We start from the raw sequence: 56970 nt of genomic DNA on the forward strand, positions 1-56970 counted from the left end.
ACCGTGACTCCCTGTCCGCCCTCCCCCCAGACCTGCCCGGGGATCTACTCCAACCTAGGCTGCTGGGTGGGGGTCCCCCCCGCCGCGGCCCCCCCCACCCCGATCAGCCCGTCGGGATGGCTGCGGCCCGTTCCTCCAAAAGCCAATTGAGGACGAGAGGGAGCACAGCCAGCGCATCGAAGTGCGCCGCCGTCGGTTCGAGCACCGCGGTGGCGCCCGGGATCCGTCCGGCCAGCCAGCGCGAGTGCCCGACCGGTGAGAACACGTCCTTCTCGCCGTGCCACAGCATCACGGATCCGGTGATGTCCGCCGGGTCGAAGCCCCATGGGGTACAGAGTGCGATCGCGTCGTCGATCCATCCGTACGCCGAAGTACGCAGCCCCTCACGGTAGTTGCGCAGCAACATCGAACGGATACCCGCGTCGTTGACGACGACGCGGTCGGAGTCGGTCAGTTCCCGGCGCAGATCGTCGAGGAGCTTGACCGGATCCTGCCTGATCACCGCTGACCGGGAGATGAAGGACTTCGCGAGCTCGTCCGGGTCGGCCACCGCCGTGGAGTAGGCCAGCACATTCGAGGCGGTCATCCCGTCGAACCAGTCCAGTCCGTCCGCGTCCCAGGGGGCGAGCCCGACCAGAGCGGCGGTACGGGTGACCCGGTCCGGCATCAGCGCGGCGCAGGCCAGGGCGTGTGGGGCCCCACCGGAACGTCCCACCACGGCGAACCGTTCCAGCCCGAGCGAGTCCGCGATCGCACGCACATCCTCCGCGACGTCCGCCACGCAGCGGCCCGCGTGTCGGTCGGAGCCACCGTAGCCAGGCCGGTCGTAAGTGATGAGTTGCGTCTTGCGCTGGTACAGCACCATGCCGCGCGGGGCCGGACCGAGCCGACTGCCAGGCATCCCGTGGAGCAGGAAGACCGGTCTGCCTCGTGGATCTCCCAGACGCTCCACCATCAGATGCCGCCCGTCCGTCGCGCGCACCCGATTGCGCACTCCGCGCCTCCTCCACTCCGTGCGGACACCGAGTGCCCGACTTTTTCCACCGTTTCGATGATGACCCATCAAAGTCCTTGTACGGAATGGCAATTGAGGTAAATCAACGACGAGTACCGGACAGGTCCAGTCCTTACCCATTGCCGACCGGTTAGTTGGCGCGGTGTTCGCAAGCGAAACCGGCATGGTGTGACCGCGGGTAAGTGAACGGCGCGAGGTGAAACGGTGATGTCGTGTGTGCGTCCTGAAGTCGACCTTGTGTGCTATCTGCCCGGTCGGAATAGTGGGCGGCTCCATCCTCCGTACATCGGCACCCCACTGTCTTTGTGCGGCCCCACAGGAGGTCGAAGTTGCAGCACCGACGTATATCCAGGAAGCCCGCGGTGATGGCAGGAGCGACCGTTGTCGCCTTGGTCGCAGCGGGAGTCACGTTCCAGAGTGCGAACGCCAGTGACGACGTACCGCAGTTCACCGCGCGAACCCTGACGGCGAACGCGGCCGGAAAGCTCTCCACCATTCTCGGCAAGGACCTGGGCGGCGACGCGGCCGGCGCGTACTACGACGCCAAGTCGAAGAATCTGGTGGTCAACGTGATCGACCGGAGTGCCGCCGAACAGGTGCGGCAGGCCGGCGGCCAGGCCAGAGTCGTGGCGAACTCGCTCGCCGAACTGAAGGCGGCCCGGCAGACCCTCACCAGCAAGGCCACGATCCGGGGCACCTCCTGGGCGGTCGACCCGGTCAGCAACAAGGTGGTCGTCACCGCCGACCGTACGGTCAAGGGCGCGGCCTGGGACAGGCTCAGTGCGGTCGTCGAGGGGCTGGGCGGAAAGGCCCGGCTCAAGAAGTCCGCAGGGGAGTTCAAGCCGCTCATCGCGGGCGGCGACGCGATCTGGGGTGACGGCGGACGCTGTTCGCTCGGCTTCAACGTGGTCAAGGACGGCGAACCGTACTTCCTGACCGCGGGGCACTGCACCGAGGCGATCAGCAGCTGGTCGGACTCGCAGGGCGGCGCCGAGATCGGCACGAACGCGGGCTCCGAGTTCCCGGGCAACGACTTCGGACTGGTGAAGTACACCTCCGGCACGGCGCACCCCAGCGAGGTCGATCTCTACAACGGCTCCACCCAGCCGATCACCAAGGCGGGCGAGGCGACCGTCGGCATGACGGTGACCCGTAGCGGTTCCACCACTCAGGTGCACGACGGCCAGGTCACCGGCCTCGACGCCACGGTGAACTACGGCAACGGCGACATCGTGAGCGGGCTCATCCAGACGACGGTCTGCGCCGAGCCGGGAGACAGCGGCGGCTCGCTCTTCGCGGGCGACACCGCGATCGGCCTGACCTCCGGCGGCAGCGGCGACTGCTCCTCGGGCGGAGAGACCTTCTTCCAGCCGGTGCCGGAGGCGCTGGCGGCGTTCGGGGCGGAGATCGGCTGACCGGTCGGTTCCGCGAGGCACGTCGAAGCCCGTTCGCCGGCCGTCCCCTTTCCGGGGCCGGCCGGCGACCGGGCTTCGACGTTGTTTGTGCATACGACGGAGTGCGGCCTCCCCCGGAAATCGCATGCGTCCTTCATCGTGGGATCGAGGCGGCTGTGAATCCCGGGCCCGCTTGCCCACCTCGAATCGGCTCCATTCCAGGGAAACCGGTTCCGGGAACTCGTATCCCCGCAGATCGGCAGGGGCCGGGCGGTTTCCGGAGCTCTGATTGCGGCCCGAGTGGTGCCCGCACGTCGTCCAGAGCCGGGAACCACGAGTCGCGCTCCTCCGGTGTGCGCATCGGATTCGAACGTCGTTCCAGGGATCGACTGCATCAGGCGGATAAAGCCCCGGAGAACCCTGCGGGCTCTCACTGTTCAAGATCCTTTTCGGCGCCGACCGTGATTCTGTTCGGTGGTCACCTGTGCGTGTGCCGCGACGGAGGCGGTGACGACGCCGGTTCGTCGACCGAGGGTGTCGATGAGGGCTTGTTGCCCCGCTCGGCCTGCACCGGATCGCGATGTCCCGCCGACCGGGTGGTGGCCTGCGGCATGAGTATCGTACGCATGTTCGAAACTTGGTCTATGGTGGAGAGCGAGGGGGTGGCGAGTACGGATCGGTTCAGGAGGCGCGGGTGCCCGGGTTCACGCATCTGCACACCGCTTCCGGGTACTCCCTGCGCTATGGGGCCTCGCACCCGGAGCGGCTGGCGGAGCGCGCCGCGGAGCGGGGGATGGATGCTCTCGCGCTGACCGACCGCGACACCCTCGCGGGCGCGGTCCGCTTCGCCAAGGCGTGCGACAGGGCCGGGGTGCGGCCGCTCTTCGGGGTGGAGCTCCCGGTGCGGGGCGCGGTGGAGCGTACGGGAGGGGACGGGCGTACGCACCGGCTGCGGACCCCGGTCCGAGGTGGCGCCTTCGTCGACGAGTCGGCGCCCCGGGTCACCTTCCTCGCCCGCGACGGCGCACGTGGCTGGGCGGAGCTGTGCCGCCTCGTCACCGCCGCGCATGCCGGGACCGGCGACCTGCGGACCGGTGCCGGGCAGCCCCTGACCGACCGGTCCGCGCTGCCCGCCGAAGGGCTCACCGTGCTGCTCGGCCCGGCCTCCGAGGTCGGCAGGGCACTGGCCGCCGGGCGCCCCGACCGGGCCGCCGCGCTGCTCGCGCCCTGGCGGGAGATCTACGGCGACGGGCTGCGCCTCGAAGCCGTGCATCACGGCCGCGAGGGCACCGGACCCGGGTCGCTGCGGCTCGCCGCCCGTACCGTCGGCTTCGCCGCCGAACAAGGGGTACGGGCCGTGCTGACCAACGCGGTCCGGTACGCCGACCCCGGACAGGGCCCGGTCGCCGATGTGCTGGACGCCGCCCGCAGGCTCGTCCCCGTCGACCCGCGGCGCGCCCCGCTCGACAGCGGTGAGCGCTGGCTCAAGGACGCTCGGACGATGGGGGAGGCCGCCGAGCGGATCACCGCTGCCGCCGGCCTCGGCCCAGGCGCCGGAGCGCGGCTTCTCGCGGAGACCCGGCACACCGCCGACGCCTGTGTCGTGGACCCCGAGGGTGACCTCGGTCTCGGCACCGTCCACTTCCCCGAGCCGCACCTCGTCGGCGCCGGCCGGCGTGCCGCCCAACGGGTGCTGGCCTCCCGCGCCGCCGCCGGGATGGTGCTGCGTGGCTACGACCACAGGCGCGACTACTGGGAGCGGATGCACCACGAGCTGGACATCATCGGTTACCACGGCTTCGCCACATATTTTCTGACGGTCGCTCAGGTGGTGGACGACGTAAGGGGGATGAAGGTCCGGGTGGCCGCCCGTGGCTCCGGTGCGGGCTCCCTGGTCAACCATCTCCTGGGCATCGCCCACGCCGACCCGGTCGAGCACGGACTGCTGATGGAGCGCTTCCTCTCCAAGCGCCGCTTCGTGCTGCCCGACATCGACATCGACGTCGAGTCCGCCCGCCGGCTCGACGTCTACCGCACGATCATCGGGCGCTTCGGCGCCGAACGGGTCGCGACCGTCGCCATGCCCGAGACCTACCGGGTCCGGCACGCCATCCGGGACGTCGGCGCCGCGCTCTCCATGAACCCGGCCGAGACCGACCGGCTCGCCAAGGCGTTCCCGCACATCCGGGCCCGTGATGCCCGGGTGGCCATGGAGGAGCTGCCCGAACTGCGCGAGATGGCACGGGAGAAGGAGAAGTACGGGCGGCTCTGGGAGCTGGTGGAGGCGCTGGACGCCCTGCCGCGCGGCATCGCCATGCACCCGTGCGGGGTCCTCCTCTCGGACGCCTCGCTGCTGCGCCGTACGCCCGTCGTGCCCACCAGCGGTGAGGGCTTCCCGATGGCGCAGTTCGACAAGGAGGACGTGGAGGACCTCGGGCTGCTCAAGCTCGATGTGCTGGGCGTGCGGATGCAGTCGGCGATGGCGCACGCGGTCACCGAGCTGAAACGGGCCTCCGGCCAGGAGCTCGACCTGGACGCCGTGGCGCCGGGCGACCCGGAGACGTACCGGCTGATCAGGACCGCCGAGACGCTGGGCTGCTTCCAGATCGAGTCGCCAGGCCAGCGCGATCTGGTCGGCAGGCTGCAGCCCGCCACGTTCCACGATCTGGTGGTCGACATCTCGCTGTTCCGGCCGGGGCCGGTCGCCGCCGACATGGTGCGGCCGTTCATCGAGGCCCGGCACGGCCGGGCGCCCGTCCGCTACCCGCACCCCGACCTGGAAGGGCCGCTGCGTGAGACCTACGGAGTGGTGGTCTTCCATGAGCAGATCATCGAGATGGTCGACATCATGACCGGCTGCGGCCGGGACGAGGCGGACCGGGTGCGGCGCGGGCTCTCCGACCCCGATGCGCAGGGCCGGATCAAGGTGTGGTTCGCGCGGCAGGCGGCGGCGAAGGGCTACGGCGCCGAAGTGATCGCCCGGACCTGGGAGATCGTCGAGGCGTTCGGCTCGTACGGTTTCTGTAAGGCGCACGCGGTCGCCTTCGCCGTACCGACGTACCAGTCGGCGTGGCTCAAGGCGCACCACCCGGCGGCCTTCTACGCCGGTCTGCTCACCCACGACCCCGGGATGTATCCGAAGCGACTGCTCCTCGCGGACGCGCGGCGGCGCGGGGTGCCAGTGCTGCCGCTGGATGTGAACCGGTCGGCGGCCACCCATCGGATCGAACTGGTGTCCGATGATAAGGATGGTTCCGGGGTGTGGGGGCTGCGGCTGGCGCTCTCGGACGTCCACGGCATCAGTGAGGCCGAGGTCGCCCGGATCGAGGCCGGGCAGCCCTATGCCTCACTGCTGGACTTCTGGCAGCGGGCCCGGCCGGGCAGACCCGCCGCCGAACGGCTGGCCCAGGTAGGGGCGTTGGATGCCTTCGGCGCCAACCGCCGTGACCTGCTGCTGCATCTCTCCGAGCTCCACCGTGCCCAGCGGGGGACCGGCGCCAGGTCCGGCTCGGGCGGCACGCAGCTCCCGCTCGGTGAGGGACACAGGACCGGTTCCGTCGGTCTGCCCGATCTCAATGACGCGGAACGCCTCAGTGCCGAGCTCGGTGTCCTGAGCATGGATGTCTCCCGCCATCTGATGGGTGATCACCACGCGTTCCTGGCGGAACTCGGCGCGGTCTCCGCCAAGCGGCTGCGGGAGGCGCGGCACGGGGAGGCGGTGCTGGTCGCGGGCGCCAAGGCGGCCACCCAGACCCCGCCGGTCCGGTCCGGCCGCCGGGTCATCTTCACCACCCTGGACGACGGTACGGGCCTGGTCGACCTGGCCTTCTTCGACGACAGCCACGCCGCCTGCGCGCACACCGTCTTCCACTCCTGGCTGCTGCTGGTGCGCGGTGTGGTGCAGCGGCGCGGCCCGCGGAGCCTCAGTGTGGTCGGCGAGGCCGCCTGGAACCTGGCGGAACTGGCCGAACTGCGGCGCGCCGGCGGACTCGACGCGGTCTCCGCCCGGCTGGCCGAGGTCCCGGCCGAGGACGCCGGGCAGGAGGAGTCCCCGGGTCACCCGGTGGCCGGCGGCGGGCGGCGCATCCAGATGCCGACCGGGTACGAGATGAACCCCTGGGCCGACCTCCAGCCGCCCGGCGAGGGTGTGGCCACCGGAAGGAAGCTCTGGCACCAGTCCCCGGGGAGTGCGGGGTGAGCGCCGTGCGTGAGGTGCCGGTGATTCTGTGTCTGCGGTTCCGCAAGGTCGGCGGCGGGCTGCCGGACAGCGCCGGTCACGCCGGGCTGCTCGCCCTCCTCGGTGCGTTCACCCCGGTCGTCGAGGGGGCGCCGCCGGACGCGGCGCTCGCCGATGTGCGCGGTGCGCTGGGCTACTTCGGGCAGGACGTGGCAGGTCTGGCGGCGCTGATCCGGGTCCGTGCGCTCGCCCTGCACGGAGTGGACTGTGCGATCGGCGCCGCCGAGAACCCCATGCTGGCCCGGATGGCGGCGCGGCAGGCCGTGCCCGGGACGACGTTCGTGGTGCCCGGCGGCGGCGGAGCCGGGTTTCTCGCGGACAAGCCGGCCGTCGCGCTGGACGGTGTCGGGGCGGCGACCGCCCGCACCCTCTGCGGATACGGGCTCGACTCCGTCGGCCGGATCGCGGCGGCCCCCCTCGCCACCCTGCAACGGATCGCCGGTGTACGGACCGGGCGCGAACTGTGGGAGCGGGCGCACGGCATCGACCGTACGACGGTCCTGCCGAACGCCGCCGCCCGGTCGGTCGCCGCCGAGCGTTCCTTCCCGCGCGACGAACTGGACCCGGAACGGCAGCGTCGCGCGCTCATGTCGCTCACCGAGGAGCTGGGAGCCCGGATGCGCGGGGACGGGCAGGTGTGCCGGGCGCTCGCGGTCTCCGTGCGCTACGCCGACCGGACGGGCTATTCGACGCTGACCCGCAGCCGTACGCTCCGGGAGCCCACCGCTCACTCCGCGGCACTCACCGAGCTCGCGTACCGCATCCATGACTCGTTCGGGCTGCAGCGGGCCCGGGTGCGGGGGATCGGGCTGCGCGCCGAGGGGCTGACGGACCGTGAACGGGCTGCTCATCAGCTTTCGTTCGACCCGGTGGACGAGCGGGCGAGGCGGATCGAGGCGGTGGCGGACCGGCTGCGGGCGAGATTCGGGCCGCAGGCCGTGATGCCGGGCCGACTCGCCGCCTGACGTGTCCCTATACCAGGCCATGGATGATCTACCGTGATGCCGCGTCATTTTTTTTACCGACGCGTAACTTCCCCCGTCACCTTACTCGCGCGTAATTTGGCATGAGCGCATAAAAGCGCTGTACCGGAAGCCGGTACGGAACGTCGGTACAGAACGTCGGTACAGAACGTCGGTACACAACTTGTGGTCCGGGCCGCAGGGCGCATTGACATCGCAACTCCCTTGAGCCGCAAGGAGACCACACGATGCTGCCCTGGACACGTGCGCCGCGCACCCCACGTGCGCGGAGAACCCTCGCCGCACTGCTCCTCGCCGTCGCAGCGCTCGCCGCCCCCACGGCGACCGCCACCGCCGCCACCCCCGCCGCTGCCACAGCCACCTCCCGTGGCTGGAACGACTACTCCTGCAAACCCTCAGCAGCCCATCCCCGCCCCGTCGTCCTGGTCCACGGAACCTTTGGGAACTCGGTCGACAACTGGCTCGTCCTCGCGCCGTACCTGGTCGGCCGGGGCTACTGCGTCTACTCGCTCGACTACGGGCAGCTGCCCGGGGTGCCGCTCTTCAACGGCCTCGGTCCGATCGACAAGTCGGCCGGCCAGCTCGCCACCTTCGTCGACCAGGTGCTCGCCGCCACCGGAGCACCCAAGGCCGACATCGTCGGCCACTCCCAGGGCGGCATGATGCCCAACTACTACCTGAAGTACCTCGGCGGCGGTGCCAAGGTGAACGCCATGATCGGGCTCGCCCCCGACAACCACGGCACCACCCTGCTCGGGCTGACGAATCTGCTGCCGTACTTCCCGGGCGCTGCGGACCTGCTGAACACCCACACGCCCGGTCTCGCCGACCAGGTGGCCGGATCCCCCTTCATCACCAAGCTGAACGCGGGCGCTGACACCGTGCCAGGTGTTCACTACACCGTGATCGCGACCAGGTACGACGAGGTCGTGACCCCGTACCGCACGCAGTACCTGAGCGGGCCGGACGTGCACAACGTCCTGCTCCAGGACCTGTGCCCGGTCGACCTGTCCGAGCATGTGGCGATCGGGACCACGGACCTCATCGCTTACCACGAGGTGGCGAACGCCCTGGACCCGGCGCACGCCACCCCGACCACCTGCGCGTCGGTGCTCGGATAGGGCCTCTCGTTCGGATCTGGCCGGGCTCGCGGGGTCCGGTACGCACATCTGCTGCGTTGCGGTCGGTCACCGACGCTCCGCGTCGGCTCCTTCCTCCGCCGTGCAGCTGCACGAACCGGACCCCGCTCCCCTGTGATTCAGCCCGATCCGAACGAAAGCCCCCGCTATCCGGTCGCTCAGCGTTCGTGCCGGGCCGCGACCGCGGCCCGGCGGCGGACGGAGGCGAACAGTGCGGCCGCGCCCACCGCGAGTGCGGCCGCACCGCCGATCGTGAGGAACCGGGTACTGCTGTCGCCACCCGTCTCGGCGAGGCTCTGGCCGACCGGGGCGGGACCGGCGGCGCTGTCCGGCTCGGGCGCGTTCGCCTCGGAAGCAGTCGCCTCGGAGGTACCCGCCTGCGAACCGGTGGCCGGAGCCGCCTTGGTGACCTTCGCCCCCGTACGGGCGTCGTCGTCACCATGGCCGGCGTGCTCCACGGACGACTTGGACGCGCCTTCGGCGATCTCCTGCTCGGACGGCGCGGACGCGGCAGGCGCCGGGGCCGCGCCGTCCGAACCGCTGTCGGCGGCCGCGCCGCCGAAGACCACGTCGGAACAGGCGTAGAACGCCTCGGGGGAGTCCGAGCGCTGCCAGATGGTGTAGATCAATTGCCGCCCGGTCCGCTCCGGAACGGTGCCGCCGAACACGTACGAGCCGTCCACCAGATTCGGGTCGGTGGCCGTGGCGAAGGGCTTCGTCTCCAGATCCGACCACTTCAGCGGCTTCGCCGGGTCGTAGCCGGAGTTGGTGAGATACAGCTCGAAGGAGCCCTTGTGGGGTGCGGTGGCCCGGAAGTGGAAGGTGTGGGTACCGGCCTTCATCTGCGTCGAAGGCCAGTCGGCGCGGGGCAGGTCGAGCCCCTTGAATTTGTCGTTGCCGGCGCTGCACAGCTTGCCGTCCGGGATCAACTGCCGGTGATTGCCTGCCGCATTGGCGATATTGATGCCGTTCCAGTCGTACAGGGCCTGGGTCCCGCCTGCCGCGACCGCGGCCGCACACGCCGCCGACTTCGGATTCTCTGGCCCCTCGGCGTAACAGGCGGAGACCCGGCTGACCGGATCCGTCATCGATCCGTGCGCCGCGGCGGGCGTCGCGGAGAGGCCGGTCAGAGCCAGCGGCGCCGCGCCGAGCGCGACGAATACGGCAGCCCTGCGACGGGCGGTCCTGAACACGGTCATGGTGACGTACTCCTTCGATTCCACTGCGGGGTACGGAGAAGCTAGCTGCTCGCCGGCCCGGAATCGGCTGCGAGAAGGGGCACCCGGCGATCGTTATGGGGAGCTTAAGGAGCGGCTAAGAGGGGGCTCAGGAAAGTCCACCGGTGGGCAACCTCCGTGGACAGAACAGCTAGGCACCGGGTGACCATCGCGGCTCACCTCACCCTGTCGGCCCTCAGCGGAGTCCGGATGGTCTTGAAACGAGGGCTTCGAGCCGTGTGGATCAACGAGTCATTGCTCCAAAGAACTGAAGCACCCGAAACGCCATCTGTGGGGGATTGCGGCGAGGACACCCGTCAAGCCCTGCCGCCACTCCGCGAGTTGCCTAGGCCGGGAACGATCGTAGAGTGGAAGGAGGGGTGAAGGGCGAAATGGGAGGCGGATATGGTTTTCGTGCGCGTTCACGTGATGAAAGATAAACTGAGCGTAGAACAAAAGCGTGAACTCGGTGATAAATTGATCGCCGCTGTAGCGGACGTCGAGAAACTCCGAAACACGGCACGCCATCAGCAGACATCGTGGGTTCAGTACTACGAATTCGATCTCGATAACTGGTACAACCCGCATACCCTTGGTGATCCGTCTGCGAAGTGGCAGATCGATGTAATCGCTCCCCAGAAACTTCTGCCGACACCGGAAGATACTAAACTGGTTCTAGAAAAGGTGACGGCTGCAGTCCGTTCCGTCAGCGGGGAAGGTCTGCTGCCCGCCCGAGGACCATGGGTGCATGTATACGTGATCCCTGATCTGAGTTGGGGCATGGATGGCCAGGTCCCGAACTGGGACGGCTGGCGGGCGTACTTCGAGGCGGACACGCAGGAGGAAGTCGACCGTGCACTTGCCACGGTCTTCGGGAAAAATTAGAAGGCAATCTTTTGCGGGGGACGCGACTGGATCACCGATAGGCGCTCGAGACAGAACGTGAGAGAACCGTGGCTCAATCATCGAATGGCAGGATTGAAACGATCTCGCACCAGGTCGATCGGCTGACGGTTCAGGTTGACGACTCGTTCGACGAATTCAGGAATCGCTACGAGCGAGCAGTTCCCGTCTTCCAGAGTGAACGGTTTGCCGCCCTCGTCGAGAAGGGTGCCGACTGGCAGAGCGTTCTCGATGCCACCGCAGAGAATGCCCCACATGACTGGATTCTCTACTGGTCCCACGACTTCACGTCGCTGATGCGTCTTGCCGGAGACCGGGGCCGTTGTGTCGAGTACCTCATGGGTAATCACGGCATGGCGCAAAAAATGTACCGCTACAACCCAGCCATTCTGCTCTACGCCCCCCTACGCACAGCCATTGTGGAAGATGCTGACGCTGCCACGTGGTTCACCGTCGACCAACCCAGCACCCGATTTGGCAGCTTCAATACACCTCAAATCACCAAGGTAGGACTTGAGCTGGATCACAAGCTTGCTGCGTTGTTGCAGCACCTTGATGCACCCGTGCCGACCGCGCTCACCAATCGTTGATCTCGAATCGTCAGTGGGTTCGTTCAGTCGTCAATCCGGCCGTTCTAGCTGCTGAGGTTCGGCGTTGACCGACGTGGGTCGCGCTCCCGTCTCTTCCCAGCACAATCGCAGCTGTGCCTGCAGGCTCGAAACGGATGCTGCGTCGCAGGACATGACGACAACGAGCCTGCTCATGTCGGTGCCCTCGGGGGCGCTGTGTGGAGGACCATCGCTGTCCTGCCCGCAGAAGGGTCTTGAAGAGCACCCGCCGTCCGGCGGCATCGCCTGACAGTGCCTCATCCGCGGCCTCGACGATCAGTACGTAGTGGTCCGCGGGCAGCCACTTCAGGTCGCGCAGACAGTCGAAGAGGGCATCCCAGTTCCACCCGAAGTAATCCGGCAGCTTCAGTCCGTCGTAGAACTGCTGGAAGACGGAGTCCGTGTTGGGCATCTCCCGGCCGTCGAGCCGCGATACGTACGTCCTGCCGGTCACGGGAAGCAGCAAATCGACAGGCAGGGCGCCTTGCTCCGGAACGACGTGGGGTGGCCGGTGGGACGGCCGTCGACCGGGACCGTGAGGGGCTGGGACGATCGGCGCATGACGACGATCGACTGGGACTCCGCCGCCGACTCCTTCGACGAAGAACCCGACCACGGACTGCTCGATCCGGTGGTACGGCACGCATGGGCGCGGAGACTGGAGAGCTGGCTGCCCGGCGCCCGCTCCGAAGTGCTCGACCTGGGGTGCGGCACCGGAAGTCTGGCCCTGCTCGTCGCCGGGCAGGGGCACCGGGTCACCGCAGTGGACCGGTCGCCGCGCATGGTCGAGCAGGCGCGGGCCAAACTCGCCGGAACAGGCACCGAGGTACTGGTCGGGGACGCGGCACGGCCACCCGTCGGAAAACAGCAGTTCGATGTGGTCATGGTCCGCCATGTGGTGTGGCTGCTGCCCGATCCCGCGGCTGCCCTGCGCCACTGGTTCGGACTGCTGCGGCCCGGCGGGCGGCTGCTGCTGATCGAGGGGGTGTGGGGCGGGGTGGGTCTCTCCGCCGGGCGGCTGACCGCGCTGCTCGCCCCGTTCACCGAACGCATCCACCACGAGCGGCTCTCCGACGACCCGGACCTGTGGGGCAAGCCGGTGGCCGACGACCGCTACGCGCTGGTGGCCCGTGCCGAACCGCCCCACCGCCACACCGAGGTCGTCGACGTGCACCTGATCCTGCGCCGTGGCCCCGATGTGCTGCTCGCCCGCCGCGCCGGCACGGGGTACGCGGACGGCCTGTTCAACGGCCCGTCCGGGCATGTGGAGGACGGAGAGGACGTCCGTGAGGCGATGATCCGTGAGGCCGCCGAGGAGATCGGTGTCGCACTCGACCCGGACGAGCTGCGGGTCGCGCTGGTCATGCAGCACCGTGGGCCGGGCGGCTCCCCCCGGACCGGCTGGTTCTTCGAGGCGGAGTACGACCCGGCGCGCCCGCCGTACAACCGTGAACCGGAAAAGTGCTCGGAGCTCGCCTGGTTCCCGCTGGACGCCCTCCCCGACGACATCGTCGCGTACTGCCGTGCGGGGCTCGAGGGCTACCGGGCCGGGGAGCGTTTCCTGATCCACTGGCACGAGGACGGCGACACCGTGGCCTACCAGCGGCACGCCGTACGCCGCGCGGTCCCGCTGCCGTCCGGCGGCTCCGGCACCGGCGGAGTGCACCACATCGAGCTGTGGGTGCCCGACCTGGCGGCGGCCGAGCCGGGGTGGGGCTGGCTCCTCGGCGAGCTGGGCCATGTTCCGTACCAGCGCTGGGAACGCGGCCGCAGCTGGCGGCGCGGCGACAGCTATCTGGTGATCGAACAGTCGACGGCCCTGCTCCCGGGACCGCACGACCGGCTCCGCCCCGGCCTGAACCACCTGGCGTTCCACGTCCGGGACCGGGCCACGCTGGACGGCCTGGTGGAGCGGGCGCCCGAGCACGGCTGGCGGCTGCTGTTCCCGGACCGCCATCCGTACGCGGGCGGTGAGGGGTACTGCGCCGCGTATCTGGAGGACGCGGCCGGGTACGAGGTGGAGCTGGTGGTGCGTTAGACCGGCCGGCGATGGGAGGGCGGCGTCACCCATTGCCGGTCGGTCTCAGTGCACTGTGCCGGGCGGACCCGACGGCGCCAGCAGCTCCCCGAGTCCGCCCGCGAGGGCCACCTGTTCCAGCTCGTCCAGCGCCCGGCGGGCGGCGTCGGCCGCCGCCGGATCGGACGCGGCCAGGCCGCTCTCCTCGAACTCGTCCTCGTCCAGGCGCAGTACGGAGGTGCCGTCCGCAGACACCCACAGATCGAGATCCAGGTCCTCGACCACCAGCGTCCCGCTGCTCAGCACCGCGGGCCGGGTGATGTCGCAGTACCAGCCTTTCAGTGCCCCCGCTCCGGTGCGGACCTCCTTCACCGCGAACCACCGGTCACGCCAGTAGTGCTCGGTGAGGACGTCACCGGGTTCGAACCGTACGAAGCCGAAGTCGCGCACGCCGGGGGCAGCCCACGGAGCCGTGACCGTCACCCGGGTGCCGTCGTCGCGTACGACGTCCGCCGGGTAACGGATCTTCGTCCGGCCCGACTTGACGAGGACGATCTCAACCGATCCTGCGGACATGGCGTACCTCCGTGGCGCAGATCTCGTATCCGAACCATGAGTTGATCGCCAGCATCGGCCCGTTGCCGGCGTCGTTGCCGGTGTACGCGTCCGTGTAGCCGGCCGCACGGGCGCGGCGCAGGGAGTCGCTCTTGGCCAGCTTGGCCAGACCACGGTTGCGGTACGCCCTGCGGGTACCGGTCATCCCCGACCAGTAGCGCGTCAGCCCGTCCGTCTCGGCCACGCTGAACGCGGCCACCTCACCGTCCACCACCGCCACCGAGGTGAGCTCCCGGTCCAGGCCGGGACTGTTCCAGGTGGTCCGCAGCCAGTCCTCGTAGTCCGTGAGCTCCGCCGGGGTGTCGCTCGGCTCGTCCGCCGTGCTCTCCGCGTCCGCCTCGAACAGCGGCCGCGGGTCGTCGGCGAAGTCGGCGGCGGTGCGCAGCTCCACACCGGGCGGCAGTTCCTGACGGGGCGGCAGGGAGCCGCGAGCGAGGTCCAGACGGAGGAAGTGGGCCGGGCGGCTCGGCGTGTAGCCGCGCTTCTCGGCGAAGGCCCGGTTCGCCGGTTCGTCGAGCACCCAGGTGTGGACGGAGACGGCTCCGACCCGGGCGAGATACTCCTCGGCCGTGCGCACCAGCAGGGAGCCCGCCCCGCGTCCCACCCGCTGCGGATGCGTGTACGGATTGCAGAAACCCTGGCCGGGTTCCGGTGTGTCATGGGCGATGCCGACCTGCGCGGTGCCGAGGATCTCTCCGTCCTCCTCGGCGACCAGCAGCCGGTACCGCTTGTCGGGATGGGCGTTGGCCAGGTCGAAGGCGATCACCTCCGGAGTCGTCACCATGTACGGCAGAGCGGCTCGCCGCACGCGTACCCAGGCCGCTGCGTCGGCGGGAAGGAAATCGCGAACCCTCACAGTCATGCGCCGGACGTTACGCGGAGGACCGGCCCGGTCGCCTCCGGATTTCCGGTGGTGGGGGAGAATCGGCCCGTGACTTTGAAGATCGCTCTCGATCCGCACTCCGGTGCCGCTCCCTACGAGCAACTGCGCACGCAGATCTCCGAACTGGCCCGTTCCGGTGCGCTGCCCGTGGGCCACCGGCTACCGACCGTACGAGGCTTCGCCGAGGAGCTCGGCCTCGCCGCGAACACCGTCGCCAAGGCGTACCGGGTACTGGAGGCCGACGGGGTGATCGAGACCCGTGGACGGAACGGCACGTTCATCGCCGCCTCGGGTGACGCGGCGGACCGCAAGGCGGCCGAGGCGGCGCGGGAGTACGCGGAGCAGGCCAGACGGCTCGGGGTGTCCCGGGCGCAGGCGGCATCGCTGGCGCAGGACGCGGTGCGGGCGGCGTACGAGGGCTGACCGCGGCCGTTCCGGCGGCCGTTCGCCTCCCGAGGCCCCCGGGCGGACCCGGAAGGTTCCCCGGGCGCCGGCACGGCCCGACGGGTGTTCCGGGGCACCCGATGCCCACGGCGGACAGGGCCCCGCGTGTCAGCGGCCGGGCCCGTACCGTGACGGAGGGCGACCCGTCAGAGGTAGAGCCCCGCGTCCGCCCCCGAGTCCTGCTTCGGCACCGAGGCAGGACCGCTGCCGCGGCGCAGCGCGTACAGTTCGGCCAGCGTCGTGCCCTCCCGGCCGACGTCCCGCCCGAGTCCGTCCTCCGTGCCCAGCCAGGCCACCGCCTCGCGGCGGGTCAGCGGGCCCACCTCGATCCGGGCCAGGCAGCGGCCGGGCCTGACCACCGCCGGGTGGAGCCGTTCCAGGTCCTCGTTGGTCGTCACCCCGACCAGGACATTGCGGCCCTGGCCCAGCAGCCCGTCGGTGAGGTTCAGCAACCGCGACAGCGCCTGGCCCGCCGTGTGCTTGGCCTCGCCGCGGATCAGCTCGTCGCAGTCCTCCAGCAGCAGCAGCCGCCAGCGGCCCTTCGAGGTGCCGTCGTCCTCGCCGATCGCGATGTCCATCAGATAGCCGACGTCGTTGAAGAGCCGCTCCGGATCGAGGACGCAGTCCACCTGGCACCAGTCCCGCCAGGACCGGGCCAGGGTGCGCAGCGCGGACGTCTTGCCGGTACCGGGTGGCCCGTGCAGCAGGAGCAGCCGGCCCGCGATGTCCTCGGGTGTCACCTTCATCAGCCGGTCCATGGCATCGGCCACCGGCGCCGTGTAGTTGCCGCGCACCTCGTCCCAGGTGCCTGCGGCGATCTGACGGGTGGTGCGGTGCGGACCGCGGCGCGGGGAGACGTACCAGAAGCCCATCGTGACGTTCTCGGGCTGCGGTTCCGGCTCGTCCTGGGCGCCGTCCGTCGCCTGGTCGAGGACCTTCTGCGCCAGCTCCGGACTGGTCGCGGTGACCGTGACGTCGGCGCCGCGGTTCCACCGGGAGATGAGCAGGGTCCAGCCGTCGCCCTCGGCGAGTGTGGCGCTGCGGTCGTCGTCGCGGGCGGCGCGCAGCACCTTGGAGCCCGGCGGCAGCAGTGTCGCCCCGGACTTCACCCGGTCGAGGGAGGAGCTGTGCGAGTACGGCTGCTCGCCCGTCGCGAAGCGGCCGAGGAACAGCGCGTCGACGACATCGGACGGGGAATCGCTGTCGTCGACGGTGAGCCGGATCGGCAGAGCGGACTCAGGGTTGGCAGACATGGCGCCCATGATCCGGCACATCGGCACAGCGTGCACCCAGGTTTCGCCACCTCCTGTCACCCGTCCGGATGGTCCGCGCCGGGCGTCGCGCCGACCCGGCGGCCCTGCGGTGCACCCGGCAGGCCCCGCGCGCGACCGGGTACCTGTCGCCGGGTCACCCCGCGGGCGGCTTTGCCCTCGATGGCCCTGATGTCGTATTCAGGTCTGACTCGCACTCAGGATGCGGGCCGGGAAGACCTCGATACGGACTTGGCATGGACACTTCCGGATTGGGTGCGACTGCTGCTACCACGGAGTAGGCAGAGATCCTGCCGGCCGGTCCAAGGGAGATTCCATGAAAATGTCCAGACTCGTGGCGTTCTCGTCCTCGCTCCTGTTAGGTGTCGTACTCGCGTTGACGGGGGCGGCGACCGCGAACGCCGCAACGTCCCTCCAGGCCGTCGACTACGTCGCCCTGGGCGACTCGTACTCCTCGGGGGTCGGGTCCGGCAGCTACGACAGTGCCAGTGGCGACTGCAAGCGCAGCTCCAAGGCATACCCCGCCCTCTGGGCAGCCGCCAACTCGCCGGCCTCGTTCGCCTTCAACGCCTGCTCGGGCGCCCGTACCGGTGATGTGACGGCCGGACAGCTCGCCTCGCTCTCCTCCTCGACCGACCTCGTCTCGATCTCCATCGGCGGCAACGACGCGGGCTTCGCCGATGTCATGACCACCTGTGTCCTCCAGTCGGAGTCCACCTGCCTCAGCAGGATCGCCACCGCCCGCAGCTATGTCGGCACCACCTTGCCCGGCAACCTCGACTCGGTGTACTCGGCGATCAGTGCCAAGGCGCCGTCCGCCCATGTCGTCGTCCTCGGTTACCCCCGCTTCTACCAGCTCAGCGGCAGTTGCCTGGCCGGCCTGAGCGAGACCGAACGCGCCGCCATCAACAGCGCCTCCGACTACCTCAACGCGACGACCGCCAAGCGTGCAGCCGACCACGGCTTCAGCTTCGGGGACATCGCCACGAAGTTCACCGGGCACGAGATCTGCTCGTCCAACGCCTGGCTGCACAGTGTGAACTGGCTCGACATCGGCGAGTCCTACCACCCCACCGCCGCCGGACAGTCGGGCGGTTACCTGCCCGTCCTCAGTTCGGCAGTCTGACCTGAGCGTATCTCCGGCTCAGTCCTCCGCCGAGGGGGAGGCCCCGCCCGTCGGGGTCTCCGTCAGGCAGGTCACCGAGAAATCCACCCCGTTCGACGTGACCGCGACCGGACTCCTGACCTCCAGCCTGATCGTCCCGTGGTAAGGCGCATCCTGTCGGTACGTCAGCTCCGTGTGCGGCACCTTCTTCGAAAGTCCGTCGCCGGCGCCGAAGGAGAGTGACTGCCAGCCGGGGTCGGAACTCGTCCCGTCCTTCAGCACCCACCGGTACTCGACCTCCGCCGGGGTGCGTCCCAGGGTGACCGTCGCCTCGACCGCCGGTGCCTCGGCGTGCGGTGGTGGGCAACCGCCCTCGTAATCGCCGCGCACCGGGGTGAGATAGACCGTCACGGTCTGCGGCGGCCTGCTCGTACTGCCGTGGCCGGCGCCGCCGTCGGTCGCTGTGCCGCCCCCGTTCGTGGCGTCGCTGCTGCTCGGCGATCCGCCGGTGGCCGACGTCCCCCGGGTGGCGGGCGCCGAGGGCGGGGCGCTGTTGGTGGCACCCTGGCCGCTGCCGCTGCTCAGGCCCTCCGGGTCGTCGCCACCGCCCTTGTGCCCAAGCGTCCAGGCGATCCCGCCGACCGCCAGCACCAGCACCACCACCCCCGCGGCGAGCAGCGCGACCGCGCGACGCGGCCGCTCCTCGGAGGCCGTCGGGTACCCCGGGGAGGGAGAGGAAACCGTGGGGCGCGGCGACGGCGTCGCGGGCATCGGCGTCCGGGGTGTCGCCGTGGAGGCCGTCATCGTCGCACCGTACGGATCCGGCGTACCGGTGCCGGGGGGCTGCGGACTCCCGCCCGCGGCGACGATCCGCAGCTGACGCCCGGCCTCCTCGGCGGAGAGCCGCTCGGCGGGATCCTTGCGGAGCAGGCCCTCGACGACCGGAGCGAGCGGGCCGGCCCGCCGCGGCGGTGGCAGCTCCTCGTCGACCACCGCCCGGAGCGTGTTCAGCGGGGTGTTCTGGCGGAACGGTGAATTGCCTTCGGTGGCGGCGTACAGAAGCACTCCAAGGGACCACAGATCCGACTCCGGACCAGGCGTGCGCCCCAGCGCGCGCTCCGGTGCGAGGAACTCCGGTGAGCCGATCAGCTCACCCGTCATGGTGAGTGCGGAGGTTCCCTCGACCATGGCGATGCCGAAGTCCGTCAGCACCACCCGCCCGTCGTTGGCGATCAGCACGTTGCCGGGCTTCACATCGCGGTGCAGCACCCCGGCGTCATGGGCGCTGCGCAGTGCGGCCAGTACCTCGGCACCGATGTGCGCCGCCCTGCGTGGGGCCATCGGCCCCTCGGCGTCCAGCACGTCGGAGAGCGCGAGGCCGCGGATCAGCTCCATCACGATCCACGGACGGGAGTCCTCGGTCGCCACGTCGTAGACGGTGACCACGTTGCGGTGCGAGACCCGGGCCGCCGCCCAGGCCTCCCGCTCCAACCGCGCGTAGAGCCGCTGGATGTCGGAGGACGGCAGCCCCGACGGGGCGCGGACCTCCTTCACCGCGACCTCGCGCCCCAGTAGCTCGTCGCGCGCCCGCCACACGACCCCCATCCCACCCTGGCCCAACGGGCCCAACAGGCGGTAGCGGCCCGCGATCAGTCGGTCGTCGCCCGGCACTTCGCTCACGGTGATCCCCCATATCCGCTGGAGTGTCGGCAGCACGGCGGAAACCTCTCCACGCTAGCTCAGAAAGGCCCGTTCCAGACCCCGTTGCGCAGCAATCCGCCGCTGCGGGTGATCCGGTCCCGATCTGTCCAACTCGCCCTGGAATCGAGCGAATTATGGAGCCCGTCGTCAACCTCCGTATGTGTGTGCTCAATCCGGCAACCGGGATACACGAGTGTCATCGTGGGGGGATAGGGTTAACCTGCCCGGGCCGGGTGCCCTCGTACGGGTGGGGAGTGACATGGAACAGATAACGGTGCGCAGCAGGCCGCGTGTGCCTGCCATCACATGCGGGAGCAGCGCGACCAGTACGCGCCTGGACCGCCATCTCGCAGTGCTCGGCGGCCCCGCCGTGCCGCAGCGTGAGGTGGCGGAGGCGACGTTGCTGATGCGCGAGCTCACCTCGCGTGACGCCGCGCACACCCGCCGGAGCAGGAGCGCGCGTGTCTCGCTCTTCGCGCCGCTGCGGCGACTGCGACGCTCGCTCTTCGGTGGCCGCCACTGAGCCGACGGCCCGTCACCACCGATCCGGCCCCCGACCCGACCGCCGGCCCCTGACCGATCCGGCCCGCCGCTCGGGCCGCTCAGGCGATCACGCCGTCCCGGCGCAGCTCCGCTGTCTGCTCGTCCGTCATCCCCGCGGCCCGCAGCAGTGTCTCGGTGTGCTCGCCGAGCGCCGGTACGGCGCCCATCCGCGGTTCCGGTCCGCCCGGCAGTGTGATCGGCGGCAGCATGGCCCGCAGTGGCCCGACCGGTGACCCCACCTCCCGCCACCGGTCCCGCGCGGCCAGCTGCGGATGCGCCGCCACGTCCGCCACGGTGTTCAGCCGGGCGCAGGCGATGTCCGCGGCGTCCAGTCGGGACACCGCCTCCTCGGTGGTCAGCGCGGCCATCGCGGCCGCCACCACGGCATCGGTCCGTTCCCGGTTCGCGGTCCGTGCGGTATTCGTCGCGAACTCCGGATCGTCCGCCAACTCCGGCTTCTCCAGCACCTGTTCGGCGAGTCGACGCCACTCCCGGTCGTTCTGCACGGAGAGCAGCAGCTGTTCCCCGTCCGCTGTCCCGAAGGCGTCGTAGGGGGCGATGACGGGATGCGCCAGCCCCGTGCGCGCCGGGGTTTCGCCCCCATGCATCCGGTGGTGCAGCGGATGCCCCATCCACTCGGCCAACGCCTCCAGCATCGAGATCTCCACCGGGCCGCCGAGCCCGGTGGCTGCCCGCCGCAGCAGCGCCGCGAGCACCCCCGAGAACGCGTACATCGCGGCAGCCACATCGGCGGCGGGCACCCCTGCCTTCACCGGCCGGTCCGGCGTCCCGGTGACGGACACCAGCCCCGCCTCGCACTGCACGAGCATGTCGTAGGCCCGTTTGTGCGCGTAGGGTCCGTGCGCGCCGTAGCCGGAGATGTCGACGGCGACCAGCCGCGGGTGCGCGGCGCAGAGCGTGGCGGCGTCCAGCCCCAGCCGCGCGGCCGCCCCCTGGGCGAGGTTCTGCACGAACACGTCGGCGTCGGCGACCAGTCGGCGTACCACGGCCAGACCGCGTGGATCCTTGAGGTCGACCGCCAGGGACTCCTTGCCGCGATTGCACCAGACGAAGTGGGAGGCGAGCCCGCGGGCCGCGGTGTCGTACCCACGGGCGAAGTCGCCGCCGTCCGGGCGCTCGATCTTGATGACGCGGGCGCCGAGATCGGCGAGTTGCCGGGTCGCGAACGGGCCGGCGACCGCCTGTTCGACGGCGACGACGGTGATCCCGTCGAGCGGGAGGGGCTGAGTCTTCATGAGCACCGTACCTACCGTGTACGTAACAACTTTGTCATCCCGAGATGTTGACGTCGAAAACTTCCAGGGCCATGGTGCTGATCGTTTGGCAAGTACACGGCACCTCACCCCCGGAGGCGTATACATGTGTGACCTGCACGATCAGCATGAGCACACGCACGACGCAGCGATGGCAGCCGGACCGGTACTCAGCCGCAGACGGATCGTGCAGTTGCTCGGCGCGGCAGGGGTGACCACGGCGGTGATGACGGCCGACGCCGATCCGGCGATGGCCGCGGCCTCCGAGGCGGCCGACGCCGTCTCGGACGACGGCTACGAGGCTCCGAAGGGGCTGGCGCAGGACAGCCCGGCCAAACAGGCGGCGATCGGCTGGATCGACACCAACAGCGCCCGGATCACCGGGCTCAACGCCGAGATCTGGGACCACGCCGAGCTCAGCCTGCGCGAGTGGAACTCCTCGCTCGCCGAGGCCGGCTTCCTGGAGAAGGCGGGATTCGACGTCGAGTTCGGCACCGCGGGCTTCCCCACCGCGTTCACCGCCACGTACCGCTACGGCAGTGGCGGCCCGGTCCTCGGCTTCAGCGGGGAGTACGACGCGCTGCCCGGCCTCTCGCAGAACAAGGGCGTCGGCCACCACGACCCGCGCGAATACATCCACGACCCGTTCGCCCCCGGTTACGGCCCCGGACACGGCTGCGGGCACAGTGCGCTGGGAACGGCGGCCGCGGCTGCGGCGGCAGCCGTCGCCCAGGCGGCGAAGAAGCACCAGCTGCCCGTCACCGTGAAGTTCTTCGGCTCGACGGCCGAGGAGGCACTGATCGGCAAGACGTACGCCGTCAGCAAGGGTGTGTACGACGGTCTGGACGCCTTCCTGGACTGGCACCCCTCCACCGCCAACGCCACCGGCTGGGGCACCACCACCGCGATGACGGCGGTGACGTTCACCTTCCTCGGGGTCGCCGGGCACGGCGGAACGCCGCTCGGCAACAAGAGCGCGCTGGACGCCGCCGTGATGATGGCAACGATGTCGGAGTTCCTGCGGGAGGAGAACCTCGCCCCGTCGGGACGGCTCCACTGGGTGATCAACAACGGCGGCGACATCCCCAACGTCACCCCGGAGATCGCCGAGATCTCGTACTACGTGCGCGAGGGAAGCCCGGCCCGGGTGCAGGTGCTGCTCGACAAGGTGATCGCCGTCTCCGAGGCGGCGGCGAAGGCCAGCCAGACCACGGTCGGGCACCGGATCACCTCGGCCTGCTGGAACCAGCTGCCTTCGAAGTCCTTCGCCGAGCTCCTCCACGCGAACATGACGCGGATCGGTCCGCCGCGCTTCACCGACGAGGCGCACCGGCTGGCGAAGGAGCTCCAGGAGTCACTGGGCCTTCCGGCCGTCGGCATGCACGACGAGGTCGGCGCTCTCACCCCGCCCAACCCGGTCTTCATGGGCGGCGGTTCGACCGATGTGGCGGACATCAGCTGGAACGTGCCGACGGTCTCGATGGGCGCCGCGCTCGCCCCGATCGGCACCAAGATGCACACCTGGTCGACGGCGGCGTGCGCGGCCGCGGCGCCCGGTGAGGCGGCACTGATCGCGGCGGCGAAGTACCTGGCCGCGACGGCGGTCGATCTGCTCACCCGGCCGGAGCGGCTCGCGGCGATCAAGGCCGAGTTCACGGAGCGCACCAAGGGGGTGGTGTGGAAGACGGCGCTGCCCGACGGCTATGAGCCCCCGATGTACGAGCCGCCGGCCTGGTTCCTGAAGAGGACCGGGCAGAAGTGGCCGCCGGCGAACATCACCTGGCCGCCGAAGCGGGTGGTGTCGCACGAGAAGTTCTCCTCGCTCGGGCCGGAACTGAAACCGCTCAAGTAGGCGGCGGGGCACCGGGCCGCGGCGCCGTGGCCCGGTGCCGAGGTCCGGGTTCATGGGTCGGCCGGGAGCCGAAATAATTCGGCACCGAAGTACTTCTACACTGTGCGCATGTCCGACAAGCGAGCAGCGCGCCTCAGCCCCGACGCACGGAGGGCTCAGCTGGTCGCCATCGGCCTCGACCTGCTGGCCGACCGGTCACTGGACGAGCTCTCCACCGACGAGGTGGCGCGGCGCGCGGGGATCTCCCGCGGCCTGCTGTTCCACTACTTCGACTCGAAGCGCGACTTCTACCGCGCCGTGGTGCGGCAGGAGTGCGACTGTTTCGCGGCGGCCACGGAGCCGGACCCCGCGCTGGAGCCCGTTCCCTGGCTGCGGTCGTTCATCGCCGGCTTCGTGGCGTACGTACTGGAACACCGCAAGGTCTATCTGGCCCTGGTCCGCGGCGCCGCGGGGGGCCACCCCGCGGCGGAGGACGTCGGCGAGCGGACCCGGGAAACCCTCGCCCGGCGGGTCGCGGAGGGGCAGCGCAGGCTCGGTATGCCGGACTCACCGCGGCTCTCGCTCGCCAGCCGGGCCTGGATGGCGTTCGCCGAGGAAGCCATCACCAACTGGCCGCTCGGTGAGGCGGACGCGCCGACGGAGCTGTGCGCCTTCCTGGAGTCGAGCTTCATCCGTCTGCTCGGCGCCCTGGACCGCCCGAGCGCGCTGACGCCGTGAGACCGGGGCCGGGTCACCTGCCGCCGCGCGCGTGACGGCGCACGGCCAGCGGTACGAACAGCGCCAGCAGCGCCACGCACCAGAGGAGTGTGCCCGCCACCGGGTGGGCGACCGGCCACGCGGCGTCCGCTGCCGGTGCCGCGTTGCCGAACAGGTCGCGGGTGGCGGCGGCCGCGGCGCTGATCGGGTTCCACTCCTCGACGGTACGGAGCCAGCCCGGCAGATTGCCGGTCGGGATGTACGCGTTGGACAGCAGCGGCAGGACGAAGGTGGCGCTGCCCAGTTGCCCCGCCGCCTCCTCGTTGCGGATCAGCAGTCCGAGCCAGCACCCCACCCAGGACGTCGCGAACCGGAAGAGCAGCAGCAGCCCGAACCCACCGAGCGCGGCGATCGGACCGCCTTCGATGCGCCAGCCCGCCGCGAGCCCGGCCAGCATCAGCGGAACCATGCCGACGGCCGTGGTCAGCAGGTCGGCGGCGGTCTGCCCGAACGGCACCGCGGAGCGGCTCATCGGCAGCGTGCGGAACCGGTCCATCACCCCGCGGTCGCAGTCCTGTGCGGCCGAGAACATCCCGGTCATGATGCCGTTGCCGGCGGTCGCCGCGAGCAGTCCCGGGACCAGGAAGGCGCGGTACTCCTGTCCCGGTACGGCCAGGGCGCTGCCGAACACGTACCCGAAGAAGAACAGCATCGTGATCGGCATGGTCTGGGTCAGGATCAGCACCCCGGGAGAGGCCTTGATGCGTTGCAGATGGCGTCCCAGCACGGCCAGGCCGTCCGCGAAGGGCGTGTTCACGGCGGTGTGGTGCTCGCCCACCGATGTGCTGCTGCTCATGCTGCCGTCTCCTTCGGGGGTGGGGAGGTGCGGTTGTCGCCGCGGCCGGTCAGGCGGAGGAAGACCTCGTCGAGGGTGGGCGGACGCAGGCTCGCGTCGATCACCGGCACGCCCGCCGCGTCCAGCTCGCGGACGATCCGGGGGAGGGTGAGCGTGGTGTCGGTGGCGACGACGCCGACCGTGCGGCGCTCGGCCGCGAGCACCGGTTCGGCGCCGGTGAGCCGGTCCAGTACGGCTGCCGCCGGGAGCACCGCCGACGCGTGGGCGACGACGACCTCGGCGTACGAGCCGATGCGCGCCTTCAGTTCGGCGGGGGAGCCCCGGTGGGCGGCCCGGCCGCGGTCGATCAGCACGATGTCGTCGGCCAGCCGGTCGGCCTCCTCCAGATACTGCGTGGTGAGCAGGACCGTGGTGCCGAGTCCGGCCAGTTCGCGGACCGCCGCCCAGATCCGGTTGCGGCTGTGCGGGTCGAGTCCGGTGGTCGGCTCGTCCAGGAAGAGCACCTGCGGCCGTGTCAGCAGGCTCGCGGCCAGGTCCAGACGGCGGCGCATGCCGCCCGAGTAGGTGCGGGCCGGGCGGCCGGCGGCCCCGGTCAGTTCGAAGCGGTCGAGGAGTTCGTCGGCGCGGCTGCGCACGGCCTCGCCGCGGTACCCGAGCAGCCGGGCGAAGAGCCGGAGGTTCTGCCGGCCGGAGAGCTCGCCGTCGACCGAGGTGCTCTGCCCGGCCACCCCGATCGCCGCGCGCACGGCGGCCGCCCCGCGGACCACGTCGTGCCCGGCGACCCTGGCGCTGCCGCCGTCCGGGGAGGTCAGCGTGGTGAGTACCCGGACAGCGGTGGTCTTCCCCGTGCCGTTCGGCCCGAGGACTCCGCAGACGGTGCCCTCGGCGACGGCGAGATCGAGCCCGCGCAGTGCGTGGACGTCCCCGTAGCGTTTCTCCAGACCTTCACTAAGTACGGCGTACGTAGTTGTCATGCAGCTCACCGTACCGCACTACGTACGGTGTACGTAACTAATATGGTGAGCGAGGTGATTGATCGATGGTGGGGCGACCCGCTGTACCCGAAGTGATCTGGGCGCGCCCCGAGCGTGCGGGCCGAGGCCCGAAGCCCGCATTCAGCCGCGCCGACATCGCGGACGCCGCCGTGCGCATCGCCGACGCGGACGGGCTCGACGCTGTGTCCATGCGGAAGGTGGCGGCGGAGCTCGGCTGCGGCACCATGTCGCTCTACAACTACGTCCCCCGCAAGGAGGACCTCAACGAGCTGATGCTCGACGCGGTCAGCGCCGGGTACGACTACCCGGAGCCGAGCGGCGACTGGCGCGGCGATCTCGTCGGGCTCGCCCACCAGACCCGCGCGATGATGCACCGCCACACCTGGGTGCCCCGGCTGATGTCACCCGTCTACGGCTTCAGCCCGAACGCCCTGCGCTACCTCGAGTACGCGCTGAGCTGTCTGGACGGGGTCCAGGCGAAGTTCGGCGAGAAGATGGAACTCATCGCCATGGTCAACGGTGTGATCACCACCTATGTGGCCAACGAGATCGCCACGGCCGAGCGCAGCAGGTCGCTGCCCTGGTCCGAGGAGCAGGAACACGCCGTCCGCACCGGTTATCTGCTCAGCCAGATCTCGACCGGGAAGTACCCGAGGATGGCGGCGGGGTTCGCCGAGGACTCCGGTCCGATCGACCTGGAAGGGGTCTTCGAACGGGCGCTCCGACGGGTGCTGGACTCCTTCGGGCAGTAGCGCCGCCCCACTCCCGGGGCGGTGAGCCGGACCGCCGCCTGTACGGAGGCCGTCACAGCAACGCGAACTGCCCGTCCGGGCCCTCCTCCTGGTGGTCGAGTACGGACGCCGGCCGCCTGGCCGCGGCCGGGACCGGCAGGACACCTGCCGCACGGAGCTCCTCCGGTGCGATCTCCGGTCCCTGGGCCAACTCCTCCTGCCGGGGGCGGAGTCCGGCGAGAAGGCCGAGTACGGTGACCAGCTCCAGCAGCTCCGAGGTCCACTCCTGGGGCCAGACCGGTGGGCGCAGGGCGTCCAGACCGTCCTCCGGCTCCGCCGCGGCCGCCGTGCGTCGCCCGAACCAGAGCTCCAGCATCCGCACCCCGCCGACCCGGAACTCCCAGGCGCCCGGCGGTACCGGCGAGATGCGGCCCGTACCGAGCACGAGCGTCTCGCTCGTGGCGTCGTACTCCAGTGTGGTCGGTGCGGCCGGCACGGCGGCCCGCACGTAGGGCCGGCGCCCGCCGGGCATCCGCGGACGCTCCCTGCCGCCGGCGCCCCGCAGCTGGACCCGGAGCAGCTCCCGGCCCAGCTCCACCCCGGCCGACCAGCGCGAGGTGTCGGCGGGCAGCGGCACAGCGCATCCGGCGGGAGAGTGGCGGGCGGCCGTGGCGATCCACGCCAGCAGGGACTCCGCGGTGACCGCGTCCCCGTGCCGGGCCCGCAGCAGCGTGAGCAGACCGGGCGCCAGATTGGGTTCGAGCCCGCCTGGCCTGCGATACAGCGGCCGGATCCGGCCGGGACGGCCCGCCGGGGAGTGCCCGTCCGGCAGCAGCGCCGTCACGGACACGGCCGGACCGGTGTCCTGCGGTAGGTACCCGTGCTCGACGGCGAAGAGCTGGTGGGAGTCGGCGACCCGCCACAGCTCCGGGCGGGCGGCGTCGATCAGCCGGTGGTCGGGGATGAGCCACTGCTCGTCGAACGGTCCGTGCAGGATCCGTACCGGCTCGGGGCACGGCCCGGTCTCCCGGGCGAACCGCACGGTGGAGGCGGCCTGTCCGGGCAGCGCCGCGGCCGGGGTCCGCGGGGTACGGGAGCGGGTGGGGCGGAAGAGCCGTTCGCGTTCGGCGCCCTCCGCGCGGACCAGCCGCTCCCAACGGGCCCTGAGGGAACCGGCGTCAGGCCCGGTCACCCAGGGACGGCCGGTGCGCAGCGGTCGCACGGACCATGGCATGAGGTCGTCGAGCAGGGGTACGTCCTCGTCCGCGCCGGATCCGGCGCCCGCCCGTGCTGCCACCGTGTCGTCCTCCCCGTCGCCACGTCCGCCGCCCCAGGCATCGTAACGGCGCCGGTGCATGGCGCGGGGTGCGGTCAGTGCGCCTCGACCGTCACCGAGAACGAGAACCGGTCCCCGCGGTACCGGATCTGCGCCACGTCCACCACCCGGCCGCTGTCGTCGTAGGTCACCCCCGTGTAGAAGAGGATCGGGCTGAGCAGCGGGACCCGGAGGAGTTCGGCGGTGGCCGGGTCGGCGAGCCGCGCCTCGACCGTGTCCGTGATCCGTGCGATCCGGACGCCGATCCGGTCGCGCAGTACCTTGGTCATCGGCCAGCGTTCGAGATCGGCGATGTCGAGCCGGGCCGCGACCTCGGGATGCACGGCGTTCTCCGCCCAGTTGGTGGGCTCCCCGCTGTCACCGTCGCAGCGCAGCCGCCGGTAGCCGGTCACCTCGGTGCAGTCCGGGAAGTACCCGGCGAGGTCGCCCGGCAGCGCGAGCGGACCGTGGCCGAGGACCGTGGTGCGCTCGCCCGACTGCTGGGCGACGATCGCATCGACCGAGCCGAGCAGTCGCACCGGCGACCCCCGCCGGGCGCGCGGCTCGATGAACGTGCCGCGCCGCCGGTGCCTGCTGATCAGCCCCTCGGTCTCCAGCTCCTTGAGCGCCTGCCGCATCGTGAGGACGCTGACACCGTAGTGCGCGGCGAGCTGCTCCTCGGTCGGCAGCCGCAGCGAGGCGTCCTGGGCGCGGCCGAGTATGGAAGCACGCAGCGACTGCGAGACCTGGTACCACAGCGGCAGTTTGCGGTTCAGGACCAGCGAATCGGGGGCGAAGGCCACCGTCTGGGGTGTCTTGGGCAGCTGAGGCACCTGGGTCACCTGGAATCTCCGTACTGCGACACTGCGGACGCGACGATCGGGGGCCGGGAAGTGGCGGCGTCGCCTACGGCCGGAAGTTGCGTTCGAGACCCTGCCACACGTCGTCGTACCCGCGCTGCAGATGACCGGCGGTCGCCGCCTGTCCGGTCGCGGTGACCGGCCAGCGGGTCTCGAACATGAAGGCAAGGCCGTCGTCGATCTTCTGCGGCTTCAGCTCCGCCGCGCTCGCCCGGTCGAAGGTCTCCCGGTCCGGACCGTGTGCCGACATCATGTTGTGGAGTGAGCCGCCGCCCGGTACGAAGCCGCCCTTCCCGGCAGTCTTCGCGTCGTACGCGCCCTCGATCAGCCCCATGTACTCACTCATCACGTTGCGGTGGAAGTACGGCGGCCGGAACGTGTCCTCGCCCACCAGCCAGCGCGGCGCGAACACCACGAAGTCCACACCGGCCAGGCCGGGGGTGTCGGAGGGCGAGGTCAGCACGGTGAACACCGACGGGTCGGGATGGTCGTAGCTGATCGAGCCGATCACATTGAAGCGGCGCAGGTCGTAGACGTACGGGGTGTGGTTGCCGTGCCAGGCGACGACATCGAGCGGCGAGTGGTCGTACGTCGCGGACCAGAGGTTGCCGCAGAACTTGTTGACCACCTGGACCGGGCGGTCCGCGTCCTCGTACGCGGCGACGGGGGCGAGGAAGTCCCGTGCGTTGGCGAGGCCGTTGGCGCCGATCGGCCCGAGGTCGGGGAGGGTGAACGGCTGCCCGTAGTTCTCGCAGACGTAGCCGCGCGCGGATCCGTCGAGGAGTTCCACCCGGAAGCGGACGCCGCGTGGGATCAGTGCGATGTGGCCGGGTTCGGCGCGCAGCAGGCCCAGTTCGGTACGGAGCAGCAGACCGCCGCGCTCCGGGACGATCAGCAGTTCGCCGTCGGAGTCGCTGAACACCCGGTCCGTCATCGACGTGTCGGCGTGGTAGAGGTGCACCGCCATTCCGGTGCGCTGAGCGGCGTCACCGTTGCCGCCGAGGGTCCACAGGCCCGCCAGGAAGTCCGTACCGGCGGCGGGCTCGGGGAGCGGGTCCCAGCGCAGCCGGTTCGGATCCGGCACGGACTCGGTGAACGGAGCGGTGCGCACCGCTCCGTTGTCGATCCGCACGAACGGCGGGTGGATGGCCGAGGGACGGATCCGGTACAGCCAGGAACGGCGGTTGTGGGCGCGCGGTTCGGTGAAGGCCGAGCCGCTCAGCTGCTCGGCGTAGAGCCCCAGGGGTGATCGCTGCGGGGAGTTGCGGCCGTGCGGCAGCGCCCCCGGCACCGCTTCCGAACTGTGCTGATTACCGAAGCCGGCGGAGTGCGCGAGGCCTTCCGCCGTCTTCCTCGCCTGTTCGATGCCGCTGGTGCCGTCCATGCCGCGCTCCCGGTGCCGAAGGAATCCTATGGGTAACCGTAGGAATCAGAGTGCGGCGCGTCAACGGTGCAGCGGCGGCGCGCCGGAGGGCCGGCGGCGATCGTGCCCGGACGCTCCGGTCCGCCCCGCGCACCGGGGGGGCGAAAGATGAATACTGCTCTACTCCCGCGCGTATGTTGGGGATCCGATGACCTCTGGTGGTCCGGCCGGTCCGCCGCCTTCCGCCGGCCGCGGCGCTCACCCGCCCGGCGGGCCGGTGCGCCCGCCCCTTCCGCAGAGGAGGCCCACGGCATCATGGAGCCCGTGCCCCATGCCCATACGAACCTCCGTCGCGCCCCCGTACAGCAGCGCAGCGCCGAACGGCTCGCCCGGATACTCGACGCCTGCGCCGAACTCCTCGACGAGACCGGCTACGAGCAGCTCTCCACCCGGGCCGTCGCCGCCCGCGCGGAGGTCCCGATCGGATCGGTCTACCGGTTCTTCTCCAACAAGCGCGCGATGGCCGACGCCCTCGCCCGGCGCAACCTGGACAGCTACGCGGAGCTCGTCACCGCCCGTCTGGCCGTCATCCCGGCCGACGACTGGCGCAGCGCCATCGACGCGGTGCTCGACGAGTACCTGTCGATGAAGCGTTCCGTCCCCGGGTTCGCCCTCGTCGACTTCGGGGCGCCGGACCCCGCGGAGGATCCGGCGGCCGACGCCAACCACCGCGTCGCGGCCCGGCTGGCCCGGCTGCTCTCCGGCCACCTGGGCCGCGCCCCCGACGAGGATCTGCTCCGGACCGTCCTGGTCTGCGTCGAGGCCGCCGACGCGCTTCTTCAGCTCGCCTTCCGCACGGATCCGGCGGGTGACCCCGCCATCGTCACCGAGACCCGCGTCCTGCTCCGCGCGTACCTGGCCGGGATCCTGGACTGAGCCCGGCGCGGCGCGTGCGGCATCGCGCAGACGGCACCCCCTCGCGGCGGCACGCCATTGACCTGGGGTTTTGCTCGTATTGCTCGCATGTCAACGTCTTGTTAACACCGTGGGGCGCGCCCTAACGTCATCCGGACCGCCGATTCCGGTGGGAGTTCAAAGGTGAACGATAGGTACCCCACATGCTGACAATCCTCGGCTTCGCCATGATTGCGACCTTTCTGGTCCTGATCATGATGAAGAAGATGTCGCCGATCGCGGCGCTGGTTCTGATTCCCGCACTCTTCTGTGTAGCCGTCGGGAAGGGCGCCAAGCTCGGCGACTACGTGATCGACGGCGTGGGGAACCTCGCCCCGACCGCGGCGATGCTGATGTTCGCCATCGTCTACTTCGGCGTGATGATCGACGTCGGGCTCTTCGATCCGGTCGTCCGGGGCATCCTGCGCTTCTGCAAGGCCGATCCGATGCGGATCGTCGTCGGTACGGCGGTGCTCGCCGCGATCGTCTCGCTGGACGGCGACGGCTCCACCACCTTCATGATCACCGTCTCGGCGATGTACCCGCTCTACAAGCGCCTCAAGATGAGCCTGGTCGTGATGACCGGTGTCGCCGCCACGGCCAACGGGGTCATGAACACCCTGCCCTGGGGCGGCCCCACCGCCCGCGCCGCCACCGCGCTGAAGCTCGACGCTGCGGACATCTTCGTCCCGATGATCCCCGCGCTCGGCGCCGGACTGCTCGCGGTCGTCGCCCTCGCGGTCGTCCTCGGCCGGCGTGAGCGCAAACGGCTCGGCCTGCTCACCCTCGACGAGGCCCTCGCCCGGGAGCCCGAGACGGTCCTGGCCGGTGCGGGCGCCGGAGCCGACCGCACCCCCGACCGCACCCGCGGGGTCTCGGGCGGAGCCGGCACCGACGCCGAGCACCCGGCGGCGCACGGAGGCGACGACGGCGACGAGGGCTTCAAGGGGCTCGACCCGCACCGGGCGACCCTGCGGCCCGGGCTCTACTGGTTCAACGCCGGGCTCACCGTTGCCCTGCTCGCCGCGATGATCATGGAACTGATGCCGATCCCGGTGCTCTTCCTGCTCGGCGCCGCCCTCGCCCTCACCGTCAACTTCCCGCACATGCCCGACCAGCGTGCCCGCATCGCGGCCCACGCCGACAACGTGCTCAACGTCTCCGGCATGGTCTTCGCCGCCGCCGTCTTCACCGGCGTGCTCTCCGGCACCGGCATGGTCGAGCACATGGCGGACTGGCTCGTCGGCGCGATTCCGGACGGCATGGGCCCGCACATGGCGCTCGTCACCGGCATCCTGAGCATCCCGCTCACGTACTTCATGTCCAACGACGGGTTCTACTTCGGAGTCGTTCCCGTGCTCGCCGAAGCCGGAGCCGCACACGGCGTCTCCCCCCTGGAGATCGCCCGCGCCTCCCTGATCGGCCAGCCGCTCCACATGTCGTCCCCGCTCGTTCCCGCCGTCTACGTCCTCGTCGGCATGGCGAAGGTCGAGTTCGGCGACCACACCAGGTTCACCGTCAAATGGGCCGCGCTCACCTCGCTGGTGGTACTCGGCGCCGGACTCCTGTTCGGGATCATCTGATCCATGGACCCCACGGAAGAACCCGGCCGGAACTGGCTGCTGCGCCTCGTCATCGCCTTCGCCTTCGCGCAGGGGGCGGTGTCGATGGCGCGGCCCGCCGTCTCCTACCGGGCCCTTTCGCTCGGTGCCGACGAGCGTGCCATCGGCGTGATCACCGGGGTGTACGCGCTCCTCCCGCTCTTCGCCGCCGTCCCCCTCGGACGCCGCACCGACCACGGCCGGTGCGCGCCCCTCCTGCCCCTCGGCGTCGTCCTGATCGCGGGCGGCTGCGCCCTCAGCGGCACGGCGGGCTCCCTTCCGGCGATGGCGGCCTGGAGCGGTGTGATGGGACTGGGCCACCTCTGCTTCGTGATCGGCGCCCAGTCGATCGTGGCCCGCCAGTCGGCCCCCGCCGAACAGGACCGCAACTTCGGCCACTTCACCATCGGCGCCTCCCTCGGCCAGCTCGGCGGACCGATCGCCGCGGGGTACGTGATCTCCGAGCACGACGGCGCCATGGCCCGTACGAGCGCGCTCGCCCTCGTCGTCGCGGCCGGCGTCGCCGCCGCCTCCTTCGTCTCGCTCCGGCGCATCGAACACCGTGCCGCGCCGGGCACCCGTGCCCCGGCCCCCTCCGCGAAGGCGCCCGTCGGCCGCATACTCCGCACCCGGGGCGTCCCGGCCGGCATCTTCATCAGCCTCGCCGTGCTCTCCGCGACCGACATCCTCACCGCGTACCTGCCCGTGGTCGGCGAGCACCGCTCCATCGCCCCCGCCACCATCGGCCTGCTGCTCAGTCTGCGCGCCGCCGCCACCATCGCCTGCCGTCTGGTGATGACGCCGATGCTCCGCCTCCTCGGCCGCACGGCACTGCTCACCGCGACGTGCCTGCTGGCCGGGGTGCTCTGCGCGGGCATCGCCGCTCCGGTGCCCGTCCCGGCACTGGCCGCGATGCTCGCCGTGCTCGGCTTCTGCCTCGGGGTCGGGCAGCCGCTGTCGATGACGACCGTGGTCCGGGCCGCGCCGCCGGAGGCCCGGTCCACCGCACTCGCCCTCCGGCTGACCGGTAACCGCCTCGGCCAGGTCGCGGCCCCCGCGTCCGCGGGCCTGGTCGCCGGAGTGGCGGGCACCGCGGCGCCGTTCGTGATGCTGGGCGCGCTTCTGCTGGCGGCGGCCGGACTGGGCATCAGGGGAGGCGGCGGAGCCGCCTCCACAGCCGGTTCGAGCCCGGTTCTGCCCGCGCCGAGGACCGCGCGGCCCCCGGCTAACCGGAACCACACCTGACACTTCGGGCCCGGCCGCACCGGTAGTGCCCAACCTTTGCGCGAGTCATTCCCAGCACCCCGGGCGGTGGGTTAATTTCAGCCCCACTGCAGCCGCTCCCCACCGCTCCACCTCTCATTCTCCCGGGCGGAACCCACATGACTCGCGCCATCTCCCTGCACAACGTCAGCAAGGCATACGGACGGTCCGGCCGCGCCGTGGACCGTTTCTCGCTCTCCATCGAACCGGGCGAGTTCCTCGTCCTGCTCGGTCCTTCCGGGTGCGGCAAATCGACCGTGCTCCGCATGATCGCCGGGCTGGAGGAGATCAGCGAGGGCGATCTGCTCCTCGACGGCGAATGGGCCAACGACATGTCGCCGCACGACCGGGGCATGGCCATGGTCTTCCAGAACTTCGCGCTGTACCCGACCATGACCAACCGGGCCAATATCGGTTTTCCGCTGAAGCTGGAGAACCCGCGCCAGGACAACAACGAGCGCATCGAGAGCACAGCCAGGATGCTGGGCATCGAGAACGTCCTCGACCGCTACCCCCGTCAGCTCTCCGGCGGCGAGCGCCAGCGGGTCGCCATGGGCCGCGCCATCTCGCGCAAGCCGTCCGCCTTCCTGATGGACGAGCCGCTCTCCAATCTCGACGCCAAACTGCGCAACCATCTGCGGGCCGAAATCTCCCAACTCACAGCAGAGTTGGGGGTGACCACCGTCTATGTGACGCATGATCAGGCGGAGGCGATGTCGCTCGGCCACCGGGTCGCGGTGATGCGTGGCGGAGTGCTGCAGCAGGTGAGCCCGCCGCGCGAGGTCTACGCCCTGCCGGAGAACGTCTTCGTCGCCGCGTTCATCGGCACCCCGCGGATCAATCTCCTCCAGGCCGTCGTCCACGCGCCCCTCGAAGGGCGCATGTCGATCGACCTCGGCCGGCAACGGCTGCCGCTGCCCGAACCGCTCAGCCCCGACCACCAGTTGCTCCGCATCCAGCAGGGCCGCCAGATCATCGTCGGGCTGCGCTCCGAGGCGGTCAGGATCGCCCCGCCCAGCCAGGCACGTTCCGGCGAGGTCCCGTTGAGCGGCATCGTCGAACATGTCGAGTACCAGGGCCACGAGGCGCTGGTCCACCTCAACACCGGGTCGCGCCCCGCTGTGGTGCCCGACCTCGAATCGGCCCGCCCCGACCGTTCCGTTCCACGCCGCCGGCGGGCGGCCGGCGGCGGAGTCGGCGTACTGGAACGGCTGAAGGAACGCGCCACCGGGCACATCAGCGGTCCCGTCGTCACGCTGGACGAACCGGGTCCGGACGCCTGGTCGCCCGCCACCCGCAGCCCCGACCGCCCCGTGATCACGGCCAGCGACCTCGTCGTCCGCACCGGTCCCGACATGCGGCTGCGCACCGGCGGACAGGTCCCGCTCCTGGTCGATCTCGCGCACCTGTACGTCTTCGACCACTACGGGCGCCGGATCTGTCCCCTGCCGAGGGAGATCCCCGGACTCGACGTCTGAGTCCGCAGCGGCCGGGCCGGTCATTGACCTCAAGCCGGGTCGAGGTCCTACGTTCCTCCCATGAGCATGGAAGCCACCGCGTGGACGCAGCTCCACAACGTCATGAACGCGCAGCAGGACCGACGCCCCTTCGACCGAAACACCTTGCGGCGCATCGCCGCGTTCGCCCGGCCGCACCGGCGCAGGGTCGCGCTGTTCCTGCTGCTCAGCGTCGCGACGGCGCTGCTCGCGGTGGCCACCCCGGTCCTCGCCGGCCACGTCGTGAACGCGATCGTCACCGGCGGGGAGCCGGGGACCGTCACGCGGCTGGCCGTGCTCATCGCCGTGATCGCCGTCGCCGAGGCGGGGCTGGGGCTGGTCGGCCGCTGGCTCTCGGCCAACCTCGGCGAAGGTCTCATCCTCGATCTGCGGACGACCGTCTTCGACCATGTGCAGCGCATGCCGATCGCGTTCTTCACCCGCACCCGTACCGGCGCCCTCGTCAGCCGCCTCAACAACGACGTCATCGGCGCCCAGCGCGCCTTCAGCAACACCCTGTCCGGCGTGGTCAGCAACGTCGTCACGCTGCTGCTCACCCTCGGCGTCATGCTGAGCATCTCCTGGCAGATCACCGCACTCGCCCTGGTGCTGCTGCCGGTGTTCGTGCTGCCCGCCCGCCGGATGGGTACACGGATGGCCAGGCTCCAGCGCGAAGCCGCAGCACACAACGCGGCGATGGGGACCCGGATGACCGAGCGCTTCTCCGCGCCCGGCGCGACCCTCATCAAGCTGTTCGGCCGGCCCGCGGACGAGTCCGCCGAATTCGCCGCCAGGGCGGGCAGGGTGCGTGACATCGGGGTCCGTACGGCCATGGCCCAGTCCGCGTTCATCACGGCGCTCACCCTCGTCTCGGCACTGGCGCTCGCCCTGGTCTACGGACTCGGTGGGTTCTACACCCTGCGCGGGCAGCTGGACGCGGGCGCCGTCGTCTCCCTCGCCCTGCTGCTGACCCGGCTGTACGCACCGCTCACCGCGCTCGCCGGGGCGCGCGTCGAGGTGATGAGCGCACTCGTCAGCTTCGAGCGCGTCTTCGAGGTCCTCGACCTCAAGCCGCTCATCGAGGAGAAGCCCGATGCGCGGACCGTCCCGGACGGCCCGGTCTCCGTGGAGTTCGACGCGGTGCGCTTCGGCTACCCGTCCGCCGACAAGGTCTCCCTGGCCTCGCTGGAGGACGTCGCCACGCTGGACACCCGGGGCGGCACCGAGGTGCTGCGCGGCGTCTCGTTCCGTGCCGAACCCGGCCGGACCGTGGCCATCGTCGGATCGTCCGGCGCGGGCAAGTCGACCATCGCGCAGCTGCTGCCCCGGCTGTACGACACGGACGAGGGATCCGTACGCATCGGAGGCATCGACGTACGCGACCTGTCCGCGGACACCCTGCGCGACACGCTCGGCATGGTCACCCAGGACGGTCACCTCTTCCACGAGTCGGTCCGGGCCAACCTCCTCCTCGCCCGCCCCGGAGCCGGCGAGGAAGAGCTCTGGGACGCCCTGCGCCGCTCGCGCCTGGACGGCCTGGTCGCCTCGCTTCCCGACGGACTCGACACCGTCGTCGGCGAACGCGGCTACCGGCTCTCCGGCGGCGAACGCCAGCGGCTGACCATCGCCCGGCTGCTGCTGGCCCGCCAGCGCGTCGTCATCCTCGACGAGGCCACCGCCCATCTGGACAACACCTCGGAAGCGGCCGTCCAGGAGGCCCTCGTCGAGGCGCTCGAAGGACGCACCGCGGTGGTGATCGCCCACCGGCTCTCCACCGTCCGGGCGGCGGACCTCATCCTCGTCGTGGAGGACGGCCTGATCGTGGAGCGGGGCAGCCACGAGGAGCTGCTCGCGGCCCGCGGCCGGTACGAGGAGCTGTACCGCACCCAGTTCGAGCGTCCCGGGACCGAGCCCGCGGAGCTCGGCTGACCACCGTCGGGTCAGCCGGTCGTCCAGTCCGTCCCGCGGGCCTGCTCCACCACGAACACGCCGGCCGGGTAAGGCAGTTCGGACGCCAGCGCTGCCGCCCGGTCGAACTGCTCCCGCGCCTGACGGCTCCGGCCCAGTGCCGCGAGCGCGGCCGCGTGCACCGTACGGGCCTCGGTCTCCGACAGCCGCTCGCCGCCCCGTTCCGCACGCACCGTCTCCGCCGCCGCCCGCTGCGCCGCCCGCTCCGGATGACCCGACAGCAGTTCCGCCCAGGCGAGCAGAGGGGCCGCTGAGGGGGCGCCGTCGTCGGCCAGCAGCGTGAGGGCCTCCTGCGGGCGGCCGTCCCGCACCAGCCGTTCGGCCTCCGCGGTGCGCACCTCGTGCACGGCCTGACGGTCACGCTGGGCCTCGGCGGTACGCCCGGCCCTCGCCAGCAGTTCCGCGGCGCCGGGCTCGCCGGTTCTGATCCGGACCCGGGCCAGGGCGGCCAGGGCGTACGGGGTGCACCAGGCGGGACGCGGTTCCCCGTCCCGGACGGCCGCCTCGGCGTGCTCCCGCGCCTCGGCGAACTCGCGCAGCATCAGATGCAGTTCGGCCAGATTGGCGCGCTCGAACGCCACCGCCGTCGGATCGCCGGTGTGCTCGGCCACGCTCAGTGCCTGCCTGCCGATGGATACCGCTTCGCCGAGCAGGCCGGAGCGGCGCGCGTGCTCCCGCAGCACGGAGAGGATGGTGGCCAACAGCTCCTGATCCCCGTACGCCTCGGCGTGCGGCAGCGCCAGATCTGCCGCGACGCGGGCCTGTGCGAACCGGCCCGCGAGGCCCAGTGCGGTCGCCTGGCACCCCAGGGACCTGGCCAGCAGCCCGCGGCGTTCGCTTCCCCGCACGGCCTCGGCCGCCTCCTGAGCCCTGCGTGCGGAGGCGTGCGCGGACTCGTACCGGCCGCCCACGAACCGTACGACCGCCGCCGCCAGATGGTGCGTCGCGGCGGTGGGCGGCGGGGTGCGAGGGCCCGGGGGATACGTACGCAGCAGCTCCTCGCCCTCGTCGGTGCCGCGATGCTTCGCCAGCACCTCGGTCAGCCGCGCCGCGGCCAGCACCTGGCCGTCCTCGTCGCCGCGCCGGACCATGTCCGCCAGCGCCTCACGCAGTACGGTGGCCGCCTCGTGGTACCGGGCCATCCGCCGCAGGACCGCTCCCCGGTCGATCCTGGCCTGTGCCGCATCGGCGGCCAGCGCGTCGAGCCGGGCGGTCAGTTCGGCGTAGTAACGGTCGGCTGTGTCGTTGGCGCAGAGGGCCGCGGCGCGTTCGGCGGCCTGCCGCAGGTACCGGGTGGCCCGCGGGTCGTCGGCCCGGGCCAGATGCGAGGCCAGGGTGTCGACGGCATCGGGACGCCGCCTCAGCACCGCCTCCGCGTACGCCGAGTGCAGCTGCCGGCGGCGCGCGGCGGACAGCCCGTCGTAGCAGGTCAGTCTCACCAGGGGGTGACGGAAGGCGAGGCCGGGCAGCGGCCGGCCGCCGACCACCACCGGCTGCTCCGCCACCACCGAGGCGGCGACCGCCGCGTCCACCGCGTCGGTCGCCTCGGCGGACGAGAGCGGTGGATGCAGTCCGTGCTCCGCCACATCCAGGATCTCGCTCAGCGCGGCTCCGCCGCCTGCCACGGAGATCGCCTCGACGACCCGGCGTGCCGCGGGCCCGAGCCGTGCCAGGCGAGCGGTGACCAGCTGGCGGACGCCCTCCGGGGCGGTCAGCCCGGCGGTGTCCGCGCCGTCCTGGGCGGAGCGGGCCAGCTCCAGGGCGAACAGCGGATTGCCGAGCGAGAGCTCCCAGACGCGGTCCAGTCCGGTCCTGGCGCCCGCGTCCTCCGCGACGGCCAGGCACTCCTCGCGCCCCAGCCGCCCCAGCGCCAGCGAGCGGGCGAGCCCCTGACGGGACAGCGCTTCCAGCGCGGTGTTCCGCGGGTCCGCCCCGCCGAACTCCTCCGCGCGGTACGTGACGACGAACCGCCACGCGGCTCCGGTGGCCGACGCCCGCCGGGCCAGATGGCTCAGCAGCTGGAAGGAGCCCGTGTCGGCGGCGTGCAGATCGTCGAGAACGAGGAGCACCGGGCCGGTCGCCGCCAGATCGCCCAGCAGCCCGGCCGTCGCACGGAACAGCCGGTCCCGCTGCTCCTCCGGACTGCGTTCCGTGCCGGTCCCGGTCTGCCCCAACGTGGGCAGCAGTGAGGCGAGCTCGGGGTACTCCCCGCCGATCCGGGCCCGCTCGGTGGGCGGCCGGTCGGCGAGCCAGGCGTCGAGCGCCTCGACGAAGACACCGTACGGGGTGTGCCCCTCGGCGTCGTGGCCCGCGCCCCACAGCACGGTCGTCCCGGCCTCGGCCGCCCGCCGGGCGGCCTCCGCCGTCAGCCGCGTCTTGCCCACCCCGGCCTCGCCGCCGACCAGCCGCACCGGGGGCCCGTCGGCGGCCAGCAGCACACCGAGTTCGTCGGCCCGGCCCCGCAGCGGCGGGCCGGGCGGGGTACGTATCGCGGCCGGGAGAACCGGGGCGGAGGCGGCGGGAAGTACGGCCGTGGACACGTCCAGCGCCAGCAGGTGCAGCCGCTCGGTCGCCGGGCCCGGCCGTACGCCGAGCTCCGCGTCGAGCGCCTCCCGGCACAGGTGGTACTGGCGCACGGCCTGCCGGCGAAGGCCCTGGCGCAGATAGGCGTCGATCAGTACCCGGTGGGCGCGCTCCTCGGCCGGCGTGGCGGCCACGGCACGCAGCGCCACCTCGGTGGCCAGTTCGGTCTCGCCGTCCGCGAGATGGGCCTCGGCAAGCGCCAGCCGTACCCGGTCGCACATCGCGGAGAGCTCCTCGCGCCGGGCCTCGGCCCAGGGCGCGTACCGGTCCTCGGGCAGCAGCTCTCCGGTGAACGCGGCGAGTGCGGCGGTCAGCGCCTCCGTCGAACCCCCGGCCAGGGCCTGTTCGGCGAGGTTCTCGGCCTGATCGGCGTCGATCACCACGGTGTGCGGGTCGAGTCGCAGCAGGGTGCCTTCGCCGGTCAGGTAGGACGACGAGGCGCGGGGGGCCAGCTCCGGCTCGATGGCGCGGCGGGCGGCGTGCAGGGCGACCCGCAGACTGCCGAGTGCGGCCTGGGCGTCGGAGTCCGGCCAGCAGATCTCCATGGCCTGCTCGCGGTGGAGGCTGTGGCCGGGGGAGACGGCGAGGAGTTTCACGAGGGCGCGGGCGCTGGGGCGGGGCCATTTGCCGGCGAGAGGCGCACCGCCGTCGCGTTCTACCTTGAAACCGCCGAAAAGGTACACACGAAGCAAGGGGGGTGTTCCGGTGGAACCTGCGTCGTGTGTGAATGCCCTGGCCATAGGGGCAGTAACTGTAATCGCTGCGGCCATGAACGGCTGCAGGCCCCCGGGTCGAGGACTCGGGGGCCTGCGGTGACCCCGGCGGGGTCAGGGGTTACGGATCAGGACGCGTCGATAGTCGCCGTGATCGTCTGGCGCATCGCGGAGAACGGCGCGGAGTAGCCGCCTCCCTCGAGCGCAGTCAGACGGTCCATGCCGTACTCGTCGAAGTTGAGCGAGACGATCTCGTCGACCTTGTCGCCGTTCAGGTCGCCGACGAAGATCTCCTTGCCACCCATCGCGAGAAGGTCGGCCACGCTGTGCGGGTAGTCCTCCCCGGCCGTGAGGATGGACGGGTCGTACGTGCTGGCACCGCCCTGCTCGCCCGAGACGATGATGCGCTTGCCGCCGGGGCCGGTCGCGAAGGCGGCCGGCTGCGAGTCCGCGATCGTGAAGACCCGCGAGTCCTGGCCGTCGGGCCCGAACGTGCGCAGGGACACGGTGCTGGCCATGATCAGGCCCTCGGGCCCGGTCATCCAGTTGGCGAGACCCCAGGGGCCGCCGTCAGTGGCTTCGTGCAGCAGCTCACCCGTGCGGCCGTCCCGGATCTGCATCATGGTCGTCAGACCGCCGGTGGTGGTGTTCCTGGTGAATGCGGTGAACACGACCGCGTGCCCGTCCGCGTAAGGAATGCCGGACGAAGCGAACGTGCCGGCCCGCAGGGGGGCGCCATAGAGAACGCCGTCCGTGCCGGTCCCTGGCTTCGGGGTGAACGACCAGTCGAGGGCGCCGGTCCTGGCGCGCAGGGCGACACCGCCGACCACGCTGGGGGCCATGGAGCCCGTGTCGCCCGTGTGCGAGGCGTACTGGGCGTAGAGGTGGCCGTCGGCGACCGAGACGTCCGCGAAGACGACGTCACCGGCCGACGCCGGGGCGCCGTACTCCCACAGCTGCTTGCCGCTGCCGCTGTAGACCCGCACCTTGTCGGTGGCGACGATGATCTCGGCCTTGCCGTCGCCGTTGAGGTCGGCGGCGGTGACCGTACGGACGAACTGGCCCTTGCCGTCGATCGTGGTGAGGACCTTGCCCGTACGGGAGTCGAGCACCGCGGCCGCGGAGTCGGCGGCGACGATCGTCTCGTCGCGGTGGTCGCCGTTGACGTCGGCCTTCACCAGTGCGTGGACCTGGCCGGGGACGGTGGCCGCCCACAGCTGCTTCGGCTGACCTGACACCATCGAGGGACCGTCGTAGGCGAAGACGCCGTTGGACTGGCCGCCGACGATCAGATCCTGCTTCTTGTCGCCGTTGATGTCCGTGGAGACGGCCGAGCTGACCGCCGCCCGCAGCGGGAGCAGGCTCTCCTGCTTGCCGCTCCCCAGGTTGTACGTGCGGATGTTCTCGCTGGTGTCGACCGTACGCAGCCGCCAGCTGCCGTTCTTCTCGTACGGCTGCGCCCACATCTGCGAGGTGACCAGGCCGCGCTGCTCCCAGCGGACCTCGCCGTCCCTCCCCGACAGCACGGCCAGCCGGCCGAAGCGGCTGCCGCCCCGGTTGCTCGCGCCCTCGTAGCTCGCGTCGTCCTTGTACGAGGCGACGACCTTGCCGTCGACGACCTTGAGACCCCAAGCGGCGCCGCCGTCATGGGAGTTGGCCTCGTCGCGCTTGATGGTGCGAGACCACAGCTCGCTGCCGTCGTCGCCGTTGAGCGCTCGCACGGTGTTGGCGTTCATGTACAGGCCGGTGTCCAGCGTGGACTCGCTGACCGTGTACTCCGGCTTGGAGCTGCCCTGGACGTCACCGACGACCAGGTCGAGCGGCAGCGCGTTGATGCGCCGGTCGACGGTGGTGCGGGTGCCGTCGGTGAGGGAGTACGCGGCGATCTCGTAGGCGACGCCCTCGTTCGGGTCCGACTGCTCCAGCGCGACCACGGCGTTGCGGGCGGCGTCGTAGTGCAGCTGGCGCGAGTAAAGGCGGTTGGTGGCCTGCCACTTGACGCTGCCGTCCTTGGTGTCGAACACCAGGGTGTGACCGGAGGGGTCGGCGGTGGCGCTGAGCTTGCGCTGGTCCCACGAGGCGGCGACCAGACCGCTCTTGCCCAGCGGCTCCAGGCTCGCCCAGCTCGCGCCGAGGAAGGCGCCCGTGTCGTACGACCAGGTGTCGGAGGGGGTGAGGGCTCCGTCGGCGTACGAGAAACGGATGCCCGTCAGTGTGGCCTTGGCGGTCTTGGGCGAGTTCAGGTTCAGGTTCGGCGAGTCGGCGATCACCAGGGTCTTGCCGACCAGCTTGATGTTGTAGACGCCCGTGTAGAGCTTGGTCCACAGGGTCTTGCCGGTCGCACCGTCCAGGACCGTGACGAAGGTGCCGGTCGGCAGCGTCGACCCGGGGGACGTGAACGGGCGGTAGGGAGAGGCGCCGACGCTCGCGGTGAAGACCACGTCGTCCACGCCGTCGCCGGTCAGGTCGCCGGTGGTGTAGCCGTTGTCGGAGGCGGGGGTGAACGAGCTGACCGCGTTGTAGCCCATCACGATGTGCGCCGGGTACGGCTCGGCCTGCCACGGACGGGAGTTGGTGACCTGCCAGTCCGTGTACAGGGAGGTGTTGTCGCGGCGCCACACCTGCTTGCCGTCGGCGGTGTGCCGCTGGACGATGCCCAGCGCGTCGAGGGCGAAGTAGTCGCCCTTCGTGCCGCCCACCGCGGTCGTGGCGGTCATCCCGAAGCTGCCCTCCACGGACGACTTCTTGGTGACCTTCCAGGTGTCTGCACCGGTGCCGGTGTCGTCCAGGGAGGAGCCGCTGCCGGTGGAAGCGGTGCCGGAGGGCGCCGTCGCGGCGTCCTCACGTGCTCCGGCTCCCTGCGGGTCGTACGACTGGTTCTCGGCGTCGCCGTACGGGTTCAGCTGGGCGTGTGCCGACAGGTCGGCGGCCTGGGCGTCGGTGAGCGTCAGCAGCCCGTTGTCGTCGTCGGCGGCGAATGCGGCGGCCGGTGCGGCACTCAGCACCAGTCCGGCGGCCACCAGGGCGGAGGCGAGGCGTACGCCTCTTCGGTTGATGTTCTTCATCAGGCGGCCTTCGGGGAGAAGCGGATCGCGGAGGCGTCCTTGAGGACGGACTCGTTGAAGGAGTACTGGAGGGCGTCCGTGCCGGCCTGGTTCTCGATGCCGATGGTGGCCGAGGAACCCTTCTGCAGCGCGCTGGTGCCGATGCCCTTGTACTGCAGGGTGATCGCACCGGTGGCCTCGTCGAAGACGGCCTCGAAGGTGAGGCGGACCGAGGTGTCGGAGGCGAGCGCGGCGTTGTTCCAGACGATCGCGAACCTGCGGTTGCCGGTGGCGCCCGTGGTGGTGGTCTGGACGCTGGACTTCTTGTCGAGCGTCAGGTCGTCCCAGAACGCGGCCACGACGCCGTTGGGCTGCGCGGCGGCGGGCAGCGCGGTGTTGGCGTAGTCGCCGAGTCGCGGCGACAGGAAGTTCACCAGGCCGTTGGTGGTGATGTTGGCGCTGGTGTACGAGACTCCGTAGTACTTCACCGGGAACGGCAGGGTGACGGCCTTGGCGTTCTCGTCACCGCTCAGCGCGACCTTGGTCTGGCCGTTGATCCAGTTGTACGCGCCGGGGGCGCAGGAGTACGTACCGGCCGCGTCGGTGCGCGGCGGCAGCGAGGCCTGCACGGTCTCGTTCCCGTCGACGGTGAGCGCGCCGGTCCAGTTGCCGTTGCACAGCACGGGGGCGCTGGGCGCGGCCGCCAGGTGGAAGGAGCCCTCGGCGACGGACGGGAAGGTGTACGTACCGTCGGCGGCGGTGGTGACCGCGTCGACCGGGGCGTCCGTGAACTTCACCGTGGCGCCCTTGAGGGGCTTGCCCGTGACGTCGAGGACCGTGCCGGAGACAGTGTGGTGTGCCACTGCGGTCAGCGCCAGGTCGAGGGTCTCGGTCCGGCCGACCTCGATGGTGACCGTGTCGGTGCGGGAGGCGAAGCCGTAGCCGCTGGTGGTGACGGTGTACGTACCGGCGGGCAGGTGCAGCTGGTACGCGCCGGTGGCGTCGCTGGTGACCGAACGCTTGGTGTCGGCGTTCTGCGCGGTCACCGTGGCGGTCGCCGCCTTGCCGGTGGCCTGGTCGGTCGTGGTGCCCGCCAGGGTGCCGGCGGAGTGCGGGGCGGCGTCGACGGAGGCCAGGATGTCGAGCTTTCCGCTGCCCCAGACGTTGTTCATGGCGGCGGTGCCGCCGCAGTGGGTGTCGTCGACGTCCGTGGAGCCCTCGTTGAGGATCGTCCGGGTCTCATCGATCTGCCCGATCAGCGAGGGGGCCGCGGCCCAGAGCAGGGCGACGGCGCCCGCGACGTGCGGGGTGGCCATCGAGGTGCCCGAGATGGACTTGTACGCGCTGCCCGGCCAGGTGGAGCGGACGTTGACGCCCGGCGCGGAGATGTTCGGCTTCATCGAACCGTCGAAGACCGAGGGGCCGAAGCCGGAGAAGGAAGCGATCTTCCCGTCGACGTCGTACGCACCGACGCCGTAGGAGTCGGCCTGCGAGCCCGGCGCGTGACCGGTCGAACAGGTCGTGCCGTCACCGTCGTTGCCCGAGGCGAAGGCCTCGAAGATCCCGGCCGCGTTCCAGGCCTGGACGATGGACTGGTAGAAGTTCGTGTCGCCGCCACCCCAGGAGTTGTTGACGATGTCCGGGGCGAGGTCGGGGCGCGGGTTCTGGCCGTTGTGGTCGGTCGGCGCGAGGATCCACTGACCGGCCGCGAGCAGCGAGGAGTCCGAGCAGGAGCTGGTCTCGCAGCCCTTGGCGGCGATCCACTTGGCGCCGGGCGCGACACCGACGCCACCCTGGCCGACCATCGTGCCCATGGTGTGCGTGCCGTGACCGTTGTTGTCACAGGGCGCGGAGGTCGGGCACTGGCCGGTCGGGTCGTACCAGTTGTAGTCGTGGCTGAAGGTGCCGTTGCCCAGGTTGCCCCGGTAGTTGCCCACCAGCGCGGGGTGGTCGTACTGCACGCCCGAGTCGACGTTGGCGATGATGATGCCCTCGCCGCGGTCGTCGTACTGGTCCCAGACCTGGTCGGCCTTGATGTCCTTCACACCCCACTCGGGGGTGACCTCGGTGGCGCCGGAGTCGGCGCTGACCTTTGTACCCGCGGTCGACGACGCCTCGATCTTGTCCAGGTGGTACGTCTGCTCCTTGACGATGCTCGCGACATCGGAGCGCTTGGCGAGCTCGTCGACGAGCTGCTGGCCACCGGTCACCTTGACGGCGTTGGTGATCCAGAAGGACTCGTGCCCGACCTTCTCCTTGTCGAGGAAGGCGGAGAGCGACTTCTGCGAGGTGTTCGCCTCGGTGCGCAGCGCGGCGAAGGCGGACCTCGCCTTGTCCTTGTGCGCGCGCTTGCCCTTGGCCGCGGACAGGTCGGCCTGCTGCTTCAGTACGACGAAGAAGGTCGACTCCTTGCCCTTCCCGACGGTGTCGAGAACGGCGGAGTCGACCTTGGCGGTGCTCTTCGCTGCGGTGTCGGACTGTGCGAAGGCGGGGGCCGGGCCGATCAGCACGGCCGCCGCCGTGATCGCGGCCGCGGACCACGCGGCGGATCTGCGCCGGAGGGATCGGGGCAGGTGCATGGGAGTGCTCCTCCAGGACTTGTACGGGGGAGCCCGTCCGGGACCGCGGCTACGGGTGAGTGCGGGGGAGGCGGGCTGATCCCGGACGCTAGGAGGAGGCCGTTACTGGGGAATTACTGGAGCTCGCAAGCACCGGCGGACGAACAGGGGCGGAACGTCGCACGGACCGCCGGACGGATTGCCGGGCCCAGGCGTGACCGGCGTCTCTGGCATGTGAAAACTAACGGCGCTAGTTTGGTGCCCGGACGACATCGTCCGTACCCAGGCCCGGGAGGAACAGCCATGAAGGCCCACGACGGCATGTACATCGGCGGGGAGTGGCGGCCCGCCGCAGGACAGGACACGATCGCGGTCGTGAACCCGGCGGACGAGCAGGTCATCGCCCATGTCCCGGCCGGGACGGCCGAGGACGTCGACGCCGCGGTGCGAGCCGCCCGCGCGGCTTTCCCCGGCTGGTCCGCCACCCCGCCCGCCGAGCGCGCCGCGCGGATCGCCGCACTGCGTGACGTCCTGGTGGCCCGGCAGGACGAGATCGCGGCCACGATCACCGAGGAACTGGGCGCACCGCTCCAGCTGTCACAGATGGTGCACGCGGGTGTGCCGATCCTGGTCGCCGGGTCATACGCCGAGCTCGCCGCCTCGTACACCTTCGAGGAGAAGCACGGCAACTCGACCGTCCTGCTGGAGCCCGTCGGTGTCGTCGGGGCGATCACCCCGTGGAACTACCCGCTGCACCAGATCGTCGCCAAGGTGGCCCCGGCGCTCGCCGCGGGCTGCACGGTCGTCCTCAAGCCCGCCGAGGACACCCCGCTGACCGCGCAGCTCTTCGCCGAGGCGACCGCCGAGGCCGGCCTGCCTGCCGGTGTCTTCAACCTGGTCACCGGCCTCGGCCCGGTCGCCGGACAGGCCCTGGCCGCGCACCAGGGCGTCGACCTGGTCTCGTTCACCGGCTCCACCGCTGTCGGGAAGCAGATCGGCGCCACCGCGGGCGGCGCGGTCAAGCGCGTCGCACTGGAGCTCGGCGGCAAGTCCGCCAACGTCATCCTGCCCTCGGCCGATCTGGCCAAGGCCGTCAACGTCGGTGTCGCCAACGTGATGTCCAACTCCGGCCAGACGTGCAGCGCCTGGACCCGGATGCTGGTCGACGGCGAGCGGTACGAGGAGGCCGTGGCGCTGGCCGCCGCGGCCGTCGCCAAGTACGTTCCGGGGGAGCGGATCGGCCCCGTCGTCAACGCCAAGCAGCAGGCCCGGGTGCGCGGTTACATCGAGAAGGGCATCGAGGAGGGCGCCCGGCTCGTCGCCGGCGGCCCTGAAGCCCCGCACCCGACCGGGTACTACGTCAGTCCCACCGTGTTCGCCGATGTCACCCCGGAGATGACCATCGCCCAGGAGGAGATCTTCGGCCCGGTCGTCTCGATCCTCAAGTACGAGGATGTCGACGACGCGCTCCGGATCGCCAACGGCACGGTGTACGGTCTCGCGGGCGCCGTCTGGGCCGCAGACGATGCGGAAGCCGTCGCCTTCGCCCGCCGGATGGACACCGGACAGGTCGACATCAACGGCGGCCGGTTCAACCCGATCGCCCCGTTCGGCGGCTACAAGCAGTCCGGGGTCGGCCGCGAACTCGGTTCGCACGGTCTCGGCGAGTACCTCCAGACCAAGTCCCTCCAGTTCTGAGCCATCCCCGATCAGCAAGGAGCCGGCCCGTGGTCCGCGCCGCCGTACTGCCCTCCGTCGGAGCTCCCCTGGAGGTCACCGACATCGAACTCCCGGAGCCCGGCCCCGGACAGGTGAGGATCCGTCTCGCCGCCGCCGGTGTCTGCCACTCGGATCTGTCCCTGTCCAACGGCACGATGAGGGTGCCCGTCCCGGCCGTCCTCGGCCACGAGGGAGCGGGCACCGTCCTCTCCGTCGGTGCGGGGGTCACCCATGTCGCGCCCGGCGACGGAGCCGTGCTGAACTGGGCGCCGTCCTGCGGAAAGTGCCACCACTGCGGGATCGGTGAGGTCTGGCTCTGCGCCGACGCGCTGACCGGCGCCGGCGGTGTCCACGCCCGTACCGCCGACGGCACGGAACTCCACCCCGGCCTGAACGTCGCGGCGTTCGCCGAGGAGACCGTCGTCGCCGCGAACTGTGTCCTCCCCGCGCCGGAGGGCATCCCGCTGGCCGACGCCGCCCTGCTCGGCTGCGCGGTCCTCACCGGCTACGGCGCCGTCCACCACAGTGCCCGGGTCGGGGCCGGTGAGAGCGTGGTGGTGTTCGGCATCGGCGGCGTCGGTCTGGCCGTGCTCCAGTCCGCCCGCATCGCCGGCGCCTCGAAGATCATTGCCGTGGACGTCTCCCCCGGCAAGGAGGAACTCGCCCGCCGGGCGGGCGCCACCGATTTCGTCATCGCCTCCGACACGACCCCGCGCGCGATCCGCGGGCTCACCGGTGGACAGGGCGCGGACGTCGCCGTCGAGTGCGTCGGCCGGGCCGCCACCATCCGCAGCGCCTGGGACTCCACCCGCCGCGGCGGCCGGACCACGGTCGTGGGCATCGGCGGCAAGGACCAACAGGTCACGTTCAACGCCCTGGAGATCTTCCACTGGGGCCGGTCACTGACGGGCTGCGTGTACGGGAACAGCGATCCGGCCCGTGATCTGCCGGTCATCGCCGAACACATCCGGGCCGGCCGGTTCGATCTCTCGATGATGGTCACCGAACGGATCGCCCTGGACGGCATCCCGGCGGCTTTCGACAACATGGTCGCGGGCAAGGGCGGCCGGGCACTCGTGGTGTTCTGACCTGGCTCAGCTCGTCGGCTCGGCCTCCAGCCGGCTCGTGGTGAGCAGCCGGGCGTCCATCTCTCCCTGCTCGAAGAGCCGGGAGGCCGGGCCCACGATCAGTGGGTCCGGCATGCCGATCACCGCCGTGTCCTTGTCCCGGTAGTCGAAGCGGTGCAGCACATGCCGCATTGCCTCCAGCCGGGCCCGCTTCTTGTCGTTGCTCTTCACCACGGTCCAGGGCGCGTCCGCCGTGTCCGTGTGGAACAGCATCTGTTCCTTGGCCTCCGTGTACGCGTCCCACTTGTCGAGCGAGGCGAGGTCGACCGGGCTCAGCTTCCACTGCCGTACCGGGTCGATCTGCCGGATCATGAACCGGTTGCGCTGCTCGTTGCGGGAGACGGAGAACCAGAACTTCACCAGGTGGATGCCGTCCCGGGCGAGCATCCGTTCGAAGCCCGGCGCCTGGTGCATGAATTCGAGGTACTCACGCGTCGTGCAGAACCCCATCACCCGCTCCACTCCCGCCCGGTTGTACCAGGACCGGTCGAAGAGCACGATCTCCCCGGCGCTCGGCAGATGCGCCACGTACCGCTGGAAGTACCACTGGGTGCGCTCGCGCTCGGTGGGCTTCTCCAGGGCCACCACCCGCGCACCACGGGGGTTGAGGTGCTCGGTGAAGCGGCTGATCGTGCCACCCTTGCCCGCCGCGTCCCGCCCCTCGAAGAGGATGACGAGCCGTTCGTCGCGTTCCTTGACCCAGTGCTGGAACTTGAGCAGTTCGATCTGCAGGGCACGCTTGGACTTCTCGTACGCCTTCCGGCTGAGCTTGTCCGCGTACGGGTAGTCCTCGCGCCAGGCGTCCCTGGCCCGGCCTTCCGGGGTCACCAGCATCGGGTCGTCGTCCCCGCTGTCCACCACGCCGAAGCCTTCGAGGCCGCCGCCGTGGCGGGCGGCCCGGTCGAGGGCGGCCTGGGTGTCGTCAGCGTCCCCGGCCCGCTTCTTCCGCCTCTTCCCGGGGCCCGTCGGTTTCCTGGCGCTGCGCGTCATGTGGGGGTCCCTCCGCCGGCTGCGCCGGACTCTTTCGCGTCCGTCCAGTCTGCGGACGCATCCGGGAGACCGCCACCCCGGCCAGACAGAGCAGACCGCCGCAGACGGTGAGCAGCGCGGGCACCTCGTCGAGCAGCAGCCACGACAGCAGCACCACCAGGGCGGGCACCGCGTAGGTGGTGGCGCCCAGCCGTCCCGCGGTGGTGCGGGCGAGGGCGTAGGCCCAGGTGGTGAAGGCGAGGGCGGTCGGGAAGACACCCAGATAGACCATGTTCAGCGTCGCGGGGAGCGGTGCCCCGGCCGCCTCGGAGACCAGCACGCCGGAGAAGGGCAGGCAGGCGACCGTGCCGATCAGACAGCTGAACGTGGTGATCTGCAGTGCCGACCCGTGCCCCAGGGCCGGCTTCTGGGAGACCACCCCGGCCGCGTACGCCACCGCCGCGAGGAGACAGAGCGCCACCCCCAGCACGGACGAACCGCCGTGCCCCGACATGGAGAGACCGACCACCACGGCGCCCCCGAACGACACGGCCATGCCCAGCAGCAGCCTGCGCGGCAGCCCCTCGCCGAGCAGGCGGGCGCCGAGCAGCGCGATCAGGATCGGGCCGATGTTCACGACCATGGCGGCCGTGCCGGCGTCAACCTGCTGCTCGCCCCAGTTGAGCACCACCATGTAGAGCCCGAACCAGAGCAGCCCGGACGCGACGATGCCCGGCCAGGCGCCCCTGGAGGGCAGTCCCTCGCGGCGTACGAGAAGGATCACGCCGAGCGTCAGCGAGCCTGCGAGCAGCCGCCCCAGGGCGAGCGCGCCGGGGGAGTACGCCTCGCCCGCGCTGCGGATGGAGACGAAGGCGGAGGCCCACAGGACCACGCTCGTGCCTGCCGCGGCGACGGCCCGCCGGTTCCGGCCTGCAGAGGAGGCGGCGGCCGCCGGGGAGGCCGGTACGGGTGTCGTCGTCATGGTCGCGACCCTATGCGCTGGACGGTTGGGCGCTCACCGAATTGTTTCCGGCTCGATCCCGAGGAGCTCGTGCAGCGCCTGCTCCCCGTCCGCGGTTGCCTTCACCGCGCGCCCGGAGCCGATCCGTACGCACCAGCCGGCCTCCAGCGCGTGCCCGCACAGCGCGGCGCCCGCGGCCCCCGCCAGATGCGGCCGGCGCTCCGTCCAGTCCAGGCAGCCGCGTACGAACGGACGGCGCGTCCCGGTGTCAGGTGTGATGCCGAGATCCGCGAACCAGCCAAGCCCCGCGTCGGTGAGCGCGAAGCCGGTGTCCTGCCTGAGCAGCCCCCGTGCGGTCATGGCGTCCGTGACCGCGATGCCGATCCGGCCCGCGAGGTGGTCGTAACAGGTGCGTCCGCGGGCCAGCGCGCTGCCGGCGCTCGCCGCCCGCAGGGTCCGTGGCCGCTCCCCGGCACCGGGCTCCGCCTGGGCGGCGAGACTTTCGACGAGGTGCGCGGCCCGCTCGTCGGCGAGCCGCAGATAGCGGTGGCGGCCCTGCCGTTCCTCGGTGAGAAGCCCGCCCGCGACGAGTTTCCCGAGGTGTCCGCTGGCGGTCGACGGTGCCACCGCCGCGTACCGGGCGAGCTCGCCCGCGGTCCAGGCGCGACCGTCGAGCAGGGCCAGGCAGAACGAGGCGCGGGTCTCGTCCGCGAGGAGTGCGGCCAGGGCGGCGAGCCGGGGAGCGGCCGGGTCGTGGGGTGCGATGCGTGCCATGTGGCCAGGATGCGTCAGGAACGTTTCGGCGAAGGCCGAACCGTGGCGGAGGGGGCACGCTCCTCGTACTGCAGGGCGAGGCCGTCGAGCAGGGCCCGCAGCCCGGTCTCGAACGCGCCCTCGTCGACCTTCTGGCGCCGGTCGGCCAGCAGATGGGCCTGTCCGAGGTGCGGGTAGTCGGCGGGGTCGTACGCCGTCTCGTCGTCCACGAAGCCGCGCGCGAAGGAGCCCAGTGCCGAGCCGGTGACGAAGTACCGCATGAGCGCGCCGATGTACGTGGCCTGCGCGGGCGGCCAGCCCGCACGGACCATGGCGCCGAAGGCCGCGTCGGCCACCTTCAGCCCGGCCGGGCGTCGTCCCGGGCCCTGGGCCAGGACCGGGACGATGTGCGGGTGCGCGGCGAGCGCCGCACGATAGGAGACCGCCCAGTCGTGCAGCGCGGCCCGCCAGCCGCGGCTGTCGGACTCGTCGAACATCGACAGATCGACCTGCGCGGAGACGGAGTCCGCCACCGCGTCCAGGATCTCGTCCTTGTTGCGGAAGTGGTTGTAGAGCGACGGTCCGCTGACCCCGAGCCCGGCCGCGAGCCGACGGGTGGAGACGGCTTCGAGCCCCTCCGCGTCCACGAGTGCGCAGGCCGCCTCGACGATGCGTTCTCTGCTGAGGAGGGGCTTGCGCGGTCGGGCCATGCGGCACATAGTAGGGCCTGCGAAGATAAAACTAGCAGTGCTAATTAAAAGTGGGAGAGTCGAAGGATGAACCTGGAGCTCAGCGAGGAGCAGGAAGCCGTACGGCAGCTCGCCAAGGACTTCGTCGCCCGCGAGATCACGCCGCATGTCGTCGAGTGGGACCGCGCCGAGAATGTCGACAAGTCCATCGTGAAGAAGCTGGGTGCGCTCGGCTTCCTCGGGCTGACCGTCCCCGAGGAGTACGGCGGCTCGGCCGGCGACCACCTGGCCTACTGCCTGGTCACCGAGGAGCTCGGCCGTGGTGACTCATCGGTCCGGGGCATCGTCTCGGTCTCCCTGGGGCTGGTCGCCAAGACCATCGCCGCCTGGGGTGACGAGAGCCAGAAGCGGCAGTGGCTGCCCGCGCTCACCGCGGGTGAGGCGGTCGGCTGCTTCGGCCTCACCGAGCCGGGCACCGGCTCCGACGCGGGGAACCTGACCACGAAGGCCGTCCGTGACGGCGACTCGTACGTCATCAACGGCGCCAAGATGTTCATCACCAACGGCACCTGGGCCGACGTGGTGCTGCTCTTCGCCCGGACCGGCGAAACCCCCGGCCACAAGGGCATATCCGCCTTCCTGGTGCCCACCGACACCCCCGGTCTCAGCCGCCGCACCATCCACGGCAAGCTCGGGCTGCGCGGCCAGGCCACCGCCGAAGTGGTCCTGGAGGACGTCCGGGTCCCGGTCGGCGCCCTCATGGGGCCCGAGGGCAAGGGCTTCTCGATCGCCATGTCCGCGCTGGCGAAGGGGAGGATGTCGGTCGCGGCCGGCTGCGTCGGCATCGCGCAGGCGGCTCTCGACGCCGCCGTGGGCTACGCGGGCGAGCGCGAGCAGTTCGGCAAGTCCATCGCGAGCTACCAGCTCGTCCAGGAACTCATCAGTGACATCGCGGTGGACGTCGACGCCGCCCGGCTGCTGACCTGGCGCGTCGCCGACCTCATCGACCGCGGCGAGGAGTTCGCCACCGCCGCGTCCAAGGCGAAGCTCTTCGCCTCCGAGGCGGCCGTCCGTGCGGCCAACAACGCCCTCCAGGTCTTCGGCGGCTACGGCTACATCGACGAGTACCCGGTCGGCAAGCTGCTCCGCGACGCCCGCGTGATGACTCTCTACGAGGGCACCAGTCAGATCCAGAAGCTGATCATCGGCCGCGCGCTGACCGGGGTCTCCGCCTTCTGAACCGGCTCCTCCCGAACCGGCTCACCCGTGCGGCGCCTGAGTACCCGACTGAGTACGCGGGCGGATGCGACGCGCTCCGCGGCAGCCGATGCTGTCCGCCATGAGTGATACGACACCGGTCAAGCAGCAGAGCACCGCGGCCTTCTACGGACAGGCCGTCGCCTCCTTCGGGGTGGCGATGGGCGCGGTGACGCTCGGCATCTACTTCCTGGACGCGGACGCCTGGGTGCGAGGGTTCCTCGCCGTCGGCGTCCTCTACCTCGTCACCTCCTGCTTCACCCTGGCCAAGGTCATCCGGGACCGTCAGGAGGCGGGGCGGATCGTCAGCAGGGTCGACCAGGCGCGGCTGGAGAAGATCCTCGCCGAGCACGACCCCTTCAACAAGCTCTGACGATCTCCATCACCGGACCGCTAAGCGCTTGCTCAGGTTCGGGGTATGGTGTGCGTCCTGCTGAAGGGAAGGGGTCGGTGACGATGAGCACGGCGGAGGAGACCGGCGGCAACGGCATGCCGTGGGACGAGGTGACGCCCGAGGCGGCCAGGCGGCTCCTCGTGGCGGCCGTCGACGCCTTCGCCGAGCGCGGGTACCACGCGACCACCACCCGTGACATCGCGGGTCGCGCCGGGATGAGTCCCGCGGCGCTCTACATCCACTACAAGACGAAGGAAGAGCTGCTCCACCGGATCAGCAGGATCGGTCACGACCGGGCCCTGCTGCTGCTGGAGACGGCCGCCGACCGTGACGGGACCGCGTCCGAGCGGCTCGCCGACGCCGTACGGTCCTTCGTCCGCTGGCACGCCGAGCGGCACACCACCGCCCGGGTGGTCCAGTACGAACTCGACGCGCTCGGCACGGAGCACCGCGCGGAGATCGTCGCGCTGCGCAGGAAGAGCGACGCGGTGATCCGCCGGATCATCAGCGAAGGCGTAGGGACGGGCGAGTTCGACGTCCCGGACGTCCCCGGCACCACGCTCGCCGTACTGTCGCTCTGCATCGACGTGGCCCGCTGGTTCAGCGCGCAGGGGAGCCGGACGCCCGACGAGGTCGGCGATCTCTACGCCGACCTCGTCCTGCGCATGGTCGCGGCCCAGCACCTGTAGAAAATCCCGCCGGGCCTGTTTCCGGTGCTGACCGCCGGGCGCCGCGCGGCGTCAGAAGTAGTAGCGCGAGACCGACTCGGCGACGCAGACCGGCTTGTCGCCGCCCTCGCGCTCGACCGTGACGACGGCGGTGACCTGTACACCGCCGCCCGCCTCCTCGACATCCTTGAGGGCGGCCGTCGCCCGCAGCCGCGAGCCCACCGGCACGGTGGACGGGAAGCGGACCTTGTTGGTCCCGTAGTTGATGCCCATCTTCACGCCCTCGACCCGCATGATCTGCGGGACCAGCGCGGGAAGGAGCGAGAGCGTCAGATAGCCGTGCGCGATCGTGGTGCCGAACGGGCCGGCCGCGGCGCGCTCCGGGTCCACGTGGATCCACTGGTGGTCCCCGGTGGCTTCGGCGAAGAGGTCGACCCTCTTCTGGTCGATCTCCAGCCACTCGCTGTGCCCCAGTTGCTCGCCCACTCCGTCGCGCAGCTCCTGCGCGGACGTGAAGATCCTCGGCTCTGCCATGTCCCTGGTCCTGCCTTCCCGCTCTCGACCGTCCGTCATCATCCGTCGCCTACTGTCTAAGCGCTTGCTCAGCATCGTCGGGTGGGTGCGTTCCTGTCAACGACGGACCGCTCCTGAGGTGGCCGCGTAGGGTTCGAGGGGTGCCCCAGATCCCACAGACACTCCATGAACTCACGGTCGGCCAGCTCTCCGCGCGCAGCGGCGCCGCCGTTTCGGCCCTGCACTTCTACGAGGCCAAGGGCCTGATCGCCAGCCGACGTACCAGCGGCAACCAGCGTCGCTACAGCAGGGACACGCTGCGCAGGGTCGCCTTCGTCCGTGCGGCGCAACGGGTCGGCATACCGCTGGCCACCATCCGCGACGCGCTGGCCGAGCTCCCGGAGGAGCGCACCCCGAACCGCGACGACTGGGCGCGGCTCTCCGAGGCGTGGCGCTCCGAACTCGACGAGCGGATCAGCCAGCTGGGCCGGCTGCGTGACCATCTCACCGACTGCATCGGCTGTGGCTGCCTGTCGCTGGAGAACTGCGTGCTCTCCAACCCGAACGACATCTCCGGTGACAGGATCATGGGGTCGCGCCTGATGCCGGAGCGCCGGTCGACGGACTGTCAGTAGGGCCCGGCCCTGCCGGGCGGCCGGATCCGACGCGGGGGCGCGCGCCGCGGCGCAGTCGCCCCCTCGCCCCTCAGGCCGCCGATGCCAGGTCCCTCGGCCGTATCCGCCGGGCCCTCGCCAGTGTCCCCGGCGTCAGTACCGGCCGCGGCACCACGATTCCGCAGCCCGTGCAGACCGGCCCCGACCACGGCGCCCGGTCGAGGTCCTGGCGCCAGACGATCCCGGTCTCCGTGCACACCGGGCATGCCGTGCCGGGCTCCGACTCCAGGGCGGCGATCAGCCGGCCCAGCACCTCGGCGAGTGCCGCGGACGGATGGACCGCGGGGTCCTCGCACGGCGCGACCCCGTTCCCGCCCCAGGTGCGCCGGTGCCAGTCGTCGAACGAACCGGGCCGGCGCAGCCCGTCGTGCTTCTCGCGCCTGCGGCGCTCGGCGAATCCCGCCTCGTACCCGAGCCAGACGTCCCGGGCCTCCTCCAGCTCCTCCAGCGCCCGCACCAACCGCGCGGGATCGGGGGACCGGTCCTCCGGCTCGATCCCGTGCCGGGCACACAGATGGTCCCAGGTCGCCCGGTGACCATAAGGGGCGAACCTCTCCAGGCATTTGCGCAGCGAATACCGCCGCAGCGCCAGGTCGCCCCGCGGATCGCGGACCTGTCTCGCAAGACTTCGGAAACCGGCCATCGCACTGCCACCTCCGTCGCTCGTACTTCGGCGTCATGGGATGGACGTACGACTGCCCGATTCGGCTCCATCGAAAGGTGATGTGCGTCCATTGGCTGAGACGACCCTCGTCGGAGACTGCCGGGACACGGTCCTGGGCCATGTCCCGGCCCCGTCCGGGGGTGGCGACGCAGGGGCGGCATGTGGTGATTACGAAAAAGTGACCGTTGTTCACCTTACCGACGGGTCCTACCGCCAGTAACCTCCGGCGCATCGGCCTCTCGGAGGAGCACGCATGCCCCCACGCACCGTCAGATTCAGAGCCGCCACCGTTGCGGCGGTCCTCGCCCTCGGCACCACCCTGCTCGCCGCCTCGCCGCAGTCCGGCGCCGCGGCGGCGGAACCCGCAGTTCCCGACTACTGCCAG

General features: G+C 70.9%; 47 protein-coding genes (1 of these 47 only partly in view). 25 read left to right on the forward strand and 22 right to left on the reverse strand.

The window, feature by feature from the left end; all coding sequences use genetic code 11:
- Nucleotides 1–103: 103 nt before the first annotated feature.
- A complete protein-coding gene (locus tag ACFVXE_RS07225) occupies nucleotides 104–994 on the reverse strand; it encodes an alpha/beta fold hydrolase (RefSeq protein WP_389670006.1) in 891 nt (296 codons plus the stop codon).
- Nucleotides 995–1344: 350 nt separating this feature from the next.
- On the opposite strand from ACFVXE_RS07225, the gene ACFVXE_RS07230 reads away from it, so the two are divergent.
- The 4 genes from ACFVXE_RS07230 to ACFVXE_RS07245 all read left to right on the forward strand — a co-directional run bounded on the left by ACFVXE_RS07230 (nucleotide 1345) and on the right by ACFVXE_RS07245 (nucleotide 8750).
- Nucleotides 1345–2430 carry a S1 family peptidase gene (locus ACFVXE_RS07230; protein WP_389670007.1) on the forward strand — a complete coding sequence of 362 codons (1086 nt, stop codon included), beginning with the start codon at nucleotides 1345–1347 and terminating at the stop codon, nucleotides 2428–2430.
- 673 nt (nucleotides 2431–3103) lie between these two features.
- Nucleotides 3104–6607, forward strand: coding sequence for a DNA polymerase III subunit alpha (locus ACFVXE_RS07235; RefSeq protein WP_389670008.1), 3504 nt, complete (start codon nucleotides 3104–3106; stop codon nucleotides 6605–6607).
- Nucleotides 6604–7611, forward strand: a complete 1008-nt coding sequence (locus tag ACFVXE_RS07240) for a hypothetical protein (RefSeq protein ID WP_389670009.1) — start codon at nucleotides 6604–6606, stop codon at nucleotides 7609–7611. Before ACFVXE_RS07235 ends, ACFVXE_RS07240 begins: the two co-directional genes overlap by 4 nt.
- A 245-nt stretch (nucleotides 7612–7856) precedes the next feature.
- The gene (locus tag ACFVXE_RS07245; protein ID WP_389670010.1) at nucleotides 7857–8750 is read left to right on the forward strand and encodes an esterase/lipase family protein; all 894 of its coding nucleotides are present in this window, start codon (nucleotides 7857–7859) and stop codon (nucleotides 8748–8750) included.
- Nucleotides 8751–8926: 176 nt separating this feature from the next.
- Here the strand turns inward: ACFVXE_RS07245 and ACFVXE_RS07250 are convergent, their stop codons facing one another.
- The gene (locus tag ACFVXE_RS07250) at nucleotides 8927–9967 is read right to left on the reverse strand and encodes a lytic polysaccharide monooxygenase (RefSeq protein ID WP_389670011.1); all 1041 of its coding nucleotides are present in this window, start codon (nucleotides 9965–9967) and stop codon (nucleotides 8927–8929) included.
- Nucleotides 9968–10390: 423 nt separating this feature from the next.
- Between ACFVXE_RS07250 and ACFVXE_RS07255 the strand changes: the two genes are divergently transcribed.
- Nucleotides 10391–10870 carry a 4-oxalocrotonate tautomerase family protein gene (locus ACFVXE_RS07255; protein WP_389670012.1) on the forward strand — a complete coding sequence of 160 codons (480 nt, stop codon included), beginning with the start codon at nucleotides 10391–10393 and terminating at the stop codon, nucleotides 10868–10870.
- A gap of 68 nt (nucleotides 10871–10938) precedes the next feature.
- Nucleotides 10939–11478 carry a hypothetical protein gene (locus ACFVXE_RS07260; protein WP_389670013.1) on the forward strand — a complete coding sequence of 180 codons (540 nt, stop codon included), beginning with the start codon at nucleotides 10939–10941 and terminating at the stop codon, nucleotides 11476–11478.
- 10 nt (nucleotides 11479–11488) lie between these two features.
- On the opposite strand, the gene ACFVXE_RS07265 is transcribed toward ACFVXE_RS07260, so the two are convergent.
- Nucleotides 11489–11950: a barstar family protein gene (locus ACFVXE_RS07265; RefSeq protein WP_389670014.1), complete on the reverse strand. Its 462-nt coding sequence runs from the start codon at nucleotides 11948–11950 to the stop codon at nucleotides 11489–11491.
- Between the two features lie 105 nt (nucleotides 11951–12055).
- Here ACFVXE_RS07265 and ACFVXE_RS07270 point away from each other — a divergent pair, with 105 nt between their 5' ends.
- Complete coding sequence (locus tag ACFVXE_RS07270; RefSeq protein ID WP_389670015.1) at nucleotides 12056–13534, forward strand: trifunctional class I SAM-dependent methyltransferase/NUDIX hydrolase/VOC family protein; 1479 nt, start codon at nucleotides 12056–12058, stop codon at nucleotides 13532–13534.
- Nucleotides 13535–13579: 45 nt separating this feature from the next.
- Here the strand turns inward: ACFVXE_RS07270 and ACFVXE_RS07275 are convergent, their stop codons facing one another.
- On the reverse strand, nucleotides 13580–14089 hold the full coding sequence (locus ACFVXE_RS07275) for a DUF402 domain-containing protein (protein ID WP_389670016.1): 510 nt from the start codon (nucleotides 14087–14089) through the stop codon (nucleotides 13580–13582).
- Nucleotides 14070–14990 carry a GNAT family N-acetyltransferase gene (locus ACFVXE_RS07280; protein ID WP_389670017.1) on the reverse strand — a complete coding sequence of 307 codons (921 nt, stop codon included), beginning with the start codon at nucleotides 14988–14990 and terminating at the stop codon, nucleotides 14070–14072. Before ACFVXE_RS07280 ends, ACFVXE_RS07275 begins: the two co-directional genes overlap by 20 nt.
- 69 nt (nucleotides 14991–15059) lie before the next feature.
- Here ACFVXE_RS07280 and ACFVXE_RS07285 point away from each other — a divergent pair, with 69 nt between their 5' ends.
- Complete coding sequence (locus ACFVXE_RS07285) at nucleotides 15060–15434, forward strand: GntR family transcriptional regulator (RefSeq protein ID WP_389670018.1); 375 nt, start codon at nucleotides 15060–15062, stop codon at nucleotides 15432–15434.
- A 167-nt stretch (nucleotides 15435–15601) separates the two neighbouring features.
- On the opposite strand, the gene ACFVXE_RS07290 is transcribed toward ACFVXE_RS07285, so the two are convergent.
- A complete protein-coding gene (locus ACFVXE_RS07290; RefSeq protein WP_389670019.1) occupies nucleotides 15602–16708 on the reverse strand; it encodes a DUF5925 domain-containing protein in 1107 nt (368 codons plus the stop codon).
- Nucleotides 16709–17042: 334 nt separating this feature from the next.
- Between ACFVXE_RS07290 and ACFVXE_RS07295 the strand changes: the two genes are divergently transcribed.
- Nucleotides 17043–17852, forward strand: a complete 810-nt coding sequence (locus ACFVXE_RS07295; RefSeq protein ID WP_389670020.1) for an SGNH/GDSL hydrolase family protein — start codon at nucleotides 17043–17045, stop codon at nucleotides 17850–17852.
- A gap of 18 nt (nucleotides 17853–17870) precedes the next feature.
- Here the strand turns inward: ACFVXE_RS07295 and ACFVXE_RS07300 are convergent, their stop codons facing one another.
- Nucleotides 17871–19547, reverse strand: a complete 1677-nt coding sequence (locus tag ACFVXE_RS07300; protein WP_389670021.1) for a protein kinase — start codon at nucleotides 19545–19547, stop codon at nucleotides 17871–17873.
- Nucleotides 19548–19791: 244 nt separating this feature from the next.
- Between ACFVXE_RS07300 and ACFVXE_RS07305 the strand changes: the two genes are divergently transcribed.
- The gene (locus ACFVXE_RS07305; protein WP_389670022.1) at nucleotides 19792–20055 is read left to right on the forward strand and encodes a hypothetical protein; all 264 of its coding nucleotides are present in this window, start codon (nucleotides 19792–19794) and stop codon (nucleotides 20053–20055) included.
- A gap of 79 nt (nucleotides 20056–20134) precedes the next feature.
- Here the strand turns inward: ACFVXE_RS07305 and ACFVXE_RS07310 are convergent, their stop codons facing one another.
- Entirely contained in the window at nucleotides 20135–21331 is a 1197-nt protein-coding gene (locus ACFVXE_RS07310; protein ID WP_389670023.1) for a CaiB/BaiF CoA transferase family protein, read from the reverse strand.
- Nucleotides 21332–21500: 169 nt separating this feature from the next.
- Between ACFVXE_RS07310 and ACFVXE_RS07315 the strand changes: the two genes are divergently transcribed.
- Nucleotides 21501–23201 (forward strand): amidohydrolase, encoded by a 1701-nt coding sequence (locus ACFVXE_RS07315; RefSeq protein WP_389670024.1) that lies wholly within the window; start codon nucleotides 21501–21503, stop codon nucleotides 23199–23201.
- Nucleotides 23202–23309: 108 nt separating this feature from the next.
- Nucleotides 23310–23918 (forward strand): TetR/AcrR family transcriptional regulator, encoded by a 609-nt coding sequence (locus ACFVXE_RS07320; RefSeq protein WP_389670025.1) that lies wholly within the window; start codon nucleotides 23310–23312, stop codon nucleotides 23916–23918.
- A 13-nt stretch (nucleotides 23919–23931) separates the two neighbouring features.
- Here the strand turns inward: ACFVXE_RS07320 and ACFVXE_RS07325 are convergent, their stop codons facing one another.
- Nucleotides 23932–24753, reverse strand: coding sequence for an ABC transporter permease (locus ACFVXE_RS07325; RefSeq protein ID WP_389670026.1), 822 nt, complete (start codon nucleotides 24751–24753; stop codon nucleotides 23932–23934).
- The gene (locus ACFVXE_RS07330) at nucleotides 24750–25727 is read right to left on the reverse strand and encodes an ATP-binding cassette domain-containing protein (protein ID WP_389670027.1); all 978 of its coding nucleotides are present in this window, start codon (nucleotides 25725–25727) and stop codon (nucleotides 24750–24752) included. Before ACFVXE_RS07330 ends, ACFVXE_RS07325 begins: the two co-directional genes overlap by 4 nt.
- A gap of 65 nt (nucleotides 25728–25792) precedes the next feature.
- On the opposite strand from ACFVXE_RS07330, the gene ACFVXE_RS07335 reads away from it, so the two are divergent.
- Complete coding sequence (locus ACFVXE_RS07335) at nucleotides 25793–26500, forward strand: TetR/AcrR family transcriptional regulator (protein ID WP_389670028.1); 708 nt, start codon at nucleotides 25793–25795, stop codon at nucleotides 26498–26500.
- Between the two features lie 52 nt (nucleotides 26501–26552).
- Here ACFVXE_RS07335 and ACFVXE_RS07340 read toward each other — a convergent pair whose 3' ends face one another.
- The 3 genes from ACFVXE_RS07340 to hmgA all read right to left on the reverse strand — a co-directional run bounded on the left by ACFVXE_RS07340 (nucleotide 26553) and on the right by hmgA (nucleotide 30038).
- Nucleotides 26553–27776: a type ISP restriction/modification enzyme gene (locus tag ACFVXE_RS07340; RefSeq protein ID WP_389670029.1), complete on the reverse strand. Its 1224-nt coding sequence runs from the start codon at nucleotides 27774–27776 to the stop codon at nucleotides 26553–26555.
- A 74-nt stretch (nucleotides 27777–27850) separates the two neighbouring features.
- Entirely contained in the window at nucleotides 27851–28636 is a 786-nt protein-coding gene (locus ACFVXE_RS07345; RefSeq protein WP_389670030.1) for a GntR family transcriptional regulator, read from the reverse strand.
- Between the two features lie 64 nt (nucleotides 28637–28700).
- Nucleotides 28701–30038, reverse strand: coding sequence for a homogentisate 1,2-dioxygenase (gene hmgA, locus ACFVXE_RS07350; RefSeq protein ID WP_389670031.1), 1338 nt, complete (start codon nucleotides 30036–30038; stop codon nucleotides 28701–28703).
- A 294-nt stretch (nucleotides 30039–30332) separates the two neighbouring features.
- Between hmgA and ACFVXE_RS07355 the strand changes: the two genes are divergently transcribed.
- The 5 genes from ACFVXE_RS07355 (at nucleotide 30333) to ACFVXE_RS07375 (ending at nucleotide 37260) form a co-directional block, all read left to right on the forward strand.
- Entirely contained in the window at nucleotides 30333–30953 is a 621-nt protein-coding gene (locus ACFVXE_RS07355; protein WP_389670032.1) for a TetR family transcriptional regulator, read from the forward strand.
- A 182-nt stretch (nucleotides 30954–31135) separates the two neighbouring features.
- Nucleotides 31136–32554: a CitMHS family transporter gene (locus ACFVXE_RS07360; RefSeq protein ID WP_389670033.1), complete on the forward strand. Its 1419-nt coding sequence runs from the start codon at nucleotides 31136–31138 to the stop codon at nucleotides 32552–32554.
- A gap of 3 nt (nucleotides 32555–32557) precedes the next feature.
- A complete protein-coding gene (locus ACFVXE_RS07365; protein ID WP_389670034.1) occupies nucleotides 32558–33817 on the forward strand; it encodes an MFS transporter in 1260 nt (419 codons plus the stop codon).
- Nucleotides 33818–33954: 137 nt separating this feature from the next.
- The gene (locus tag ACFVXE_RS07370; protein WP_389670035.1) at nucleotides 33955–35313 is read left to right on the forward strand and encodes an ABC transporter ATP-binding protein; all 1359 of its coding nucleotides are present in this window, start codon (nucleotides 33955–33957) and stop codon (nucleotides 35311–35313) included.
- A gap of 60 nt (nucleotides 35314–35373) precedes the next feature.
- Nucleotides 35374–37260, forward strand: coding sequence for an ABC transporter ATP-binding protein (locus tag ACFVXE_RS07375; RefSeq protein ID WP_389670036.1), 1887 nt, complete (start codon nucleotides 35374–35376; stop codon nucleotides 37258–37260).
- Nucleotides 37261–37271: 11 nt separating this feature from the next.
- Here the strand turns inward: ACFVXE_RS07375 and ACFVXE_RS07380 are convergent, their stop codons facing one another.
- The 3 genes from ACFVXE_RS07380 to ACFVXE_RS07390 form a co-directional block, all read right to left on the reverse strand.
- Nucleotides 37272–40565 (reverse strand): ATP-binding protein, encoded by a 3294-nt coding sequence (locus ACFVXE_RS07380; RefSeq protein WP_389670121.1) that lies wholly within the window; start codon nucleotides 40563–40565, stop codon nucleotides 37272–37274.
- Nucleotides 40566–40723: 158 nt separating this feature from the next.
- Nucleotides 40724–43660 carry an FG-GAP-like repeat-containing protein gene (locus tag ACFVXE_RS07385; protein WP_389670037.1) on the reverse strand — a complete coding sequence of 979 codons (2937 nt, stop codon included), beginning with the start codon at nucleotides 43658–43660 and terminating at the stop codon, nucleotides 40724–40726.
- Entirely contained in the window at nucleotides 43660–46218 is a 2559-nt protein-coding gene (locus ACFVXE_RS07390) for a S8 family serine peptidase (protein ID WP_389670038.1), read from the reverse strand. The genes ACFVXE_RS07385 and ACFVXE_RS07390 overlap by 1 nt, the downstream gene beginning before the upstream one ends.
- A gap of 282 nt (nucleotides 46219–46500) precedes the next feature.
- On the opposite strand from ACFVXE_RS07390, the gene ACFVXE_RS07395 reads away from it, so the two are divergent.
- Nucleotides 46501–47895 carry an aldehyde dehydrogenase family protein gene (locus ACFVXE_RS07395; protein WP_389670039.1) on the forward strand — a complete coding sequence of 465 codons (1395 nt, stop codon included), beginning with the start codon at nucleotides 46501–46503 and terminating at the stop codon, nucleotides 47893–47895.
- 29 nt (nucleotides 47896–47924) lie between these two features.
- A complete protein-coding gene (locus ACFVXE_RS07400; RefSeq protein ID WP_389670040.1) occupies nucleotides 47925–49004 on the forward strand; it encodes a Zn-dependent alcohol dehydrogenase in 1080 nt (359 codons plus the stop codon).
- Between the two features lie 6 nt (nucleotides 49005–49010).
- On the opposite strand, the gene ppk2 is transcribed toward ACFVXE_RS07400, so the two are convergent.
- From ppk2 to ACFVXE_RS07420, 4 genes are read right to left on the reverse strand one after another with little or no spacing between them, the layout of a single operon-like run.
- Nucleotides 49011–50033, reverse strand: a complete 1023-nt coding sequence (ppk2, locus tag ACFVXE_RS07405) for a polyphosphate kinase 2 (RefSeq protein WP_389670041.1) — start codon at nucleotides 50031–50033, stop codon at nucleotides 49011–49013.
- A complete protein-coding gene (locus ACFVXE_RS07410; protein WP_389670042.1) occupies nucleotides 49966–50994 on the reverse strand; it encodes a DMT family transporter in 1029 nt (342 codons plus the stop codon). The genes ppk2 and ACFVXE_RS07410 overlap by 68 nt, the downstream gene beginning before the upstream one ends.
- Nucleotides 50995–51027: 33 nt before the next feature.
- Complete coding sequence (locus tag ACFVXE_RS07415; protein ID WP_389670043.1) at nucleotides 51028–51747, reverse strand: ArsR/SmtB family transcription factor; 720 nt, start codon at nucleotides 51745–51747, stop codon at nucleotides 51028–51030.
- Between the two features lie 14 nt (nucleotides 51748–51761).
- The gene (locus tag ACFVXE_RS07420; protein ID WP_389670044.1) at nucleotides 51762–52436 is read right to left on the reverse strand and encodes a TetR/AcrR family transcriptional regulator; all 675 of its coding nucleotides are present in this window, start codon (nucleotides 52434–52436) and stop codon (nucleotides 51762–51764) included.
- 66 nt (nucleotides 52437–52502) lie between these two features.
- Here ACFVXE_RS07420 and ACFVXE_RS07425 point away from each other — a divergent pair, with 66 nt between their 5' ends.
- The 3 genes from ACFVXE_RS07425 (at nucleotide 52503) to ACFVXE_RS07435 (ending at nucleotide 54755) form a co-directional block, all read left to right on the forward strand.
- Nucleotides 52503–53654: an acyl-CoA dehydrogenase family protein gene (locus ACFVXE_RS07425; RefSeq protein WP_389670045.1), complete on the forward strand. Its 1152-nt coding sequence runs from the start codon at nucleotides 52503–52505 to the stop codon at nucleotides 53652–53654.
- A gap of 100 nt (nucleotides 53655–53754) precedes the next feature.
- Nucleotides 53755–54045: a YiaA/YiaB family inner membrane protein gene (locus ACFVXE_RS07430; RefSeq protein ID WP_389670046.1), complete on the forward strand. Its 291-nt coding sequence runs from the start codon at nucleotides 53755–53757 to the stop codon at nucleotides 54043–54045.
- Between the two features lie 83 nt (nucleotides 54046–54128).
- Nucleotides 54129–54755 carry a TetR/AcrR family transcriptional regulator gene (locus ACFVXE_RS07435; RefSeq protein WP_389670047.1) on the forward strand — a complete coding sequence of 209 codons (627 nt, stop codon included), beginning with the start codon at nucleotides 54129–54131 and terminating at the stop codon, nucleotides 54753–54755.
- A gap of 51 nt (nucleotides 54756–54806) precedes the next feature.
- Here the strand turns inward: ACFVXE_RS07435 and ACFVXE_RS07440 are convergent, their stop codons facing one another.
- On the reverse strand, nucleotides 54807–55268 hold the full coding sequence (locus ACFVXE_RS07440) for a MaoC family dehydratase (protein WP_389670048.1): 462 nt from the start codon (nucleotides 55266–55268) through the stop codon (nucleotides 54807–54809).
- Nucleotides 55269–55408: 140 nt separating this feature from the next.
- On the opposite strand from ACFVXE_RS07440, the gene soxR reads away from it, so the two are divergent.
- Nucleotides 55409–55882: a redox-sensitive transcriptional activator SoxR gene (gene soxR, locus ACFVXE_RS07445; RefSeq protein WP_389670049.1), complete on the forward strand. Its 474-nt coding sequence runs from the start codon at nucleotides 55409–55411 to the stop codon at nucleotides 55880–55882.
- Nucleotides 55883–55952: 70 nt separating this feature from the next.
- Here the strand turns inward: soxR and ACFVXE_RS07450 are convergent, their stop codons facing one another.
- Nucleotides 55953–56564 (reverse strand): hypothetical protein, encoded by a 612-nt coding sequence (locus tag ACFVXE_RS07450; RefSeq protein ID WP_389670050.1) that lies wholly within the window; start codon nucleotides 56562–56564, stop codon nucleotides 55953–55955.
- 274 nt (nucleotides 56565–56838) lie between these two features.
- Between ACFVXE_RS07450 and ACFVXE_RS07455 the strand changes: the two genes are divergently transcribed.
- Nucleotides 56839–56970, forward strand: partial view of a penicillin acylase family protein gene (locus ACFVXE_RS07455; RefSeq protein ID WP_389670051.1) — the 5' end (the start) only. It continues 2694 nt past the right edge of the window; 132 of the gene's 2826 nt are visible here — the first part of the coding sequence; it begins with the start codon at nucleotides 56839–56841; its stop codon lies beyond the right edge, outside the window.

This window comes from Streptomyces sp. NPDC058231, assembly GCF_042882275.1.
Classification (GTDB): Bacteria; Actinomycetota; Actinomycetes; order Streptomycetales; family Streptomycetaceae; genus Streptomyces.

What these genes read in the sequence shown, in the direction of transcription:
- ACFVXE_RS07430 (WP_389670046.1), top strand. Translation starts at nt 53,755, where the DNA reads ATGAGTGATACGACACCGGTCAAGCAGCAGAGCACCGCGGCCTTCTAC.
- ACFVXE_RS07270 (WP_389670015.1), top strand. Translation starts at nt 12,056, where the DNA reads ATGACGACGATCGACTGGGACTCCGCCGCCGACTCCTTCGACGAAGAA.
- hmgA (WP_389670031.1), bottom strand. Translation starts at nt 30,038, where the DNA reads ATGGACGGCACCAGCGGCATCGAACAGGCGAGGAAGACGGCGGAAGGC.
- ACFVXE_RS07370 (WP_389670035.1), top strand. Translation starts at nt 33,955, where the DNA reads ATGACTCGCGCCATCTCCCTGCACAACGTCAGCAAGGCATACGGACGG.
- ACFVXE_RS07375 (WP_389670036.1), top strand. Translation starts at nt 35,374, where the DNA reads ATGAGCATGGAAGCCACCGCGTGGACGCAGCTCCACAACGTCATGAAC.
- ACFVXE_RS07255 (WP_389670012.1), top strand. Translation starts at nt 10,391, where the DNA reads ATGGTTTTCGTGCGCGTTCACGTGATGAAAGATAAACTGAGCGTAGAA.
- ACFVXE_RS07305 (WP_389670022.1), top strand. Translation starts at nt 19,792, where the DNA reads ATGGAACAGATAACGGTGCGCAGCAGGCCGCGTGTGCCTGCCATCACA.
- ACFVXE_RS07290 (WP_389670019.1), bottom strand. Translation starts at nt 16,708, where the DNA reads ATGTCTGCCAACCCTGAGTCCGCTCTGCCGATCCGGCTCACCGTCGAC.
- ACFVXE_RS07250 (WP_389670011.1), bottom strand. Translation starts at nt 9,967, where the DNA reads ATGACCGTGTTCAGGACCGCCCGTCGCAGGGCTGCCGTATTCGTCGCG.
- ACFVXE_RS07275 (WP_389670016.1), bottom strand. Translation starts at nt 14,089, where the DNA reads ATGTCCGCAGGATCGGTTGAGATCGTCCTCGTCAAGTCGGGCCGGACG.
- ACFVXE_RS07325 (WP_389670026.1), bottom strand. Translation starts at nt 24,753, where the DNA reads ATGAGCAGCAGCACATCGGTGGGCGAGCACCACACCGCCGTGAACACG.
- ACFVXE_RS07310 (WP_389670023.1), bottom strand. Translation starts at nt 21,331, where the DNA reads ATGAAGACTCAGCCCCTCCCGCTCGACGGGATCACCGTCGTCGCCGTC.
- ACFVXE_RS07450 (WP_389670050.1), bottom strand. Translation starts at nt 56,564, where the DNA reads ATGGCCGGTTTCCGAAGTCTTGCGAGACAGGTCCGCGATCCGCGGGGC.
- ACFVXE_RS07390 (WP_389670038.1), bottom strand. Translation starts at nt 46,218, where the DNA reads ATGCACCTGCCCCGATCCCTCCGGCGCAGATCCGCCGCGTGGTCCGCG.
- ACFVXE_RS07410 (WP_389670042.1), bottom strand. Translation starts at nt 50,994, where the DNA reads ATGACGACGACACCCGTACCGGCCTCCCCGGCGGCCGCCGCCTCCTCT.
- ACFVXE_RS07245 (WP_389670010.1), top strand. Translation starts at nt 7,857, where the DNA reads ATGCTGCCCTGGACACGTGCGCCGCGCACCCCACGTGCGCGGAGAACC.
- ACFVXE_RS07360 (WP_389670033.1), top strand. Translation starts at nt 31,136, where the DNA reads ATGCTGACAATCCTCGGCTTCGCCATGATTGCGACCTTTCTGGTCCTG.
- ACFVXE_RS07335 (WP_389670028.1), top strand. Translation starts at nt 25,793, where the DNA reads ATGGTGGGGCGACCCGCTGTACCCGAAGTGATCTGGGCGCGCCCCGAG.
- ACFVXE_RS07355 (WP_389670032.1), top strand. Translation starts at nt 30,333, where the DNA reads ATGGAGCCCGTGCCCCATGCCCATACGAACCTCCGTCGCGCCCCCGTA.
- ACFVXE_RS07280 (WP_389670017.1), bottom strand. Translation starts at nt 14,990, where the DNA reads ATGACTGTGAGGGTTCGCGATTTCCTTCCCGCCGACGCAGCGGCCTGG.
- ACFVXE_RS07435 (WP_389670047.1), top strand. Translation starts at nt 54,129, where the DNA reads ATGAGCACGGCGGAGGAGACCGGCGGCAACGGCATGCCGTGGGACGAG.
- ACFVXE_RS07415 (WP_389670043.1), bottom strand. Translation starts at nt 51,747, where the DNA reads ATGGCACGCATCGCACCCCACGACCCGGCCGCTCCCCGGCTCGCCGCC.
- ppk2 (WP_389670041.1), bottom strand. Translation starts at nt 50,033, where the DNA reads ATGACGCGCAGCGCCAGGAAACCGACGGGCCCCGGGAAGAGGCGGAAG.
- ACFVXE_RS07330 (WP_389670027.1), bottom strand. Translation starts at nt 25,727, where the DNA reads ATGACAACTACGTACGCCGTACTTAGTGAAGGTCTGGAGAAACGCTAC.
- ACFVXE_RS07295 (WP_389670020.1), top strand. Translation starts at nt 17,043, where the DNA reads ATGAAAATGTCCAGACTCGTGGCGTTCTCGTCCTCGCTCCTGTTAGGT.
- ACFVXE_RS07320 (WP_389670025.1), top strand. Translation starts at nt 23,310, where the DNA reads ATGTCCGACAAGCGAGCAGCGCGCCTCAGCCCCGACGCACGGAGGGCT.
- ACFVXE_RS07395 (WP_389670039.1), top strand. Translation starts at nt 46,501, where the DNA reads ATGAAGGCCCACGACGGCATGTACATCGGCGGGGAGTGGCGGCCCGCC.
- ACFVXE_RS07420 (WP_389670044.1), bottom strand. Translation starts at nt 52,436, where the DNA reads ATGGCCCGACCGCGCAAGCCCCTCCTCAGCAGAGAACGCATCGTCGAG.
- ACFVXE_RS07425 (WP_389670045.1), top strand. Translation starts at nt 52,503, where the DNA reads ATGAACCTGGAGCTCAGCGAGGAGCAGGAAGCCGTACGGCAGCTCGCC.
- ACFVXE_RS07440 (WP_389670048.1), bottom strand. Translation starts at nt 55,268, where the DNA reads ATGGCAGAGCCGAGGATCTTCACGTCCGCGCAGGAGCTGCGCGACGGA.
- ACFVXE_RS07315 (WP_389670024.1), top strand. Translation starts at nt 21,501, where the DNA reads ATGGCAGCCGGACCGGTACTCAGCCGCAGACGGATCGTGCAGTTGCTC.
- ACFVXE_RS07365 (WP_389670034.1), top strand. Translation starts at nt 32,558, where the DNA reads ATGGACCCCACGGAAGAACCCGGCCGGAACTGGCTGCTGCGCCTCGTC.
- ACFVXE_RS07385 (WP_389670037.1), bottom strand. Translation starts at nt 43,660, where the DNA reads ATGAAGAACATCAACCGAAGAGGCGTACGCCTCGCCTCCGCCCTGGTG.